Source organism: Streptomyces sp. NPDC050743 (assembly GCF_044456925.1).
Lineage (GTDB): Bacteria > Actinomycetota > Actinomycetes > Streptomycetales > Streptomycetaceae > Streptomyces.
The window spans coordinates 55685-111518 of sequence record NZ_JBITGJ010000017.1 but is presented as its reverse complement, the minus strand read 5'-3'; the positions used below and the strand labels follow the sequence as shown (position 1 = coordinate 111518).

The following is a 55834-nucleotide window of genomic DNA, read 5'->3' as shown; positions in this document are numbered from 1 at the left end:
CGACTTCACCGACCGGGCTCTGGCCAACATGGGCGGCCATGCCCCGTCGAGCTGGGGCGGCTCCGGCGGGGGCTCCTCCGGCGCGGCGCTGATCGTGGTGGCCGCGGTGCTGGTGGCGGGCGGTGCCGGCGCCTACGCACTGGTGCGCCGCAGCCGCCGGCGGCGCGAGCAGGAGCAGCGGGCCGCCCTGGACCGGCTGCGGGTGGTCGTGGACGAGGACATCACCGCCTTCGGCGAGGAACTGGACCGCCTCGACTTCCAGCCGGCCGAGCCCGGCGCCGACGACGCGATGCGCGGCGACTACGAACACGCCCTGGACGCCTACGAGACCGCCAAGCAGCGCATGGCCGCCGCGAGCCGGCCGGAGGACGTCCGCACAGTCACGGAGGCCCTGGAGGACGGCCGCTTCTCCCTGGCCCGGCTGGCCGCCCGCCGCGAGGGCCGGCCCCTGCCCGAGCGCCGGCCGCCCTGCTTCTTCGACCCGCGGCACGGCCCCTCGGTGACCGACGCCGACTGGACCCCGCCCGGCGGAGCCCCGCGACAGGTCCCCGTCTGCGCGGCCGACGCCACCCGGCTGGCCGACGGCCGGGACCCGGTCATCCGCGAGGTGGACACCGACTACGGCCGCCGCCCCTACTGGGACGCGGGCCCCGCCTACGGCCCCTGGGCGGGCGGCTACTTCGGCGGCGGCATCCTGCCCGGCCTGCTCGTCGGAACCCTCCTCGGCAGCATGATGGCCACCCCCTCGTACGCGGCCGACTACGGCACCGGGTACGGCGACTTCGGCGGTGACTACCAGGGCGGCGACGTCTCCGGGACGGACTTCGACGCGCAGGACTTCGGGGGCGGGTTCGGCGACGGCGGAGACTTCGGCGGGGGAGGCGATTTCGGCGGGGGAGGGGGCGACGGTGGCGGGGGTGACTTCGGCGGGGGGTTCTGAACGCCTCACGCGCCGGAGTCGCCCGTCCGTCAGCGGCGCTCGCCCTCTTGGCCCGTCTCCAGGGACCCCAGCCGCTCCATCAGCCCGGCCGCCAGCGCCAGCACGCCGCGCTCGGTCTCGCCGAGCGACCCGAGCGCCCCGGCCAGCCAGGCGTCCCGCTCGGCCATGTCCCGCTCCAGTGCCCGCCGTCCGGACTCGGTGAGCGACAGCACGGACTGGCGCCGGTCGTCCGTCCCCCGCTCCCGCACGATCAGCCCCTCGGCCTCCAGCTCGGCGTAGACCCGGGTGAGCGACTGCGGCCGCTGCCGCTCCTCCGCCGCGATCTCCCCGGGCGTCGACGGCCCGTTCCGGTGCAGACAGCCGAGCACGGCGAGCTGGTTGGGGCTGAGACCGCCGTCCCCGCGCTCCTGCCGCAGCCGCCGGTTGAGCAGGACGACGGCGCGACGGAGCCGGGCGGCCTCAAAGAGATAGTCCATGGGAAGATCGTACGCAACAACTTAGTAGTTCACTGGATACATGCCCTGTATGGTCGGCCCGTGCACCGAAAACTCATACGCAACGCGTACGAATCTCTGGTGACGATGACGGCGGTCCTGCTGTGCTGGGGAGCCGCCCTGTGGCTGGAGGGCGCCGCCGGACTGCACACCGACGTGCCCGTCCTCGCGGTCGCCCTGACCCTGACCCTGTCCTCGACGCAGCGCTCCGCGCCCACGCGCCGCAGACTGGCGGCGCTGGCGCTGCTGCCCGTGACGGCCGCCGGCGCCCCGTTCCTGGGCCGCCTGATCATGCACCACTACGCCCTCGGCGCCGCCGTCTTCACGCTGGGCATCTCCGTGTGCATCTGGATCCGCCGCTACGGCCCCGCCGCGACCAGGGCGGGCACGCTGATGACCCTGCCCTTCGTGGCGTTGCTGGTCGTCCCCGGCCCGGCGCTGCCGCCCGCCGCCGAGAGCGGGCTGGTGAGCTGGTTCTGGTCGGCGGTGATCGGCCTCCTGGCCTGCTCCTGCGTCTGGCTGGTCCAAGGCCTCGGCGACCGGTACGGCCCCTGGCGCCCGGAGCCCGAGCAGCCCGCGCCCCGCAGGGCCTCCCGGCTGTACCCGCGCCCCAGCACCCGCATGGCCCTGCAGATGGCGGCCGCGGTCGCGGCGGCGTTCCTGTGCGGCCGGCTCCTCTTCGACGACCACTGGCCCTGGGCCGTCCTCACGGTCTATGTCGCCGCCGGCGGCAACCGGGGCCGGAAGGACGTGCTGCGCAAGGGAGTCGAGCGCTTCTGCGGCGCGACCGCGGGCACGCTCCTGGCCACCGGCGTGGCGGCCACGGGCATCGACGGCAAGGCCTCCGTCGCGGTGATGTTCGCGGTCCTCGCCGTCGCCCTGTGGCTGCGCCCGCTCAACTACGCCTACTGGGCGGCCGGCATGACCACGGCCCTGTCCCTCCTCCTCGGCTACTTCGGCCAGGACGCGACGGATCTGCTTCCGACCCGCCTGGCCGCGATAGCAGTGGGCGCGGCCCTGTCGATCGCGGCGGCGTGGTGGCTTCTGCCCGTCGGCGGCCGTGCCGGCGGGCGTACCGTTCGCCGGCAGCGTGCCACCAGGCGGGCGGATGAGGTCCGTTGACCACCACGTTCCGGGACACGCGAGCGTCCGCCTCCCGTTTCCGGGGGCGGGCGCGCTCACGGTGGTGCCGGCCGGGCGGCCGGGGCTCAGGCCTGCTTGATCGCCGAGATGTCGAAGTGCAGCTTGATCTTGTCGGAGACGAGCATCCCGCCGGTCTCCAGCGCCGCGTTCCAGGTGAGGCCCCACTCGGAGCGCAGGATCTCGGCCTTGCCCTCGAAGCCGACGCGCTCGTTGCCGAACGGGTCCTTCGCGGCGCCGTTGAACTCCAGGTCGATGGTGATCGACTTGGTCACGCCGAGCAGGGAGAGGTCGCCGGTGATGCGGTAGTCGTCGCCGCCCAGGGCCTCCGCCTTGGTGGAGCGGAAGGTCATGACCGGAAATTCGTCGATCTTGAAGAAGTCGGACGACTTCAGGTGGCCGTCCCGGTCGGTGTTGCCGGTCTCGATGCTCTCCATCTTGATGTCGAGCGTGGCGGTGGAGCTGGCGGGGTTCGCCCCGTCCAGGTGCAGGGTGCCGGTGAAGTCCTGGAAGGAGCCCTTGACGTTGGTGACCATCGCGTGGCGCGCCACGAAACCGATCGTGGTGTGCGCCGGGTCGATGGTGTAGTCGCCGGTCAGCGCGGTCAGGTCGCGACCGGCGGCGGGGGCCTGCGGGGTGTTCTCTTTGCGGCTGAAGATGCCCATGACGTTCTCCTGGAGGTTTCTATTTAACGTTCAACGAACCCAACGAGTTCGACCGTAAACCTATTCCGTCCGGTTTTCAACATCATCCGCAGAGTGACTTTGCGGTAACCTTTGGTCACCACGTGTCCCCCTGAGTCGACCGGTACCGTGGGGGGCGGTGGTCCTTTCGGCGGGCAGCCGCCCGAGGCTGTCCGTCACCCCGGCGATGGCATGCGCCGGCCGTGAATGTGGGGCGGCTCTCAGGTGACGCCTTTGTGGCGCCCCTACAACCCCGACGCCCTGTGAGCAGTCGGAACGGCTGCACGCGGCCATGGTTCTGTTCACTCGTACCAGGAAAACGGGCCGGAGACTGTACGGAGTCAACGGCTCGCTTTCCTTGGTGTCCTTCGTAAGGTCGCTACATGACCGTTTTGGAAGAGACGACGGGTGAGCCGACCGGCGAGCCGACGGACGCACGCGGACGGGTCGCCGAGCTGCACGACATCCGTGCGCAGGCCGTGGCGGGCCCCGGCGAGAAGGCGACCGAGGCGCAGCACGCCAAGGGCAAGCTGACGGCGCGGGAGCGGATCGGACTGCTCCTGGATCCGGGGTCCTTCCAGGAGGTCGAGCAGCTGCGCCGGCACCGGGCGACCGGGTTCGGTCTGGAGGCGAAGAAGCCGTACACCGACGGTGTGATCACCGGCTGGGGCACGGTGGAGGGCCGCACGGTCTTCGTCTACGCCCACGACTTCCGGATCTTCGGCGGCGCGCTGGGCGAGGCCCACGCCACCAAGATCCACAAGATCATGGACATGGCCATCGCGGCCGGCGCGCCGCTGGTCTCCCTGAACGACGGCGCGGGCGCCCGTATCCAGGAGGGCGTCTCCGCGCTCGCCGGGTACGGCGGCATCTTCCAGCGCAACACCAGGGCCTCGGGTGTCATCCCGCAGATCTCGGTGATGCTCGGCCCGTGCGCGGGCGGCGCGGCCTACAGCCCCGCCCTGACGGACTTCGTCTTCATGGTCCGCGACACCTCGCAGATGTTCATCACCGGCCCGGACGTGGTCAAGGCGGTCACCGGCGAGGAAATCACCCAGAACGGCCTGGGCGGCGCCGACGTCCACGCCGAGACCTCCGGTGTGTGTCACTTCGCCTACGACGACGAGGAGACCTGCATCGCCGAGGTGCGGTACCTGTTGTCGCTGCTGCCGCAGAACAACCGGGAGAACCCGCCCCGGGTGGAGTCCTCGGACCCGGCCGACCGCCGCTCGGACGTGCTGCTGGACATGGTCCCGGCCGACGGCAACCGCCCGTACGACATGACCAAGGTCATCGAGGAGATCGTCGACGACGGCGAGTACCTGGAGGTCCACGAGCGCTGGGCGCGGAACATCATCTGCGCGCTGGCCCGCCTGGACGGCCAGGTCGTCGGCATCATCGCCAACCAGCCGCAGGTGCTGGCGGGCGTCCTGGACATCGAGGCGAGTGAAAAAGCTGCGCGCTTTGTCCAGATGTGTGACGCTTTCAATATCCCGATCGTCACCTTCCTGGACGTGCCGGGGTTCCTCCCCGGTGTCGACCAGGAGCACGGCGGAATCATCCGCCACGGCGCGAAGCTGCTGTACGCCTACTGCAACGCGACCGTGCCGAGGATTTCGCTCATCCTGCGCAAGGCGTACGGAGGTGCCTACATCGTCATGGACTCCCAGTCGATCGGCGCCGACCTCACCTACGCCTGGCCGACCAACGAGATCGCCGTCATGGGCGCCGAGGGCGCCGCGAACGTCATCTTCCGCCGGCAGATCGCCGATGCGCCGGACCCCGAGGCCATGCGGGCCCGGATGGTGAAGGAGTACAAGGCCGAGCTGATGCACCCGTACTACGCGGCCGAGCGCGGCCTCGTGGACGACGTCATCGACCCGGCCGAGACCCGCGAGGTCCTGGTCAAGTCCCTGGCCATGCTGCAGTCCAAGCACGCCGACCTGCCCTCCCGCAAGCACGGCAACCCCCCGCAGTAACCGAGCGGACCCGCCGCGGCAACCCCGCGGACCTCTCTCTCACGGAGACTGACACCCATGAGCACTCCTGACATCCGCGTCGAGAAGGGCCACGCCGAGCCCGAGGAAGTCGCCGCCATCACGGCCGTCCTCCTGGCCCGCGCGGCCGCCCAGCAGGCGCCTTCGGTCCACATCCACCGAGGCCGTGCCAAGGCCCCCTGGCGTCGCCTGGAGCGCGAAGGCGGCTTCCGGGCCCCGCACAGCTGGCACGGCTAGGCCGCGTCGCTCCACCGGTTCCTTGAAGGGCCCCTCCACCGCGGAGGGGCCCTTCTCGCTGTGTGCGCCGACGGGCAAAGAGAAACCCCGCGCCCCGAAAAGGGGCGCGGGGCACCACGCGACTGACCGGGAACCACCCGCAGGACGGCGTACGACCTACTGCGGCAGCCCAGGGGCCGAACTACCGAAGCCGAGCCATCAGAGCGTGCTCCACGAGAGTGATCAGCGCGGACTTGGCGTCAGCGCGATGGCGGGCGTCCGTCGTGATGATCGGGGTGTCGGGGCCAATCTGCAGGGCCTCGCGGACCTCGTCGGGGTTGTACGGCTGGTTGCCGTCGAAGCCGTTGAGGGCGATGACGAAGGGCAGGCCGCTGTTCTCGAAGTAGTCGACGGCCGGGAAGCAGTCGGCGAGGCGCCGGGTGTCCACGAGCACCACCGCGCCGATCGCGCCGCGTACCAGGTCGTCCCACATGAACCAGAAGCGGTCCTGACCCGGCGTACCGAAGAGGTAGAGGATCAGGTCCTGGTCCAGGGTGATGCGGCCGAAGTCCATGGCGACGGTGGTCGTCGTCTTGTCTCCGGTGTGGGTGAGGTCGTCGATGCCGGCCGAAGCGGACGTCATGACGGCCTCTGTGCGCAGCGGGTTGATCTCCGAGACGGCGCCGACGAACGTGGTCTTGCCCACGCCGAAGCCGCCCGCCACCACGATCTTCGCGGAGGTGGTGGAGCGGGAAGGACCGCCGCTAGAGCTTGCGAAGTCCACTGAGCACCCTTTCGAGCAGTGTCACGTCTGGCTGGCCACCGGCGTTCTCGTCGCCGCCGGGCTGATGGATGGCGACCAGGCCCGCCTCCGCCAAGTCGGCGACGAGGATCCTGGCCACGCCGAGGGGGATTGTCAGGAGCGCGGAGATTTCGGCTACCGACTTGATCTCCCGGCACAGGTTGCAGATCCGCTGATGCTCGGGCAGCTGACCCTGCATCTGGTGCGGAGCGGCGGTGGTGTGCACCAGTGCCTCGATGGCGAGCTGGTAGCGCGGGCGGGTCCGGCCGCCGGTCATGGCGTACGGACGCACCAAGGGGTTGTTCGATGCGGTCGCCGGCGCCGGCGACGGCTCGGGGCGGCGCTGCGGTTGCACCGGCTGGATCCGCGGGGCCGGCGGCTGCTCGTACGGCGAGGGGCCGGGACCCTGCGGGGCGTACGGGTGCCGATGGCTGGGGGCGGAGGGGAAGTTGTACCGGTTCGCCGAGCCGCCGTCCTGGCCCTGGGCAGGACCGTACGACCAGTTGCCCGAAGACGAACCGCCTGGGGGTGTTGCCACTTTCTCCTCCTCCGACTGCGCCGGGCACCGATCCGTGTGGAGCCGCGTCCCGAAACCTTACGGCCCCGGGACGCGTATACGCATCGTTCGTCTGTTAGTTGAGAAGGCTTCCCTGGAGCTCTGCGCGCAGATCCGGGGTGAGGACCGTGCCTGCGCGGTCCACCAGAAGGGCCATCTCGTACCCGATGAGGCCGATGTCCGCTTCCGGGTGGGCCAGCACGGCGAGCGAGGAGCCGTCGGAGATGGACATGATGAAGAGGAATCCCCGCTCCATCTCCACAACCGTCTGATTCACGCTGCCTCCCTCGAAGATCCGGGAGGCGCCTGCCGTCAGAGACGTCAGACCGGAGGCGACGGCCGCGAGCTGGTCGGCGCGGTCGCGGGGGAAGCCTTCGGACATCGCCAGAAGGAGTCCGTCGGCGGAGACCACCACCGTGTGGGACACCCCCGGGGTGTTGTCCACGAAGTTGGTGATCAACCAGTTCAGGTTCTGTGCCGCCTGGCTCATCGGGCTCACACTAACGCTCCTGGTTGTAGGTGCTGTCAGGACCGAAGCCCTGGCCGTTCGTTTCACTGCCTGCGCTGCGTCCGCGCTGGACGCCCCTGCGCAGGTTGCTCAGCCTGCCCCGGACGTCCTCCGGGGCGCGGGAGACCTGTGGGCCCCCCTGGGGGGTGGTTTCGGCGACACCCGAGACCAGGTTGGCCTTGGGCACCCGCCGCGGCAGGCCCGAGGCGGTGACCCCGCCTGCCTTGGGCTTCCGGAGCTGCGACGCCTGCTGCCAACGCTCGTCGTTCTGCGAACGCCAGCCGCTGTCGTCGCCCGCCGCCGGGGTGTTGCCCGGTGCCGGAGCTTCCTGCTGCACGCGCGCCGTGCCACCCGAAGTGGCCGAGCCGTTGGAGCCGCTCGCTGCGGATCCGCGGCGGGGCAGCCCGGCGTCGGTCAGCTTGTGGGCGGCGGGAGAGGCCGGTCCCGGACGCTCGAAGCCTACGCGGTTCCGCTCACTCGCGTCAGCGGCCTGCGACGATTCCGTTTCCGGAGCGTAATGGGCCTGATAGCCGTTGCGGAAGCCGTCCTGCTGCGGCTGTTGCGGCCAGTCGTCCTGGAAGGACGGGGCCTGCGGCTGCTCCGCATAGGCGGGGTCCGGGTAGCCGCCGTTGGGCGCGTAGTACTGCTCGTCGTACGGCTTGTCGTACGACTGCTCCTCGAACGAGGCCTGCTGCGGCTCGGCGTACGTCTGCTCCTCGTACGTCTGCTGCGGCTGCTCCTGGTAGGCCTGCTCCTCGTACGACGGCCGCGGCTGCTCCTGGTAGCCCTGCGGGCCGTCGAAGAGCGGGTCGGCGTAGCCGGCGGGGGCCTCCGTGGCCTCCTGCTGCGGCAGGGCCGGCTGCTCGCCGTGCGTCTGCGCCTCCAGGGCCGCCCGGCGCTCCTCGCGCATCAGGGAGCGGCCGACCGGGTCCAGCTCGCGGATGTCGTCGGGGACGTCCACGTACCGGCTGTCGTCGAAGCCCAGTTCGGCGGCGGTGCGCAGGGGCTGGTGCTGGTTGAAGTTCTCACCCTGGAACCGCTGCTCCGGGATGATCTGCGAGACGGTGAACTCCTCGCGGTCCAGCGGGACTTCGCCGCCACCGCCGTGCGTGATCGCGTCCGGCAGCATGACCAGCGAGGTGGTACCGGCCTGCTCGCCCGAGGGGCGCAGCTGGACGCGGATGCCGTGCCGGTCGGACAGCCGGCCGACCACGAACAGGCCCATGCGCTGGGAGATCGCGGCGTCCACGGTCGGCGGGTTGGCCAGCTTGTGGTTGATGTCCGCGAAGTCCTCGGCCGTCAGGCCGATGCCCTTGTCGTGGATCTCGATCATGACGCGGCCGTCGGGCAGCCGGGTCGCGGTGACGCGGACCTTGGTCTGCGGGGAGGAGAACGTGGTGGCGTTCTCCAGCAGCTCGGCCAGCAGGTGTACGAGGTCGGTGACCGCACGGCCGTGGATCTCGGCCTCGGGGACACCGGACAGCTCGATGCGTTCGTACTGCTCCACCTCGGAGGAGGCGGCGCGCAGCACGTCGATCAGCGGGACCGGCTGGTCCCAGCGGCGGCCGGGCTCCTCGCCGGCGAGGACCAGGAGGTTCTCGCCGTTGCGGCGCATACGGGTGGCCAGGTGGTCCAGCTTGAAGAGGTTCTCCAGCTGGTCCGGGTCGGCCTCGTTGTTCTCCAGGTCGGTGATCAGGGTCAGCTGGCCCTCGATCAGCGACTGGTTGCGGCGCGAGAGGTTGGTGAAGATCGCGTTGATGTTGCCCCGCAGCAGGGCCTGCTCGGAGGCGAGCCGGACCGCTTCGCGGTGGACCTGGTCGAAGGCGCGGGCGACCTCGCCGATCTCGTCCTTGGTGGTGATCGGGATCGGGGCGACCCGGGTGTCGACCCGGCCGGGGTCGGTGCGGGAGAGCTGGTCGACCAGCATCGGCAGGCGCTGCTCGGCGATGCCGAAGGCGGCGTTGCGCAGCTGGCGCATCGAGCGGCTCATCTGTCGGGCCACCGCACCGGCCAGGATGAAGGCCAGCAGCAGGGCGATCACGACGACGGCACCGGTGATGAACGCCGAGGTCTTGGCGTTGTCGGCGATGTCCGAGGCCTCGTTCACCGCCTTGTCGGCCATGTCCGACTCGATGTGGCGGTAGGCGTCGAACTTGAGGGTGTTGACCGCCCACCAGTTCTCCGGGGTGACGCCCTTCAGAGCGAGCTGCTGGAGCGAGGCCGGGGACGGGGAGTCCAGCGAGGCGAGGTCCGTGACCATGACCTGCGGCTTGGACGGCGGGGGCACATAGTTCGGGTTCTTGCTCTTTTGCTGCTGGGCCATCGCCGCGGCCTTGGTCTCGATGTCCCTCTGCTCGGCGTCCAGCCTGTCGGCGTCGGCCTGGGTGCCACCGCCGAGGTACTCCTCGACGGCGATGCCCTCCAGGTAGGCGTAGGAGGAGAGGGCGACCCGCTGGCTCGCCAGGTTGGGGGCGTCAGGACCCGGCCTGACCAGCATGTGCATGCCGATCGAGCGGTCCAGCGACAGCGCCGCCTTGGTGAGCGACAAGGCGTAGACGGTACGGCCGTAGGAGGTGATGTTGCCGGTGCCGAGGCCCAGCTCGTTGGCGAACTCCATCAGCGGGTGGGCGACCTTGACGTAGCCTTCCTCGGTGTCCACACCCTTGAACTTGCTCGTGTACGCGCCCTTACGCAGCGTCTGAAGGTACGGCTCGATCTGCCGGAACAGCTTCAGCCGACGCTGCAGGCCGGACTCGTTCGGCATGTTCTGCGCGGCCTGGTCGAAGGCGTCGGCGGCCTGGTCGGTCTCGTTGCGGGCCGCCTTGATGGTCGCCTTGATGGTCGCCTTGTCCTCGGGCTTCGCCAGCTTGGCCCGCAGCAGCGGGCCCGCGGTGACGTCACGCTCGTTCTCGAGCGCGTTGGCGTACGTGAGGGAGGCACGCACCAGGCGGGCGGTGTTCTCGGCGTCGCGGGCCTGCTGCCAGGTGTCGATCGAACTCTTCACCTGGAAACCGCCCATGACGAGACCGACTGTCACGGGTATCAGCAGGATCGCGTTCAGCCTGGTCGGCACGCGCCAGTTGCGCGGGGAGAACCGGCCGCCGCTCGGCGCGGGAGCGGCCGCCGGCTCCGCACCGGTCACAGGGGAGGGCGCCGCAGCGCGCGGCGGCGGGGTGAAGTTGCCCCGCGCCGACGGCTCGGGACCGTTCTTGCTTCGCCTCACTCGACCAACAACCTCTCGGCGGTCGGCACCTACGTCGTGCCGCAGTCTCTCAGAGCCCCGTTCGCCATCGACACTTGAGTACGTCTTTGACTATTGGGCAGTTCAGGCATTCCAGCACGTGGACCAGTGCTCTTCCAAACAGCGGAAACCCGATCGTGATGCTCTTGTAAGGCCCAGATAAAACGGTCATAAAGAGCGAGCCCTGGCAAAAGGCAGGGCGATTGTGAGCACAGCGGTACGGCGCGATCGCGTCGCGTGGTGATACCGGGGGATTCCTCTGCCGAACTGTTATGAACACCGGAGCCGACCGTGTCAAAGGCCACAGTCGGCTCCGGCTTTCTTTACGACAACTGCCGTATGTGACGTCGTACTTGAGTACGTACGCCCGTGCTACTTGAGGCGCGCCATCAGGGCGTGCTCGACCAGCGTGATCAGCGCACTCTTGGCGTCCGCGCGGTGCCGGGCGTCCGTCGTGATGATCGGCGTGTCCGGGCCGATCTGCAGCGCTTCCCGCACTTCCTCGGGCGCGTACGGCTGCTGGCCGTCGAAGCCGTTGAGGGCGACGACGAACGGCAGGCCGCTGTTCTCGAAGTAGTCGACCGCGGGGAAGCAGTCGGCGAGGCGCCGGGTGTCCACGAGCACCACCGCGCCGATCGCACCGCGCACCAGGTCGTCCCACATGAACCAGAACCGGTCCTGACCGGGGGTGCCGAACAGGTAGAGGATCAGGTCCTGGTCCAGGGTGATGCGGCCGAAGTCCATGGCGACGGTGGTCGTCGTCTTGTCTCCGGTGTGCGTGAGGTCGTCGATGCCGGCCGAAGCGGACGTCATGACGGCCTCGGTGCGCAGCGGGTTGATCTCGGAGACGGCGCCGACGAAGGTCGTCTTGCCGACGCCGAATCCACCCGCCACCACGATCTTCGCGGAGGTGGTCGCCCGCCCTCCGTCAGAGCTTGCGAAGTCCACTGAGCACCCTTTCGAGCAGCGTCACGTCCGGTGCGCCGCCGTTGTTCTCGTCGCCACCCGGCTGGTGGATGGCGACCAGGCCGGCCTCGGCGAGGTCGGCGACCAGGATCCGGGCCACCCCGAGCGGCATGGTCAGCAGCGCGGAGACCTCCGCGACCGACTTGACCTCACGGCACAGGTGGCAGATGCGCTGGTGCTCCGGGAGCAGTCCCATGAGCGCTGCCGGGTCGGCCGTGGTGCTGATCAGCGCCTCGATCGCGAGTTGATACCGCGGCCGGGTCCGGCCACCGGTCATCGCGTACGGCCGTACCAGTGGCTGGTCGCCCTCGTCCCCGTACGGCTCCGCGTACGGATCGTGATGGGCGGTGGGCGGGGTCATGAATCCTCCGGGCGGGACAGCAAGTGGTCAGTCAAGCCGTCGGACGAGGCCGGTGGGGGGATTGTGGCGGCCGGACGGTGGTTTGGTGAGGTGGGTGGTGCCGGGCCGGTCAGTGAAGCAGACTGCCTTGCAGTTCGGCGCGCAGGTCCGGGGTGAGTACCGCCCCTGCGCGGTCGACGAGCAGAGCCATCTCGTAGCCGACGAGACCGATGTCGCACTCCGGGTGGGCCAGGACCGCGAGGGACGACCCGTCCGAGACGGACATCAGGAAGAGGAACCCGCGCTCCATCTCGACGACCGTCTGCGCCACGTCGCCGCCCTCGAAGATCCGGGAGGCCCCGGCCGTGAGGGAGGTCAGACCTGAGGCGACGGCCGCGAGCTGGTCGGCGCGGTCGCGCGGGAAGCCTTCGGACATCGCCAGCAGAAGGCCGTCGGCGGAGACCACCACCGTGTGCGACACCCCTGGGGTGTTGTCCACGAAGTTGGTGATCAACCAGTTCAGGTTCTGTGCCGCCTGGCTCATCGGACTCAACTAACGCTCCTGCTGGTGAGTGGGGCTCGGGAAGCTGCCGGTCTGGCCGCTGCCGGCCTGACGGCCCTGAGCGATGCCCCGACGGAGATTGGTCAGCCGTCCGCGTACGTCATCGGGCGCACGCGAGACCTGCGGACCGGTTTGGTGCTGTTGCTGCTGAGCCGTACCCGGGACGAGGTTCGCCCGGGGCACCCGGCGCGGCAGGCCGGAGGTGGTGACACCGCCCGCCGCGGGCTGCCGGACGCGCTCTGCCTGGCGGACGAACTCGTCGTTCGGCGAGGTGCGCCAGGAGCCGGTGGTGGAGCCGTTGCCGTTCGTGCCCGCGGGACGCTGCGGAGCCGGGGCGGACGCCGGCTGCTGCTGCGCGGGCTCCTGCTGCTGCGAACCGCCGTGGAACCAGTTGGTCTCCAGCGTGTCGTACAGCGGGGTGCGGCCGTCGACCGGGCCGCTGGCCGGCGGCAGGGCCTCCGGCTCACGGTGGACCGGACGCTGCTGCTGCGGGGCCTGCGGACGCTGGCCGCCGAAGCCGTCCCGGCCGGTCGGCTGCGGGCGCTCGAACTGGCCGGTGTGGGCCGGGTTCTGGCGCCCGGGCAGGGCATGGCGGCCGGTGGAGCCGCCGTCGTAGCCCTGCGGAGCCGCGAACTGGCCCGTGTTGTAACCCGTGTTGCGCGCGGGGTCGTCCTGCCGCGGCGCCGGCGTGCCGAAGACGTCGGAGCGGACGAACTGCCCCGAGCCGTCCCCGGCGCCCGGACCGTCGAACCGGCCGGGCAGCTGGGCGGCGTCGGGACGCGCGAACTGGCCGGTCTGCTGCGGGCTTTCGGGACGCGCGAACTGGCCGGTCTGGTGCGGGTTCTCGGGACGCGCGAACTGGCCGGTGTTCTGGGGACCGCCCAGGCCGTTCAGGTCCGGGCGCGGGAACTCGCCCGTGGCGGACGGGCCCTGTGCGTCGATCCGGGGCATCTCCGCGGTCGAGCCCGGACCCTGCCGGTCGTCGACGCGGGGCATGCGCGCGGTGTGCGCCGGGTCCTGCTCGTCGTGCCCGCGCGGGGCGTCCAGCGAGGCACGCGACAGCGGGCTCTGGGCGTCGGCCCAGTCCGGGGTGCGCGGCTGCTGGTCACCGCCGGGCAGCTCGGCCCGCGGGCCGCCGCGCGGCGGCAGCTGGGGCTGGCGGCCCTGGTCGGAGCCGGCACCGGGCCGCTGCGCGCCACGGCCGCCGAAGGCGTCCTGCTGCGGGCCGCCCGGGTTCGCGGACTGCAGGCCCTGCGGGGCGCCGGACGCCTGACCGCCGAAGCCGCCCGCACCCGCGCCCGCGGCCGCCGGCCGGCCCGGCGGGCCACCGAGACCGGGACCGCCCTGGGGACCGCGCGCACCGCCCGGCGCACCGGGACGGCCACCCTGACCGGTGCCGGGCAGCGCGGCCCGGGGACCCTGGCCGGCGCCGACCTGGCCGCGCGGAGCGGAACCCGCACCGAGCAGACCGCCACCGGACGGGGCACCGCCGAGGGCGCCGCCGCCCGCGTTGCCCGCCTGGCGCCGGGCCGCGGCCGCACCGGCGGCCGCCTGCGCGGCGGCCGGGCCACCGGTCGCGACGGGCGCGCCCGGCTTGCCGGGAGCGGGCTTCTTGCCACCCTGGGCCACGTCCACGGGCAGCATGACCAGCGCGGTCGTACCACCGGAGTCGGACGGGCGCAGCTGGATGCGGATGCCGTGCCGCTGGGAGAGCCGGCCGACCACGAAGAGGCCCATGCGGCGGGAGACGGAGACGTCCACGGTGGGCGGCGAGGCGAGCCGCTCGTTGATCGCCGCGAGGTCCTCGGGGGACAGGCCGATACCGGTGTCGTGGATCTCGATCAGCACCCGGCCGTCGGGCAGCGCGTGACCGGTGACCTTGACCTTGGTCTGCGGCGAGGAGAACGAGGTGGCGTTCTCCAGCAGCTCGGCGAGCAGGTGCACGAGGTCGTTGACCACGCGGCCGGCGACCTCGGTGGTCGGCACGGAGGCCAGCTCGATGCGCTCGTACTGCTCCACCTCGGACGCGGCGGCGCGGAGCACGTCGACCAGCGGGACCGGGCGGGTCCAGCGGCGGCCGGGCTCCTCACCCGCGAGGACGAGGAGGTTCTCACCGTTACGGCGCATACGCGTCGCGAGGTGGTCGAGCTTGAACAGCGAGGACAGCTGGTCCGGGTCGGCCTCGCGGGACTCCAGCTCGGAGATCAGCGACAGCTGGCGCTGGATCAGACCCTGGGAGCGGCGCGAGAGGTTGGTGAACATCGCGTTGACGTTGCCCCGCAGCAGGGCCTGCTCGGCGGCGAGGCGGACCGCCTCGCGGTGCACGTCGTCGAAGGCCGCGGCCACCTGGCCGATCTCGTCCCGCGAGTGCACACCGACCGACTCCACGGAGGTGTCGACGTCCTGCGGGTCGGACTCCGACAGCTGCTTGACCAGCTCGGGCAGACGGTCCTGGGCGACCTTGGTCGCGGTCTCCTGCAGACGGCGCAGCGAGCGGATCATGGAGCGGGCCACGACGAAGGCGCCGACCAGCGACACACCGAGCACGAGGAGGATCAGCGCACCGGAGATGATGGCGTCACGCTGGGTGGCGCTCTTCAGCTCGCGGGCCTTCTGCTCCATGTCCTCGAGCAGCGTGTGCTCGATCTTCTTCATCTGATCGATCTTGGCCGAGCTGTCGTCCACCCAGTCCTTGTACGAGCGGGCGTTCAGGCTCTGGAGGCCGTCGGGGGAGTCGAGGACGCGCTTGGCGTAGGTGTCCGCGGACTCGATCGTCGGGTTGCCCTCGTCGATCGGCTTGAGGAGTTCCTCGGCGTTGTTGTTCGCGTAGATCTTCCGGAAGATCGCGATCTCGGAGTTCTCGCTCTGGTACGCCGACTGGCCGTAGAGGCGGTCGTTCGTCGACAGGTCGCCCTTGGTGGACGGGGTCGCGGGCAGCGCCGCGGCGATCGTGGCGCGCTGCACGGAGGCGTACTCCTTGGCGGTGGAGAAGGCCGCCAGGGCGCGGGTGCGCGAGATCATCTCCGGGTTGCTGGACGCCTGGGCCATGTCCTGGGACAGGTCGATCAGCTGGGTGATCAGCCGGTGGTAGGACTCGATCGTCTGGGTCGAGTTGTCCTTGGTCGAGTAGGCGCCCTTGCGGATCTTGGCCAGCTGGTCGAGCTGGTTGAAGATGCCGACGAGGTTGTCGCGAACGCCCTGGAGCTGACCGTCCTTGCTGGCGGCGTCGATGTCCTGGGTGGAGTTCTCGAAGTTCGACAGGGCCCGGTCGGTCTTGCCCCGGTAGGCCTTGACCGTGTAGTCGTTCGCGCTCAGGCCGTGCGCCATGGGACCGGCGGACTGGTCGCGCTCGTCCTGGAGCGCCTGGGCCAGCTCGGTCGCCTGCTTGGTCATGTCCGTCAGCAGCTTCATGTTGTCGAGCTGCTGGATGTCGGTGATGTTCTGGTCGATGCGCAGCGCACCCAGCGAGGTCGCCGCGACCACGGGGAGCGCGAGCAGCGACACCAGACGCGTGGAGATGCGCCAGTTGCGCAGCGCCACGCGGGAGCCGGGGCCGGTGGAGCCCTTGATGGGCTTGATGGCCGGCGCGGGGGCGGCGCCGGAGGTGCCGGTCCCGGTCGCGGCCGACGTGACCGACACGCCGGGGCGTCCGCCGCGCTCACCGCCGTCCGCGGACGGGGCCGGGCCCGGGTTCTGGGCGTGCTGGGGCGAGGAGCTGCCCTTCATGGGGCCAGTCCCGTCGTGCGACTCCGGCTCCGCCGAAGCGCTGCCATCCCTCTTGAAACGTCCCTGCACTAGCGTCGCAACCTCTGGACCAGGCGCCCCTCCGCGCGAACGGAGGGACACGGTGTCGGCGTGTGGGGAGCGCCCTGAAAACGCCCCCCGATGGTCTTGAGTGACCGGCGCTGGTTCCCCCTGTCTCGCCCGCCACTCGGCGCTGCTTCGCGCCCCTTGTGCGCCGGCTCGATCCCCGCGGCGGTCCGTGGAATTCCAGCACAGTGCCGGATCTCCAACAAGGGCCGTGCCCCTAGCTGTGACCTACGTGACGGGCTGTGAGTGCCGGGTCACCAGCAGTGGGGGCCGATGCCCAACATATCGGGCGTATCCCTGCGACTCGCCGCTCGGCGTCAGGTGTCTGAGTCGCCATGATCAGGAGCGGAATGACGGCTTCAGTGGGTCAATGTCCGTTTCGCTGGGCTGCGTTGCCCATGAGGTTTGACCGAATTGTCCGCGAGCTCGTGAGCAAACTCACACACGCCTCGTCAGCAGTTGGCGTCGTCGGTGGGGAATTGGATGTTTAGCCTGACGCTTTACAAGAGGGACGGCTCTGACAACCCACTCGACCCGAGGGCACAGGATCACAACGGTGAAGACGACGATGATGTTCCACAAGATCGCCAACCCGCGACGCACCACCCTGGCGCATCTGGCGGACGCCGACGAACTGCAGACCCCCGAGTTGCCGGAGCACTCCCTCGAGCTCCCCACCCAGACGGCCAACCCGCGGCGCACGGTCCTGGTGGACGTCCCGGCCGGCGCGACGGCCACCGCCGGAGAGTAGCCGACCGGCCCGGACGGCAGCCGACCGGCGCTCACCTATTCCGCTGAATTTCCGGGACCCCGTTTTCGTGCGACACCCGGCCCGGCCGTGACGCGCCCTTCGGAATTCCCCCGGACCGCTTTTCCGGGCGCCTCGGCGATCATCCGCAACACGGCGGTGGCCGTGCTCCCACGGCCACCGGCGCACCGTACGGCCGCAGGTCGAGGCCGGCCGGGGCGCACGCCGAACACCGCGAACCCCGAATTCCGGGCGGCCCCATTCCCGCACCGGAAAAACGCCGCGAGCCCCGTCGCACCGGCCGAACGTCCGGCGGCCCGACCGGTTAACCTGGGGCGTCAGTACGCCGGTTCTCAGTAAGGGGCGCAAGGATCCCGTGCGCATCGCCAGGTTCTCCATCGACGGGAACGTAGCCTTCGGCGCGGTCGAGGGCGACAAGCAGGACGAACTCGTCCTCGACATCATCAAGGGCATCCCGTTCGCGGACTACGAGCTGTCCGGCACGAAGGTGCCGCTGAGCAAGGTCAGGCTGCTCCCGCCGGTACTCCCCAACAAGGTCGTGGCGTTCGGCCGCAACTACGCCGAGCACGCGCGCGAGCTGGGCAACGAGGTGCCGGACGCCCCCTTCGCCTTCTTCAAGCCGTCCACTTCGGTGATCGGTTCCGGCGACGAGATCCAGTACCCCTCCTTCTCCGAGGAACTGCACCACGAGGCCGAGCTGGCCGTCGTCATCGGCCGCATGTGCCGCGAGGTCCCGCGCGACCGCGTCAAGGACGTGATCTTCGGCTACACCTGCGCCAACGACGTCACCGCCCGCGATGTGCAGCGCCGCGAGAAGCAGTGGGCCCGGGCCAAGGGCTTCGACACGTCCTGCCCGCTCGGCCCCTGGGTGGAGACCGGCCTCGACCTCGACCGCGCGAACGACCTCACCGTCCAGCTCACCGTCAACGGCGAACAGCGCCAGCTGGGCCGTACGAGCGAGATGGTCCACCCCATCGAGGACCTGGTCGTCAACATCTCCGAGGCCATGACCCTGCTGCCCGGCGACGTCATCCTCACCGGCACCCCCGCGGGGGTCGGCCCCTTGAACGTCGGCGACGAGGTCGCCGTCTCCATCGAAGGCATCGGCACTCTCACCAACAAGGTTGTCAAGCGTGGCTAGCGCATCCGGCTCACCCGTACGCGTCCGTTTCTGTCCCTCGCCCACCGGTAACCCGCACGTGGGTCTGGTCCGCACCGCCCTGTTCAACTGGGCGTTCGCCCGGCACCACCAGGGCACCCTGGTCTTCCGCATCGAGGACACCGACGCCGCCCGCGACTCCGAGGAGTCCTACAACCAGCTGCTCGACGCGATGCGCTGGCTCGGCTTCGACTGGGACGAGGGCCCCGAGGTCGGCGGCCCGCACGCCCCGTACCGCCAGTCGCAGCGCATGGACATCTACGCCGACGTCGCCCGGAAGCTGCTGGACGCCGGCCACGCCTACCACTGCTACTGCTCCCAGGAGGAGCTGGACACCCGCCGCGAGGCCGCCCGCGCCGCCGGCAAGCCCTCCGGCTACGACGGCCACTGCCGCGATCTGAGCGCCGAGCAGGTCGAGGAGTACCAGGCGCAGGGCCGCACGCCCATCGTCCGCTTCCGGATGCCGGACGAGACGATCACCTTCACCGACCTGGTGCGCGGCGAGCTGACCTTCACCCCGGAGAACGTGCCGGACTACGGCATCGTCCGCGCGAACGGCGCCCCGCTGTACACGCTGGTGAACCCGGTCGACGACGCCCTGATGGAGATCACCCACGTCCTGCGCGGCGAGGACCTGCTCTCCTCCACTCCCCGCCAGATCGCCCTGTACAAGGCGCTGACGGAGCTGGGCATCGCCAAGCAGACCCCGCAGTTCGGGCACCTGCCGTACGTGATGGGCGAGGGCAACAAGAAGCTCTCCAAGCGCGACCCGCAGTCGTCGCTGAACCTCTACCGCGAGCGGGGCTTCCTGCCGGAGGGCCTGCTCAACTACCTGTCGCTGCTGGGCTGGTCGCTCTCCGCGGACCAGGACATCTTCACGATCGCCGAGATGGTCGCCGCCTTCGACATCTCCGACGTGAACCCCAACCCGGCGCGCTTCGACCTGAAGAAGTGCGAGGCGATCAACGGCGACCACATCCGCATGCTGGATGTGAAGGAGTTCACCGAGCGCTGCCGCCCGTGGCTGAAGGCCCCGTTCGCCCCCTGGGCGCCCGAGGAGTTCGACGAGGCCAAGTGGCAGGCGATCGCCCCGCACGCCCAGACCCGTCTGAAGGTGCTCTCGGAGATCACCGACAACGTCGACTTCCTCTTCCTGCCGGAGCCGGTCCAGGACGAGGCGTCCTGGACCAAGGCGATGAAGGAGGGCAGCGACGCCCTGCTCCGCACGGCCCGGGAGAAGCTGGAGTCGGCCGACTGGACCTCCCCCGAGTCGCTGAAGGAGGCCGTCCTGGCCGCCGGCGAGGTGTACGGCCTCAAGCTCGGCAAGGCCCAGGCCCCGGTCCGCGTCGCCGTCACCGGCCGCACCGTCGGCCTGCCGCTCTTCGAGTCCCTGGAAGTCCTGGGCAGGGAGAAGACGCTGGCCCGGATCGACGCGGCGCTGGTGAAGCTCACCGCGTGACCGAAGCGTGCACGAGGGGCGGCACCCGGGGTTCCGGGCGCCGCCCCTCAGGCGTTGGTCACTGTGCGTCGGCTTCGTCGATCAGGTAGGCGCTCTCGTCGAAGATCTCCAGCGCGACGATGACCATGATCGCGCCGGCCATCATGTATTCCAGCATCACGCCGGGGGCCGCATACGCCTTCCGCAGGTGTTCGTCCGGGCCGAGCTGAGCCGTCGAGGTCTTGCGGAACGGGTCGCGGGCCAGTATCCGCACGGCCTTGTCCAACTGCGCCCGACGCTCTCCGGGCAGCGCGTCGTACGTGGCGCGGGCCTCAACGGTGAACTGGGGCCGGGCCGGGGGAGTGGGGCGTGCTGAAGCTCGGCGCGGTGACACGCTGCGTCTACGACGCCGACGAGAACAAGGCGCTGCCGGAGGATTTCGCCGTCGACCGGCGCTTCGAAGTACGCGCCGGGGACCTGCTCTTCTCGCGGAAGAACACCCCCGACCTGGTTGCGGCCGTGGCGCTCGTGACCTCCACCCCCGAGCGTCTCCTGCTGCCGGACCTCATTTACCGGCTGGTACCGGCGGAGGACTCGGGAGCGACGGCCGAGTACCTTCACGCCGCCATGACCCATCCGGCCGTGCGGAAGCGTGTTCAGGCTCTCGCGTCGGGCAGTGCCGCTTCCAGGGTGAACATCTCCAAGGGCAGGTTGACGGGGCTCCCGCTGTCTGTTCCGCCCCTGCGAAGCGCAGGAGCGGTTCGCCGCTCTGCCGCGCCGTGTGCGCATCCAGCGCGAGGTCCAGTCGGCTCACCTCGCCACGCTCGACCAGCTCTTCACCTCCGTCCAGCAGCGTGTCTTCGGCGGCACCCTCCGGGATCACGGCCCCGCGTCCATGTGACGCTCCGCCGGACCCGCGCACCCGTCGTGTGACCTCTGTCACGCACTGTGATCGCACTTGCCCGGACGCGGGCCGCGTCCCGGCAGTACCGTCGGTGGCATGACGATCAGAGCCGTGGTCTGGGACGTCGACGACACCCTTTTCGACTACACCTCCGCCGACCGTGCGGGGATGCGGGCGCATCTGGCGGCGGAGGGGCTGCTCGCGGGGTACGGCAGCCCCGAGGAGGCGCTCGGCCGGTGGCGGGAGATCACCGACCGGCAGTGGGCGCGGTTCTCGGCGGGGGAGGTCAGCTTCGAGGGGCAGCGGCGCGACCGCGTGCGGGTGTTTCTGGGCGCGGAGCTGACCAATGCCGAGTGCGACGCGTGGTTCCAGCGGTACATCGGGCACTACGAGGCCGCCTGGACCCTCTTCCCGGACGTCCTGCCCGCTCTGGAGGCACTCTCCGCCAGCCACCGGCACGCGGTGCTGTCGAACTCCAGCATCACGGTCCAGGAGCACAAGCTGCGCACCCTCGGCCTCCTCGACCGCTTCGAGGTCGTGCTGTGCGCCGCCGAGCTGGGCGTGTCCAAGCCGGAGGCCGGCGCCTTCCTGGCGGCCTGCGAGGCGCTGGGGCTGCCTGCGCACGAGGTGGCGTACGTCGGTGACCACCCGGAGATCGACGGGCGGGGCGCCGCCGAGGCCGGGCTGCTGTCCGTGTGGATCGATCGCGAGACGGGCGCCGTACAGGCCGTCGGGGAGGTCGTCTGGCGTCGGATCTCGACCCTCGCCGAACTCCCCGCGCTCGTCCGCGCGGATACCCGTTTTGGAGCCCCGTCCACCTTCAGGTAATGTTCTTCCTGCGCCGAGGGGAGCGGGCCGGAAGGCCGGAGCCCCACGGAGCACGCTAGAACGAGACCCCGCAGGGGCTTGAGTTCCAGTGGCCTATGGTGTAATTGGCAGCACGACTGATTCTGGTTCAGTTAGTCTTGGTTCGAGTCCAGGTAGGCCAGCTCGCAGAGCTTATCTGCAAAGCCCCCGTTGTGTAGCGGCCTAGCACGCTGCCCTCTCAAGGCAGTAGCGCCGGTTCGAATCCGGTCGGGGGTACTGATCCTGATCTTGTCGGGATCGCTAGGGCCCCCGTTGTGTAGCGGCCTAGCACGCCGCCCTCTCAAGGCGGTAGCGCCGGTTCGAATCCGGTCGGGGGTACTGATTGGTCTAAACCATCATTGGTCTATGGTGTAATTGGCAGCACGACTGATTCTGGTTCAGTTAGTCTTGGTTCGAGTCCAGGTAGACCAGCCCGGGCCTGCGGAAACGCAGAGTCCACGCCCCCGTTGTGTAGCGGCCTAGCACGCCGCCCTCTCAAGGCGGTAGCGCCGGTTCGAATCCGGTCGGGGGTACGCACAGGGAAGGCCCTCCACCTCGGTGGGGGGCCTTCGTCGTACCCGGCCCTACTCGAAGCCGTACCGCCGGCCCGACTCCTCCTCCTGGGCCAGCCGGCGCAGCGCCTGCAGCATCGGCTCGGTCAGCACGGCGCCGAGCACCGCCGTCTCCACCTTCTCCGCCTCCGACGGATGCGTCTCCACGAAGTCCAGGTCGAGTTTCGCCACCTGGTGCATCAACTTCCCGTATTCCAGTAGCAGTTCGGTGCCCCAGTCGTAGCCGAGCCGGCGGAACGCGGCCACCGCGACCACCAGGGAGCGGTACGCGGGCGAGACGGTCGTCAGCAGCCGGGCGTTGGACCAGCCCAGCGTCTCCAGCAGCGCGTCCGCCTCCTGGTGCGCGGCCCGCACGAAGTCGTCCTCCTCGTCCGGCTCCGGCACCTGCGGCAGCGCCCACAGGGCCGCGCCCAGCCGGATCGTGCGGCTCAGGGACTCGTCGTCGACGTTGCGCAGCACCTCCCGCACCGTGGCCACCGGGAGCCCGCCGACCTGGATCATCGCCCGCACCAGCCGCAGCCGGCGCAGGTGCTCCTCGTCGTACTCGGCCGTGGTCGTGTTGAGCTGCCGGCCCGGCGGCAACAGGCCTTCGCGCAGGTAGTACTTGATCGTCGCGGTGGACACACCGCTGCGTCTGCTCAGTTCGGCCAGCCGCATGTCTTGCGCCCCTTCTTGGATAACGGCACTATCCAATCATTGGCACTTGGATAGCGCCGCTCGCCAACGAGGGGAAGTCTCATGGTGTCCCGTACGACCGCCGACGCGAAGGGCGAGGTCGTCGTCCTGCTGATCGGCATGCGCATCAACCGATTCTGGGCGGTGCGTCTGTGGCTGCCGGTGATGCTCGCGATGCTCCGGATGCTGCGGGAGCTCGGGAAGGACCCGGCGCGGGGCCTGCGCGGCCATGTGCTGCTGACGGCTTCGCCGCGCACGTACTACGTCGTGCAGTACTGGGAGTCCAAGGAGAAGCTGTACGCCTACGCGACCGCGCCGGAGGCGTTCCACCACCGGGCGTGGGCCACGCTCAACCGCAAGGAGCGCAGCGGGAGGCTGCGTGGGCAGGTCGGGATCTGGCACGAGACGTACGTCGTGCCGGAGGGCTCGTACGAGGCGATCTACGGGGACATGCCGGCCTTCGGTCTCGCGGCCGCGCACGGGCAGATCCCGCTGGAGAAGCGGGGCCGGTACGCCAAGGACCGGTTCGCGTACCGCTCGCAGCAGGGCCCGGTGGCCGAGAAGACCGGCTGACCGGGGGGACCGGGGGAGCGAGGAGGGTCTGCCGCGGCGTTGAGGCGGGCCCTCCTCGGTGCTTCCCGAGTTCCCGGGTGCGGGCTCAGCCCGAGCGGCGCAGGGCCTCCGAGAGGCGGGCGGCGGCGTCGATGACCGCCTGGGCGTGCATACGGCCGGGATGGCGCGTCAGGCGCTCGATCGGGCCGGAGACGGACACCGCGGCCACGACGCGGTTGGAGGGGCCGCGCACCGGCGCGGACACCGACGCGACGCCCGGCTCGCGCTCGCCGATGGACTGGGCCCAGCCGCGCCGCCGTACGCCCGACAGGGCCGTCGCCGTGAAGCGGGCACCCTGCAGACCGCGGTGCAGGCGCTCGGGCTCCTCCCAGGCGAGCAGGATCTGCGCCGAGGAGCCGGCCTTCATCGTGAGCGTGGAACCGACCGGGACGGTGTCCCGAAGGCCGGACAGGCGTTCCGCCGCGGCCACACAGATCCGCATGTCGCCCTGGCGTCGGTAGAGCTGTGCACTCTCGCCGGTGACATCACGGAGGTGGGTGAGCACGGGGCCCGCCGTCGCGAGCAGGCGGTCCTCGCCGGCCGCCGCCGCCAGTTCCGCGAGACGCGGACCGAGAATGAAACGGCCCTGCATGTCGCGTGCCACCATGCGGTGGTGTTCCAAAGCCACGGCCAGGCGGTGAGCCGTGGGTCGTGCCAGTCCGGTCGCGCCGACCAGACCCGCGAGGGTGGCCGGACCGGACTCCAGAGCGCTCAGGACGAGGGCCGCCTTGTCCAGAACGCCGACGCCGCTACTGTTGTCCATGCAACGATACTCGCGTCTCACTCTGTGAAACGCAAGTTCAATTTTCCGGGGAACGCGCCACTCTGGAATCACACAGCGGCCCGCAGACCAACGGGCCCGGTGGTGGACGCCCGGAATCACGACACCTGGGGCGCGGGCGTCTCCTCCTCAAGATCTCTAGTTGGGCCGGTGCACGCTTGCCGGCCGGAGGGAAAGCGATGGGTAGGACACTCGCGGAGAAGGTCTGGGACGACCACGTCGTCCGGCGCGCCGAGGGCGAGCCCGACCTCCTCTTCATCGATCTGCACCTGCTGCACGAGGTGACCAGCCCGCAGGCCTTCGACGGGCTGCGCAAGAACGGGCGTCAGGTGCGCCGCCTCGACCTCACCATCGCCACCGAGGATCACAACACCCCGACCCTCGACATCGACAAGCCCATCGCGGACCCGGTCTCGCGCGTCCAGCTGGAGACGCTGCGCAAGAACTGCGCCGAGTTCGGGGTGCGGCTGCACCCGCTGGGCGACGTCGAGCAGGGCGTCGTCCACGTGGTGGGCCCGCAGCTGGGTCTGACCCAGCCCGGTACGACCGTGGTCTGCGGCGACTCCCACACCTCCACGCACGGCGCGTTCGGCGCGCTGGCGTTCGGCATCGGCACCTCCCAGGTCGAGCACGTGCTGGCCACCCAGACGCTGCCGCTGGCCCGCCCCAAGACCATGGCCATCACGGTCGAGGGCGAGCTGCCCGAGGGCGTCACCGCCAAGGACCTGATCCTGGCGATCATCGCGAAGATCGGTACCGGCGGCGGCCAGGGCTACATCCTGGAGTACCGCGGCTCCGCCATCGAGAAGCTCTCGATGGAGGCCCGGATGACCATCTGCAACATGTCGATCGAGGCCGGCGCCCGCGCGGGCATGATCGCCCCCGACGAGACCACCTTCGCGTACCTCAAGGGCCGCCCGCACGCCCCCGAGGGCGCCGACTGGGACGCCGCGGTGGAGTACTGGAAGACGCTGCGCACCGACGACGACGCCGAGTTCGACGCCGAGGTCGTGATCAACGCCGACGAGCTGTCCCCGTTCGTCACCTGGGGCACCAACCCCGGCCAGGGCGCCCCGCTTTCGGCGTCCGTCCCCGACCCGGCTTCGTACGAAGACGCTTCGGAGCGCCTCGCCGCCGAAAAGGCCCTGGAGTACATGGGGTTGGAGGCCGGCCAGCCGCTGCGGTCCATCGAGGTGGACACCGTCTTCGTAGGCTCCTGCACCAACGGCCGCATCGAGGACCTGCGCGCCGCCGCGGACCTGCTGCGGGGCCGCAAAGTCGCCGACGGCGTACGGATGCTGGTCGTCCCCGGCTCCGCGCGCGTGGGACTGCAGGCCGTCTCCGAGGGCCTGGACGTGGTCTTCAAGGAGGCCGGCGCCGAATGGCGGCACGCGGGCTGCTCGATGTGCCTCGGCATGAACCCCGACCAGCTGGCCCCGGGCGAGCGTGCCGCCTCCACCTCCAACCGCAACTTCGAAGGCCGGCAGGGCAAGGGCGGCCGTACGCACCTGGTGTCGCCGCAGGTCGCGGCCGCGACCGCCGTCCTGGGCCACCTGGCCTCGCCCGCCGACCTGTCCGACGCCCCTGTGCCCGCTGGAGTCTGAAAAATCATGGAAGCCTTCACCCACCACACCGGCCGGGCCGTCCCGCTGCGCCGCAGCAACGTCGACACCGACCAGATCATCCCTGCTCACTGGCTCAAGAAGGTCACGCGCGACGGGTTCGAGGACGGGCTGTTCGAGGCCTGGCGCAAGGACCCCGAGTTCATCCTCAACCGCCCCGAGCGGCAGGGTGCGACCGTCCTGGTCGCCGGCCCCGACTTCGGCACCGGCTCCTCCCGTGAGCACGCCGTCTGGGCGCTGCAGAACTACGGCTTCAAGGCCGTGATCTCCTCCCGCTTCGCGGACATCTTCCGGGGCAACTCGCTGAAGAACGGCCTGCTCACGGTCGTTCTGGACCAGAAGATCGTGGACGCGCTGTGGGAGCTCACGGAACAGGACCCCACTGCTGAGGTCACTGTGGACCTTGAGGCTCGTGAGGTTCGCGCGGAGGGCATCACCGCCTCCTTCGAGCTGGACGAGAACTCCCGCTGGCGGCTGCTGAACGGCCTGGACGACATCTCCATCACGCTCCGGAACGAGGCCGACATCGCCGCGTACGAGGCCAAGCGGCCGTCGCACAAGCCGCGGACGCTCCAGGGCTGATCCGGACCCCGGCCGGGTCGCGTTTCGGCCACCCCAACACACCCTCTGTACCCCCGATCGCCACGATTGGGGGTACAGCCGTGTCTGCACCCGAACGGCCCCGTGAGCTTCTTACTTGACGCTCAACTCGCCACGTTACGAAGGCCGTTGACTGGGTACGCGAGTGCTGGGATCGCGCCCTCCGCAAGTGTCTGGAAGGCCATTTGAGGCGGCAGTTGCCCCCTGAGCAGGCGACAACTCGCCCCAGATGGCACAATCTGTGCATGGAACGCGACGGCCAACTCCAGCTCTATACGGCGGTCGCGAACCAGCTGAAGGAAGCGCACGCAAGGGTGCGCGCACTGCAAGTCCCGGAGGGCGTACGGATGGCGCTGACCCGGAAGCTGCTGGTCATTACGGCCGCGGCCAAGCACGATCTCGCCGCTGCGGCAAGGCGGCTCGAGCGGTTCAACGCGGACCTCGACGAGGGTCGGATCCCCGGCGAGGACGGCTGAACAGCCCGAGACCACCGAGTCTGTTGCGGCACAAGGGTGATTAGCCCGTTTCGTGTTTGATTTGCGGTATATATCTGCCTAACGTGCGAAAAAGCTTGAACACTTTCGTTCTGGCGATGTCTCCGAAGGGGAAGACGTGAACAAGGCGCAGCTCGTAGAAGCGATTGCCGACAAGGTGGGTGGCCGCCAGCAGGCCGCCGACGCTGTCGATCATGTCCTGGACGCCATCGTCCGCGCGGTCGTCGCGGGCGAGCGGGTCTCGGTCACCGGCTTCGGGTCCTTCGAGAAGGTGGACCGCCCCGCCCGCTACGCCCGCAACCCCCAGACGGGCGAGCGGGTTCGGGTCAAGAAGACCTCCGTGCCGCGCTTCCGCGCCGGTCAGGGCTTCAAGGACCTGGTGAGCGGCTCGAAGAAGCTGCCGCGCGGCGGCGAGGTCTCGGTCAAGAAGGCGCCGAAGGGCAGCCTGACCGGCGGCGCCGCGGCGACGGTCAGGAAGGCCGCCGCGAAGAAGACCACCAAGGCGGCCGCGAAGAAGACCACGGCCAAGAAGGCGGCGCCGGCGAAGAAGGCGCCCGCCGCGAAGAAGACCACGGCGAAGAAGGCGCCCGCCAAGAAGACCACGGCGGCCGCCAAGACCGCCGCGGCGAAGAAGACCACCGCCAAGAAGGCGGCGGCCAAGAAGGCCCCGGCGAAGAAGGTCACCGCGAAGAAGGCCCCGGCCAAGAAGTCGACGGCCCGCAAGACCACCGCCAAGAAGGCCACCGCCCGCAAGGCGACGTCGTAAGGACGCCAGGCACCCACGCGCCGGGCCGGACTCCCCTGGGGAGCCCGGCCCGCGGCGTGTGTAAGAGCAGTTACAGGGTTTGGAGGGTTACTAGGGTGATGCGCAGGGCGTCACCGGATCCCTCCGTCTCGATCCGCACGCGCTGTCCGGGGCGCAGCAGCAACAGGCCTCCGGCGGTGAACGCGGCGGTGTCGAAGGGCACCGGGGTGCCGTTGTCGAGGAGCACCTGTCCGCTGCGGGTTTCCGGGTCGAAGGTGTATGCGGTGGCCTGCATGGCAGCAGCCTAGTGGGGTCTTGGGATTCGGGGCTCGCCGCGGGGCTGCGGACGTCTGCGGGCCGCGGGTCCGTCGTGGCCGGTCGCACCCCCGCGGCGGAGCCGCACTTCGGCACAGCCCCGCGCCCCTGACGGGACGCTCAGGACCCCGGGATCAGCAACCCGGCCGAAACCGCAGCGGTATGCGGGCCGACGCCCAGGGCCAGCGCCGCCCGCAGGTCGTCCCCGGTGTCCACGTCCTGCCGTACCGAATCCACCCCCGCCAGCCGGATTTCCGCCGCTCCGGACGCGCGATGACGGGCACGGGAATCCACGCCGAACTCCGGCTGCAATTCCCGGTCCGGCCCCGCCGCCAGCAACGTCGTGCCCAGTTGCGCCGCATCCGCGAGAAACGCCCGGGAGAACTCCGCCGCCGCGCCCAGGACGACGGCCAGTTCCGCCGGGCGCAGTGCCGGCAGGTCGGCGTTCAGGGCCGCGACCGGTGTGCGCGGGCGTATGTCCCGTACGACGGCCGCCCCGTGCGCCAGCGCGGCGTTCAGACCGCTCGCCGGCGTGTCCGGGACGATCCGCGCGCCCAGCGCCGCCAGCTCGCGCGCCGCCCGTTCGTCGTCCGTGACGACCGCCACATCCGCCACGGCCGCGCAGGACAGCGCCGCGGCCACCGTGTCCTGCGCGAAGGCCAGCGCCAGCCCGAGGCGCACCCCGTCGCCCGCGGTGTCGGAGAGCCTGCTCTTGGCCCGCGACAGGGGCTTCAGGGGGATGACCAAGGTCCACTGCACCGGCGTACCGTCCCTCTCTGTTCACGATCATTGTCCCCCGCGCCATCTGGCGCCTTCGGTGGCGGGGCGTACGGTGTTCTCGACAGACCGGCGGCCCGGAGCGACACTTGTGCGGCCCCCCGCCGAGGTGACAGCCCTAGAGGAAGGTGTCCTTGTGCCCCGCCGCAGAATCGGCTTCTGGTACCGCTTCGCCGCGGTGATCTGCAAACCGCCGCTGGTGGTTCTGATCAAGCGGGACTGGCGCGGAATGGAGCACATTCCGGCCGACGGCGGATTTATCACCGTGGTGAACCACAATTCCCACGTGGACCCCTTCGCGTACGCGCACTATCAGTACAACACCGGACGGGTTCCGCGATTCCTGGCGAAGAGCGGGCTTTTCAAGAAGGGATTCGTCGGCGCCGCCATGCGCGGCACCGGGCAGATCCCCGTCTACCGCGAGTCCACGGACGCGCTCAGCGCCTTCCGGGCCGCGATCGACGCCGTGGAACGCGGCGAGTGCGTCGCCTTCTACCCCGAGGGCACCCTCACCCGCGACCCGAACGGCTGGCCCATGACCGGCAAGACCGGTGCCGCCCGCGTCGCCCTGCAGACCAAGTGCCCGGTCGTCCCGATCGCCCAGTGGGGCGCCAACGAACTCCTGCCGCCGTACGCCAAGAAGCCGAACCTCTTCCCGCGCAAGACCCATCACGTGCTCGCGGGACCGCCCGTGGACCTCTCGCGCTTCTACGACAAGGAGATGACCCCGGAGCTGCTCAAGGAGGCCACCGAGGTCATCATGGCGGCCATCACCCGCCAGCTGGAGGAGATCCGCGGCGAGAAGGCGCCCGAGACGCCCTACGACCCGCGCCGCGAGCGGATCGAACAGCGGCGCCGCACCCAGGCGCAGACGTCGCAGACCGCACAGCCGGCGCAGGCCAAGGGCAAGGAACCGGAGGGGCAGGGCAAGTGAGCAAGGCGGTTAAGGCGGCGGTCTTCAGCGCCGGTTCGTGGGGCACGGCCTTCGGCATGGTGCTCGCGGACGCCGGCTGCCAGGTCACCCTGTGGGCGCGTCGGGCCGAGGTCGCGCAGGCGATCAACGAGACCCGCACCAACCCCGACTACCTGCCGGGCGTCGAACTCCCCGAGAACATGCGGGCGACCACCGACCCCGCCGAGGCCGCGGCCGACGCCGACTTCACGGTCCTGTCCGTCCCCTCCCAGACCCTGCGCGCCAACCTCGCCGAGTGGACCCCGCTGCTCGCCCCGGACACCGTGCTCGTCTCCCTGATGAAGGGCGTCGAACTCGGCTCCACCATGCGGATGAGCGAGGTCATCGACGACGTCGCCAAGGTCGGCTCCGACCGCATCGCGGTCGTCACCGGGCCCAACCTGGCTCGCGAGATCGCCGCCCGCATGCCCGCCGCCGCCGTCGTCGCCTGCACCGACGAGGCCGTCGCCCAGCGCCTCCAGGCCGCCTGCCACACGCCGTACTTCCGGCCGTACACGGAAACCGACGTGGTGGGCTGCGAGCTGGGCGGTGCCGTGAAGAACGTCATCGGGCTCGCCGTCGGCATCGCGGACGGCATGGGGCTCGGCGACAACGCCAAGGGCTCGCTCATCACCCGGGGCCTCGCCGAGACCGCGCGGCTCGGCGTCGTGCTCGGCGCCGACCCGCTGACCTTCTCCGGACTCGCGGGCCTCGGCGACCTGGTGGCGACCTGCTCCTCGCCGCTGTCCCGCAACCACACCTTCGGCACCAACCTCGGCAAGGGCATGACCCTGCAGGAGACCATCGCGGTCACCAAGCAGACCGCCGAGGGCGTCAAGTCCTGCGAGTCCGTGCTGGATCTGGCCCGCAGGCACGGCGTCGACATGCCCATCACCGAGACGGTCGTGGCCATCGTCCACGAGGGCAAGTCCCCGGTGGTCGCCGTCAAGGAGCTGATGTCGCGCAGCGCCAAGTCCGAGAGGCGCTGAAAGCGCCTCCCGCGCGACGCTGAGCGACCGCCCGGGGGACACGGAGTCACGGCGGCCGAGCGGGCGCTGACTCGGGAGATACCAACGGGTACTCTCATCGCGATATGAGCACCGAGAACCTCCCCCAGAGCCCTGAGCAACCGTCGCGCAAGTCGCGCGTGGCCGTCGTGTTCGGCGGACGCAGCTCCGAACACGGGATCTCCATGGTCACCGCCGGCGCCGTCCTGAAGGCCATCGACCGGACGAAGTACGACGTGCTGCCGATCGGCATCACGCGGGAGGGCCGTTGGGTGCTCACCGCCGACGAGCCGGAGCGGATGGCCATCGCCGACCGCCGCCTGCCCGCCGTCGAGGAGCTCGCGGAGTCGCACGAGGGCGGCGTGGTGCTCCCCGTCGACCCCGCCAACCGCGAGGTCGTCTACACCGAGCCCGGCTCGGTGCCGAAGGCGCTCGGCGAGGTCGACGTGGTCTTCCCGGTGCTGCACGGCCCGTACGGCGAGGACGGCACCCTGCAGGGCCTCCTGGAGCTGTCCGGGGTGCCGTACGTGGGCGCCGGTGTGCTCGCCTCGGCCGTCGGCCAGGACAAGGAGTACATGAAGCGGATCTTCACCTCCTACGGGCTCAAGGTCGGCCCGTACGTGGTGATCCGGCCGCGCGAGTGGGAGCGGGACGAGTCCACCGCCCGTAAGAAGATCATCGACTTCGCCGGCGAGCACGGCTGGCCGCTGTTCGTGAAGCCCGCGCGCGCGGGCTCGTCCATCGGCATCACCAAGGTCGACGACCTGTCCGGCCTGGACGAGGCGATCGCCACCGCGCAGGCCCACGACCCGAAGATCCTGATCGAGGCCGCCGTGCGGGGCCGGGAGATCGAGTGCGGCGTCCTGGAGTTCGAGGACGGCCCGCGCGCCTCCGTCCCGGCCGAGATCCCGCCGCCGGACGCGCACGCGTACTACGACTTCGAGGCCAAGTACATCGACTCCACGCCCGGCATCGTCCCGGCGCCGCTCACCGGGGAGCAGACCGCCGAGGTGCAGCGGCTCGCGGTCGAGGCGTTCGAGGCGGTCTCCTGCGAAGGCCTGGTCCGCGCGGACTTCTTCCTCACCGAGGACGGCGAGTTCGTGATCAACGAGATCAACACCCTGCCCGGCTTCACGCCGATCTCGATGTACCCGCAGATGTGGCAGGCCAGCGGCGTCGGCTACCCGGAGCTGATCGACCGCCTGGTGCAGGCGGCGCTGCGCCGCTCGACCGGCCTGCGCTGAGCGGTCCGCATCACCCGCGCATGGAGGCGATCCCCTCGGGGATCGCCTTCTTCACGGCCGTCGCGAGATCCGTGAGCACGGCCGTGCCCTCTTCCTGCGGGGACATCCCCTTGGGCAGGGCGATCTGCGCATAGGCCACGCGGCCCGCGGTGGTGAACCGCCAGGTGTCGTCGCCCTGCTTCTCCATCAGCCAGTCGACGCCGTTCACGCCACCCGCGATGGCGTCCGGGTCGTCGCCCTTGGCCACCTTGGGATCGACCATCTTCGGCGGCCGTACGACACCGCAGCGCAGTATGATCGCCGGGTTTCCCCAGCCCGCCGTGTAGGCGGACCGGGGTTCGGGGTCGTTGCGGCTTCGCCCGTCGAGCTTTTGCGGCAGTACCCGGTGCAGCTCCCGGCACACCTTCGCCGTCTTCGCGTCGGGGCTGGGAACCGCGACGGTCGCGCTGTCGTCTGCCGAGGAGCAGCCCGCGACCGCGATCAGCAGCGCGGGCGCGAGCAGGCCGAAGGGCCGGTGAGCGAAGAACTTCACCGGCCAAGCGTAGACGGGGGCTACAGATGCACGACCGGACAGGTCAGGGTGCGGGTGATGCCGTCCACTTGCTGAACCTTGGCGACCACCATGCGACCGAGGTCGTCGACCGTGTCGGCCTGGGCGCGCACGATGACGTCGTACGGTCCCGTCACGTCCTCGGCCTGGATCACTCCAGGGATCTTGCTGATCGTCTCGGCGACGGTCGACGCCTTGCCGACCTCCGTCTGGATCAGGATGTACGCCTGTACCACGGAACCTCCAGGGCGGCCACGAGGATCATGTGGGGAAAAGGAACGCCACGGTATCGCGTCGCCGCTCCCCGCGGCGAGACCTGCGGGAACCGGGCTTGCGCGCCAGGGTGCAGGCACGACGGAAGTTGACGGTCGCAAGACCGATGCGACGGTCATCCGGACCGTATCGACGGTCATCTCGACGGTATCGGGGACACTGATGACGCGCGACTGGGCACGGCATGGCAGAGAAGGGGAGCAAGGGCAATGAAGGGCACTGTTGGTGAGCTCGGGGAGTTCGGGCTCATCAGGGAGCTCACCTCCCGTCTCACCACCACCCCGGCGGTCCGGATCGGCCCCGGCGACGACGCCGCGGTGGTCGCCGCGCCCGACCGCCGGGTGGTGGCGAGCACCGACATCCTGCTGGAGGGGCGGCACTTCCGCCGCGACTGGTCCACGGCCTACGACGTCGGCCGCAAGGCGGCGGCGCAGAACCTCGCCGACATCGCCGCGATGGGCGCCGTACCGACCGCCCTGCTGCTCGGCCTGGTCGTCCCGGCCGAACTCCCGGTGACCTGGCCCAGCGAGCTGATGGACGGCCTGCGCGACGAGTGCCAGGTCGCGGGCGCCTCCGTGGTCGGCGGTGACGTCGTGCGCGGCGACACGATCATGGTGTCGATCACCGCGCTCGGCGATCTGCGCAACCAGGAGCCCGTCACGCGCGCCGGCGCCCAGCCCGGCGACCTGGTGGCCGTCACGGGCTGGCTGGGCTGGTCCGCGGCCGGTTACGCGGTCCTCTCCCGCGGTTTCCGCTCCCCGCGCGCCTTCGTGGAGGCCCACCGGCGCCCCGAGCCGCCGTACCACGCGGGCCCGGCGGCCGCCGCGCTCGGCGCGACCGCGATGTGCGACGTGAGCGACGGGCTGATCGCCGACCTCGGGCACATCGCCGAGGCGAGCAAGGTCCGCATCGACATCCGCGCGGGCGCGATCGACATCCCGACCCAGATGAACGACATCGGGCAGGCCGTCGGCGTCGACCCGCTGCAGTGGGTGCTGACCGGGGGAGAGGACCACGCGATCGTCGCGACCTTCCCGCCGGACACCAAGCTGCCGGCCCGCTGGAAGGTCATCGGCGAGGTCCTCAACCCCTCCGCGCTGCCCCAGGTGACCGTCGACGGGGCGCCCTGGACCAGCAAGGGCGGCTGGGACCACTTCGGGGGCATCGAGTCATGAGCACCCTGAACACGCCGCCGAGGGTCCTCACCGTGGCCGGCTCCGACTCCGGGGGCGGAGCGGGGATCCAGGCCGATCTGAAGACGATGCTGGCGTTCGGCGTGCACGGGATGAGCGTGATCACGGCGGTGACCGCGCAGAACTCCCTCGGCGTGCAGGGCGCCTGGGAACTGCCCGTGGAGGCGGTCCGGGCGCAGTACCGCAGCGTCGTGGACGACATCGGCGTCCAGGCCGTGAAGACCGGCATGCTGGCCTCGGCGGAACTGGTCGAGGCGGTCGCCGAGTTGATCTCCGGCACGGACGCGCCGGCCGTGGTCGACCCCGTGGGCGTCTCCAAGCACGGCGACCCGCTGCTGGCCGCGTCCGCGCTGGACTCCGTACGCACGAAGCTGCTCCCGGCGGCCACCGTGGCGACCCCGAACCTCGACGAGGTGGCGCAACTCACCGGGGTGCGGGTCGAGTCGGAGGACGATCTGCGACGGGCCGCTGCGGCCGTGCTGGAGTACGGGCCGCGCTGGGTGCTGATCAAGGGCGGGCACCTGGCGCCAGACGCAGGGCGGGCGGGCGGCAACCAGGCCGTCGACCTGTTGACCGACGGCTCCTGTGAGCACTGGCTGCGGGCCCCGCGCCACGACAACCGGCACACGCACGGCACGGGCTGCACCCTGGCGTCCGCCGTCGCGTCGGGGCTGGCGAAGGGGCAGAGCGTGCCGGAGGCGGTCACGGCGGCCAAGGAGTACGTCACGGGGGCCATCGCGGCCGGGTTCGCGCTGGGCGCGGGGATCGGACCGGTGGACCACGGCTGGCGGCTGCGCGGCCGAGCGCGGGCCTGACCCGGGCCCGGGTACGGCAAAAAGCCGGCCCACCCTCGGGTGGACCGGCTCAGTGCAGCGAACCAGGCAGTGGCCGCGCGCTCAGCTGTAGCGTCAGCGCGAGACCTTGCCGGCCTTGATGCACGAGGTGCAAGCGTTCACGCGCTTCGGCGTCCCGCCGACCACGGTACGCACACGCTGGATGTTCGGGTTCCAGCGGCGGGACGTACGGCGGTGCGAGTGCGAGATGTTGTTGCCGAAGCCCGGCCCCTTGCCGCAGACGTCGCAGTTGGCAGCCACGGGTCACTCCAAAGACTTCAGATGCACTTACGGTTAATCCCGGCATGCCGGGATCGAGATCCTAAAACCTGAGATCTTGAGTGGCGTTGCCAGGGGAACGGCCCGATCGGATCGGGCAACCGGAGCAGCATACAACGGCTGCGCCCGTAGAACGAAACTACCATGGCAGCTCAGGGCCCGGCTCGCGGCCCTCTTCCGGTGGACACCGCTTCGGGGTCTACGCTGCGTCCCACGTCCAGCCAGCTCAGGGAGGCGCAGGTGGCGCAGGTGCCGCAGACATTCCTCGATGCTCTCGCGGTGCGCACCTGGTGCGGTCTGGCGCTCGGAGCGCTGGGCCGCGCGCGTGAGGAGATCGACGCGATCAACGTCTATCCGGTGGCCGACGGCGACACCGGGACGAATCTCTACCTCACCCTGGAATCGGCGGCCACGGCCGTGGAGGCGGTGTTCGCCGGGTACGAGACGGGCGCCGGGAAGCCGTCCCTGGCGGACGCCGTTCACGCGATGGCCCACGGGGCGCTCATCGGGGCCCGCGGCAACTCCGGGACGATCCTGGCGCAGCTGCTGCGGGGGATGGCGCAGGTGCTGGCGGAGGGCGGTGAGGCGGCGCACATCGACGGCGCGGGCCTGCGGCTGGCACTGCGGCGGGCCGCCGACTCCGCGTGGCAGGCCGTGGCCCATCCCGTCGAGGGCACGGTGCTGACCGTCGCCTCGGCCGCCGCCGAGGCCGCCGAGGAGGCCGAGGGCGACTGCGGCACGGTCGCGCGCGCGGCGTACGAGGGCGCGCTGACGGCCCTGGCGGCCACTCCGGGCCAGCTGCCCGTACTCGGCCGGGCCGGGGTGGTCGACGCGGGCGGACGCGGGCTCGTGGCGGTGCTGGGGGCCCTGGTGGAGGCGTTCACCGGAGAGGCGGTACGGGAGGCTCCGGCGGCACCGGAGAGCCTTACGGCGGCGGGGGAGAGCGGGCAGGCCCCGGACGCGGTTTCCGACGGGCACGCGCGCGTGGAGAGCATGTGCGACGGGGACCTCTGTGCCGAGGGGAGCGAGAACGGCGGGCCCGCCTACGAGGTGATCTATCTCCTGGAGGCCGGCGACACGGCGGTGGCCCGGCTCAGGGAACGCCTCGACGCGCTCGGCGACTCCCTGGTCGTGGTCGGCGGCGACGGGCTGTGGAACGTCCATGTGCACGTCGACGACGCGGGCGCCGCCGTGGAGGCGGGCGTGGAGGCCGGGCGGCCGTACCGGATCCGGATCACCCACTTCGGGCTCGGGGACGTCCACACCGGCGGCGAGCGGCCCCCGCGCGAGCGCGCCCAGCGGGCCGTCGTCGCCGTCGTACCGGGCGAGGGGCTGGCCGGGCTGTACACCGAGGCGGGCGCCACGACCGTGCTCGCGCGCCCCGGGGAGCCGCCCGCCAGCGGAGAGCTGGTGCAGGCCGTACGGCGGGCCCACGCCCGCGAGGTCGTCCTGCTGCCCAACGACGCCGAACTGCGCCACACGGCCGCGGCGGCCGCCGAGCAGGCCCGCGCCGAGGGCATCCGGGTGGCCCTGATCCCGACCCGCTCGGCGGTCCAGGGCATCGCCGCGCTCGCCGTGCACGCGCCGGACCGCCGGTTCGACGAGGACGTGGTCCAGATGACCGCGGCCGCGGGCGCCACCCGGTACGCCGAGCTCGTCGTCGCCGAACGCCAGTCCTGGACGACGGCCGGCATCTGCCAGGCCGGGGACGTGCTCGGGCTGATCGACGGCGACGTGGCGGTGATCGGCCCCGACGTCACCGCCACCGCCCGGACCGTCCTGGACCGCATGCTCCAGGCCGGCGGCGAGCTGGTCACCCTCGTCGTCGGCGACGGGGCCCCCGAGACCGTCGCCGAGCAGCTGGAGGCCCGCGTACGGGAGTCCTACCTCGCCGTGGACACGGTCGTGTACCGGGGCGGCCGGCAGGGGACCCTGCTGCTCATCGGCGTGGAGTGAGCACGCGCGGGACTCACCGTTCCGGATCGAGCAGCCGGCCCGCCTCCGCCCGCCGCGCCCGGACGGTCTCGTCCCCGTCGTCAGCGTCCTCGTAGGCCGCGAGTACGGCACGCGCGCGTGCCGCCGCCCGAGCGGGCCGGCCGAGGTCTGCCTCCAGCCATCCGGCGGCGAGTTGGGCACCGGTACGGTCGTGCAACCCGTCCGCGCCCAGCGTGCCGAACAGCGTGGCCGCCCGGTCCAGCTGAACCAGCGCCGCCTCGAACGCGCCCTGGATCGCACGGTCTTCGGCCTCTTCGGCGATCTCGGCGCCCTCGGTCGCCGAGCGGGCCAGCAGGTCGCCGAACTGCCGGTGCGTCTGGGCGAGTTCGGCCGTGAGCTGTTCGCGGGACACCGGGTCGGCCGCGGCCTCCCGTGCCCGTTCGCACGTGCGCACCGCCTCCGCCATCAGCTCCTGGGCACCCTCGGCTCCGCCGTCCACGCCCAGCGCCACCCAGCCGCGGGCGCGCAGCGAGCGGACGAGGAAGGCCGGGTTGCCCAGCGCCCGCCACAGCTCGCCCGCACGCGCGTAGGCCTGATCGGCCTCCTCCAGCAGACCGGCCTTGCTCAGGGACTCGGCGGCGAGGTGGGCGAGCGTGGCGTGGTCCTGCTGCTCGGGCCAGTGCCGGGCGATCTCGGCCGCCCGCAGCCGGTGTTCGGCGGCCGCACGGTGGTCGCCCAGCTCGCTCAGGCAGTCACCGAGCCACCACTGCGCCTGTACGACGGCCCCGTCCCCGTGCGTCCCGGCGGACAGGTCGGCCAGCGCCGACTCCAGCACCTCGGCGGCCTCCGCCCAGCGGCCCTGGCGCAGCAGCAGCCCACCCAGCGCCTGTCGCGCCCAGGCGCCCAGCGTGCCGCTCTCGCCCGCCTCGTCGGCCCAGTGCGCGGCCTCCAGCGCGTGCCCGGCGGCCTCGACGACCTCGCCCCGGGCACCGACGATCTCGGCGAGCTGCAGATGCAGCTGCGCCCGCCCGACCGGCTCCACGTACGGCCCGCCGTGCTCCAGCGCGGCCCGCAACGCCCGCTCGGCCCCGGCCGGGTCGCCGGTCTGGTGGGCCAGTGCGGCGACCTGCACCTCGTACTCCACGGCGAACCACGGCAGCCCGGCGCTCACGTACGCGTCGGCCGCCCGCCGGAACAGCTCCGCGGCCCTTTCGGCGTCCCCGCGCAGCCCGGCCAGCTCGGCGAGCATGGCCCGCGCCTCCGCGGCCCGCGCGGCCAGCCGCACATCCCCGCCGGTCCGCCCGCCCACGAGCGCCAGCACCTCACGCACGGCCTGCTCGGCCTGCGCGAACGCATCCCGCCCCCGCCCGGACACCGACCCGCCGAAGCCCACCCCGCCCGGCACCGGCCCCTCGCTCATCGGCTGGCCCGCGACCGACACGTCGCGGACCGCCCCGTCCGGCACGGCGTCTCTGGGCGGGAGCTTGCCTGCGTCCGGCCGGTCTGGTTCGGGGACTTCGCGTCCTGGCCGGGTCGTGGCCGGCGCGTCGGGGGCCGGCCCGTCCGGCATGGCGTCCCGGGGCGCGAGATTGCCCGCGTCCGGCCGGTCCGGTTCCGGGGCTTCGGGCCCCGGCTCGTCCGGGGTCGCCGATGTGTCGGGGGCCGGGCCGTCGGCCGGGGCGCCCTCGGGTGCGGGACCGTCCGGCGCCGGGACCTCCAGCACCGGCGCCCCCTGATGCACCAGCCGCATCAGAACGCGCGCCCGGCTCGTCACCACCGACGCCGTCTGCCGCAGTCCGGTGGCCTCCTCGGCGTACAGCGCGAGGGCCTCGTCGTACAGGGCGGTGACCGTCTCCAGAGCCGCGTCGACCTCGCCCGTCAGGGCGCGGACGTAGGCTCCACGCGCGCGTGCCGCGAGGGCCTCGCCGGGGTCGCCCGCCTCCGCGTACAGGGCCGCCGCCTGCTCGAACAGCTCGATGCCCTCGGGGCCGCGGGCCATCGCCTCGTGGTCGGCGAGCTCCGCGCGGTCGCGCGGCTCCAGCTCCGTACCGTGCGCGGCCCGCCGGACCGCCGCCCAGGCCTCCAGGGCGTGCGGCTGCAGGGTGTCCGACAGCCGCCGTGCCTCGGCGAGCAGGGCCGCCAGATCGGGCTCGCCGTCCACTTCGGTCGGCGGGGGCGCGGCCACTGCGCCCGGCGCGGGGCGCACCGTGCGCACGCCCAGCGGCAGGCGGTCCACCAGTGGCCGCTGGTCCATACGCGCGCGTGCCCGGTCGCCGACGCGCGAGGTGCCGTTGCGCCGGTCGAACCGCCCGGCCAGCTCCAGGGTCTCCACGCGCGCGTGGGCGGCGAGTTCCCGCGCCGTCCAGGTCCGCCCGGCGGGCCCGGGCACCCGCTGTCCGGCGAGCCCCAGCTCGGTCAGCCGGTCCATCAGCAGCGTCACCACGGCCATGAAGTCCAGCCGGCTGCGCGGATGTCCGGTGTCCGTGAAGTAGGCGGGCCGCTCGGCGAGCAGCTCCAGAGCGCGTGCCTCGTTCCCGGTCAGCGCGCAGAACTCCACATGGTCGGCGTACGCGCCGCGCATCGACTCCATCGGCCGTACGAGCCGGAAACCGCGCAGATGGTTGGCGCGGGCCTCGTCGAGCCGGCCCAGGCGCAGCAGCGGGACCAGCGAGGAGGCCAGCACGGTGTGCGGTTCGTGCACGCAGGCGAACTCGCCCTCCAGCACCGGCCGCCACAGCCGGAGCGCCTCCTCGTCCCGTCCGCGCTCGACCTGCCAGAAGCCCTGCCCGTGCAGCTCGCAGGCGTGACAGTCGGCCATCTCGTCGCGGTCCGCGGCGAGCCAGGCCGCGTACGCCCGCTCCGCGCGCGCCAGGTCACCGACATGCGCGGCCACACTGAACTCGGCGCTGCGCACAGCCCGTTCGGAGTGCCCGGCGAGCCGGTAGCGGTGCTCCATCTCGCCGAGCCACCTCTCGATCGAGGCGAGCGGGATGTGCGGCTGGTCCAGCATGCCCGCCGACATCCACTTGAAGACCCAGTGCAGCGAGTGCGCCTCGTACGCGTCGAAGTCCTCGGGCCGTTCGTCCCACATGCGCAGCAGCCGCGCGAACGGGACGAACATCTTGTCCCTCTCGGAGCTGTAGTTGTAGACCCTCAGCTGGTGCCCGAGCGCCTCGATGACGCCGAGCGGGATGCCGAGGCCCTCCGCCGCGGCCAGCAGCTGCTCCGCGCGCGCGTTGCGGGCCGGACCCTCCGGCTGCTCGGAGTTCTCCGCCATCGCCTGCCGCAGCGCGTCGAAGTCCGCGATCTCACTCATCGCCCCTCACCCTCCCCGTGGGTCGCCCACTCCAGCAGGCCGATGAACGCCCGGTTGAGCAGCGCCGAGTCGGCCGGCCTGAGCGGGCGCTGCGCCATCAGCAGGGCCTGCCCGTACAGCGACTCGGTGGCGGTGCCGATCAGTTCCGGGTCCTTCAGCGAACCGATGCGCCGCACCAGCGGGTTGAGATGGTTGAGCACCAGACGCGCGCGTGGTGCGCCGCCGCGCAGCGAGCCGAGGATGCCCGCCCACAGGTCGTCGGCCTGCTCCTCGGCCGCCGCGCGGGCCTGCTCGTGCCGCGCGGCCCGGTCGTCCAGGTGCAGCGCAGGCACGGACAGGGGGTGGAAGGCCCGCAGGACAACGTCACAGCCCAACGGGTCCAGCTTCGCCCGCGCCGCCGCCAGGAAGCCGGACAGGGCGAGCTCCTCGCCCGGGTCGACCGCGTCCAGGTGCGCGGTCACGGTGTCCGCGTCCAGCTCGGCGACCACCGTCCCCGGCCGCACCGACGGCAGCGCCTCGACCAGGTCGCCGTCGTACGTATAGCCGCCGTTGACCACCCCGACGCCCTGCGCGGAGGCGATCGGCGCGACCTGCCGGTATTCCTCCACGGTCCGCGTGAAGTGGACCACCGGGTGCCGCTGCGCGAACTCCTCCAGGGACAGCTGCCCGTCGGTCGTCTCGAACGGCAGCCAGGGCAGCATCGTGCGCAGCATCTCGCGGTCGTGCCGGGCGAGGGACTTCACCCCAAGGTGGTGCACGGCGAGAAACGCCGTCAGCCGTTCGGGGTCACCGGCCGCGAGGCCCGTGAGCCACGAGCGGATCCTTTCCCCGAGCGCCTCCCGCACCGCGGCCAGCGTCTCGTCCTCGTACAGCGACTCCCGCGAGGCCGTCGGCCGCAGACTGTCGGTGTCCAGCACACAGCGCACGAAGAACGCCCAGTCGGGCAGCAGCTGTTCGGCCCGCTCGGTCAGCAGCATGCCCTTCAGATGCACCCGGTGGGTCGCCCGCTGGGCGGGGCTGACGGCCGCCGGCAACACGTACGCCACCCCGCGGATCCCGGCCGGCGGCAGGTCCAGGTCGATCGAGTCCAGCGGCGTGAACCCGAACAGCTCGTGACAGTGCCGGGCCAGTGCCACCCTTCTGCTCGATGGGCTCGGATACGGCCGGTCCCAGGGCGCGGGCAGATCGGTGACCGGCTCCTCTCCCACCCGGACGTCGTACGGCAGCAGCGCGCCGAAGTCCCGGGCCAGGGTCAGGACCCGCTCAGGCGCCAGCCACTCGGCCGCCCCGGGGCGCGCGGTCAGGTGGACGGTCGTACCGGGCTCCGGCCGCGCGGAGCCGGGCAGGCTGCGCACGGTGTACGAGCCGTCGTCGCGCGCCGTCCACTCCACCGGCGGCGCGCCGGGGGCCCGGGCGCTGCGGCTGACCACCCGGATCCGCTCGGCGACCACGAAACAGGCGAGCAGACCGATGCCGAACTGGCCGAGGAAGTCCGCACGGGCCTCCTGCAGGCCCTCTGCCCGCTTGGAGCTGCGCCCGATGGTGGCGAGCAGGCTGTGCACGTCCGACTCGGTGAGCCCGACGCCGGTGTCCTCCACCCGCAGGCCCCCGTCATCGGCGTACAGCCGCACCCGGGCCGGGGCGCCGGGCTCCTCGTCCCGCCGTGCCGTGATGGCGTCGACGGCGTTCTGCAGCAGCTCACGCAGATAGACCTTGGGGCTGGAATAGAGGTGATGGGAGAGCAGGTCCACCAGACCGCGCAGGTCGACCTGGAACGTATGAGGTGAGAGGGAACCCTGGGATGACTGTGAGCTCTGGTAGTCCATCGTCGCGGCGCCGGAGGGGAGGAGCATCGGCGCGGGGTCGGGCGGTCCCCGGTGGGGCGGTGACCGCGAAGGATGGCCGGAGCGCGCCATCCTAGAGCCCGAACAGCCCGTCCGACCAGGTTCTTCCCAGGACGTATACGGCATTGTCAGTGCCGTGGTGTGCAATGGATCTCGTGCCCGCACTGCAAGAACCACTGAAGCAGCCACTGAAGTCGGTGCTCGGCCCCGCCACCGCGAAGGTGATGGCCGAGCACCTCGGCCTGCACACCGTCGGCGACCTCCTCCACCACTACCCGCGCAGATACGAGGAGCGCGGCCAGCTCACCCAACTCGCCGAGCTGCCCATGGACGAGCACGTCACGGTGGTGGCCCAGGTCGCCGACGCCCGTCTGCACACCTTCGCCTCCGCCAAGGCCCCCCGCGGCAAGGGTCAGCGCCTGGAGGTCACGATCACCGACGGCAGCGGCCGGATCCAGCTGGTCTTCTTCGGCAACGGCGTCCACAAGCCCCACAAGGAGCTGCTGCCCGGCACCCGCGCGATGTTCGCCGGCAAGGTCTCGGTCTTCAACCGTCGCCTCCAACTCGCCCATCCCGCCTACGAGTTGCTGCGAGGCGACAGCGAGGAAACGGTGGAGAGCTGGGCCGGCGCCCTGATCCCCATCTACCCGGCCACCGCCAAACTGGAGTCCTGGAAGATCGGCAAGGCGGTTCAGACGGTGCTGCCCACCGCCCAGGAGGCGCTGGACCCGCTGCCCCCCTCCCTCCGCGAGGGCCGTGGCCTGGTCCCGCTCCCCGAGGCCCTCCTCAAGATCCACCGCCCGCACACCAAGGCGGACATCGCCGACGCCCGCGCCCGCCTGAAGTGGGACGAGGCCTTCGTCCTCCAGGTCGCCCTGGCCCGCCGCCGCCACGCGGACACCCAGCTCCCGGCCGTCCCCCGCCGACCCGAGCCCGACGGTCTTCTCACGGCCTTCGACGACCGCCTGCCCTTCACCCTCACCGAGGGCCAGCAGAAGGTCTCCAAGGAGATCTTCGACGACCTCGCCACGGAACACCCGATGCACCGGCTGCTGCAAGGAGAGGTCGGCAGCGGCAAGGCTCAGCCGCTGGACTCGCTGGTGCTCACGCCTTGTGGTTTTCGCCGGATGGGCGACCTTGAAGTGGGCGACGAGGTCATCGTGCCGACAGGCGAGATCGCTCTGATCGACGGGGTCTTCCCACAGGGTGTACGGGACGTCTGGCGCATTGTGCTCTCCGATGGGAGTTCGGTGGAGTGCGACGACGAACACCTATGGATCGTCGGCACACGTTGCGGTTGGGACCGCGGCCAGTCCCCCGAAGTGCTGACCACCCGGGAAATCCGGCACGATCTGGTCAAGGCCAATGGATCGTCGAAGTGGTACATTCCGGCGGCAACCCCGGTGGACCTCGGCGACGACTCTCCGCTTCCCCTGGACCCGTATCTGTTCGGGCTCCTGTTGGGCGACGGCTCGTTCCGCCGCAATCTACGGTTCTCCACCATCGACGCGGAGCTCCGCGATGCCTTGGTGGCCTTGGTGTCTCCGGAATGCCGTCTCGTCCCTGTGACCGGTTCGCGGTGTGACTACACGATCCAGCTCACGCACCGCTCGGGCGGCGTTCGCAATCCCATCGTCGAGGCTCTCCGCGACCTGAGGCTTTGGGGGCTGACGTCACACGACAAGTTCATTCCCGCACAATTCAAGAACACGTCGATCAAGAATCGCCTCGCCCTCCTGCAAGGGCTCATGGACACCGACGGCACGGTTGATGAAGACGGTATGAGCATTTCCGTGTGCTCAGCATCGCGGACGTTGGCGGACGACGTGGCCTGGCTCGTCCGTTCCCTGGGTGGTCGGGCGCGTGTTCTGCGCAAGGAGGCCGCATTCGACGTCTCCGTGGCGTTGCCCGATGGCTGTCCCCCGTTCCGGCTCACCCGCAAGGCCGAACGCGTACGCCCACGGCCGAAGTACCACACCTTCCGCCGTGGCATCCGCTCTGTGGAGCACGTAGGCCCCAGGCCGGTCCAATGCATCAGTGTTGCCCACCCCAGTCACGCCTACGTCACCGATCACTTCACGGTGACTCACAACACGATGGTGGCCCTGCGCGCCATGCTCGCCGTGGTCGACGCGGGCGGGCAGGCGGCCATGCTCGCGCCCACCGAGGTCCTCGCCCAGCAGCATCACCGGTCGATCACCGAGATGATGGGCGAGCTGGCCGAGGGCGGCATGCTGGGCGGCGCCGAGCACGCCACCAAGGTCGTCCTGCTCACCGGCTCCATGGGCGCCGCCGCCCGCCGCCAGGCCCTGCTCGACCTGGTCACCGGCGAGGCCGGCATCGTCATCGGCACGCACGCCCTGATCGAGGACAAGGTCCAGTTCCACGACCTCGGCCTGGTCGTGGTCGACGAGCAGCACCGCTTCGGCGTCGAGCAGCGCGACGCCCTGCGCGGCAAGGGCAAACAGCCCCCGCACCTGCTGGTCATGACGGCCACCCCGATCCCGCGCACGGTCGCCATGACGGTCTTCGGCGACCTGGAGACCTCCGTTCTCGACCAGCTCCCCGCCGGCCGCTCCCCGATCGCCAGCCATGTCGTCCCGGCCGCCGACAAGCCCCACTTCCTCGCCCGCGCCTGGGAGCGGGTCCGCGAGGAGGTGGCGAACGGCCACCAGGCCTACGTCGTCTGCCCACGCATCGGCGACGACATCGACGAGGCGGCCGACCCCAAGAAGGCCGGCCAGAAGAAGTCCCCCGGGGACGAGGCGGAGAAGCGCCCGCCGCTCGCGGTCCTGGACATCGCCGACCAGTTGGGCCGCGGGCCCCTGCAAGGCCTGAAGGTGGAGGTCCTCCACGGCCGTATGAACCCCGACGACAAGGACGCGGTGATGCGCCGCTTCGCGGCCGGCGAGACGGACGTCCTGGTCGCCACCACGGTCATCGAGGTCGGTGTGAACGTCCCGAACGCCACAGTGATGGTCATCATGGACGCCGACCGCTTCGGCGTCTCCCAGCTCCACCAGCTCCGCGGCCGCGTCGGCCGGGGCTCCGCCCCCGGCCTGTGCCTCCTTGTCACCGAGATGCCCGAGGCCAGCGCGGCCCGCCAGCGGCTGAACGCCGTCGCCTCCACCCTCGACGGCTTCGAGCTCTCCCGCATCGACCTCGAACAGCGCCGCGAGGGCGACGTCCTCGGCCAGGCCCAGTCCGGCGCCCGTTCCTCCCTGCGCGTCCTCGCGGTCATCGAGGACGAGGAGGTCATCGCGGAGGCGAGGCAGGAGGCGACGGCGGTGGTGGCGGCGGATCCCGAGCTGGAGAGCCTTCCGGGCCTGCGTACGGCTTTGGACGCCCTCTTGGACGAGGAGAGGGAGCAGTACCTCGAAAAGGGCTGAGGTGCAGTTGCTGAGGTGCAGCGCCCCGAAAGGGGCGCGGGGCTGCGTCGATATGCGGCTCCGCCGCGCGGGCGCGAGCGACCACGACGAACCTGCTGCCAAACTGAATCCGTAACCACCCCCGAACAAGGACCGAAGATGACTCGCGTGATCGCCGGCCGGGCAGGCGGACGGCGCCTCTCAGTACCGCCCGGCACCGGAACCCGGCCGACATCGGACCGCGCACGCGAGGGCCTCTTCTCCACCTGGCAGTCCCTCCTCGGCGGCCCCCTGGAGGGCGAACGAGTCCTCGACCTCTACGCCGGCTCGGGCGCTGTGGGCCTGGAAGCCCTCTCCCGGGGCGCGAGCCACACCCTCCTCGTCGAAGCCGACGCTCGCGCAGCGAGAATCGTGCGCGAGAACGTGAAAAACCTGGGCCTTCCCGGCGCCGAGGTCCGAGCGGGCAAAGCGGAACAGATCATCAAGGGTCCGGCCCCGGAAGAGCCGTACGACCTGGTCTTCCTCGACCCTCCGTACGTGGTCACAGATCACGATCTTCGCGAGATTCTGCTCACACTCCACTCGGAAGGCTGGCTCGCTGAGCAAGCGCTCGTCACCGTGGAGCGCAGCACCAGAGGCGGCGCATTCCAGTGGCCGGACGGCTTCGAGGCGATCAGGTCCCGTCGCTACGGCGAGGGAACGTTTTGGTACGGTCGCGCCGCCTCTACGTGCGAAGACGCACGATGACCGGACCGGAGAGCGAGGGATCACAAGTGCGCCGCGCCGTCTGTCCCGGGTCGTTCGACCCGATCACCAACGGACACCTCGACATCATCGCCCGTGCCTCCCGTCTCTACGACGAGGTCTACGTCGCGGTGATGATCAACAAGGCCAAGAAGGGCCTGTTCGAGATCGAGGAGCGGATCGAGCTGATCCGCGAGGTCACCGCCGACTACGCCAACGTCCGGGTCGAGGCCTTCCACGGCCTCCTCGTCGACTTCTGCAAGCAGCGCGACATCCCCGCCATCGTCAAGGGCCTGCGCGCCGTCAGCGACTTCGACTACGAGCTGCAGATGGCCCAGATGAACAACGGCCTCACCGGCGTCGAAACGCTGTTCGTGCCCACCAACCCCACCTACAGCTTCCTCTCCTCCTCGCTGGTCAAGGAGGTCGCGGCCTGGGGCGGTGACGTCTCCCACCTGGTGCCCGCACCCGTACTGGAGGCCCTGAACAAGCGCCTCCGCAAGGACTGATGGGGCTACAGTCGTCCCGTCCGTCTTCAACCCGGCTGTAGAGAGTGGCGAGCACAGGTGGACGTGCAGAAGAAGCTCGACGAGATCGTCTCCACGGTCTCCGGCGCCCGGTCCATGCCCATGTCGGCGTCGTGCGTGGTCAACCGCGCCGAGCTGCTCGCGATGCTCGAAGAGGTGCGCCAGGCGCTGCCCGGCTCCCTCGCGCAGGCGCAGGAGCTGATCGGCGACCGTGAGCAGATGGTCGAGCAGGCCCGCCTGGAGGCCGAGCGGATCATCTCGAACGCGCACGCCGAGCGCGGCTCGCTGATCTCCGACACCGAGATCGCCCGCCGCTCCCAGGCCGAGGCCGACCGGATCCTCGCCGAGGCCCGCAAGGAGGCCGAGGAGATCCGCGCCGAGGCCGACGACTACGTCGACTCCAAGCTCGCCAACTTCGAGGTCGTCCTCACCAAGACCCTCGGCTCGGTCGGCCGCGGCCGGGAGAAGCTCCTCGGCACCGGCCCGGGCCTGGACGAGAACGGCTACGAGGACGAGGACGCCCCCGAGCGCAGCCACGACCCGGAGACCCTGCGGCACAACGCCGACCAGTACGTCGACGTCAAGCTGGGCGCCTTCGAGGCGGTGCTCGCCAAGACCCTGGAGGCCGTCGGCCGCGGCCGGCAGAAGCTGCACGGCCGGATCGCCACGGACGACCTCGGCGCCCTCGCCGACGACACCACGACCTTCCAGCACTCCAGCGACGCCGACTACCTCGCCGACCTCGCCGCGCTCGCCGACCAGGACGCCTCGGCCGAGCGCCCGGCCCAGCCCGAGCAGCAGCCGCAGCAGCAGCCGTCGTACGAGCCGCAGCCGGCGTACGCGTACGACCAGCAGCAGCCGGACCCCTACGGCGGCTTCCCGCAGCAGCCCGCCTACGGCCAGCAGGACCCGTACGGCTACCAGCAGGCCGACCCCTATGCCTACCAGGGCTATGACCAGCAGCAGGCCGCCTACGACCCCCAGCAGGCCCATCAGCACCAGCAGCAGCCCCAGCACCAGCAGCAGGGCTACGCTCTCGACGAGACCAGTCTCTTCGACACCAGCATGATCAGCGCGGAGCAGCTGAGGGCGTACGAGCAGGGCCGCGGCCTGTAACGAGCGGAAGGCCGCCGCGCGACCGCCCGCCGACCTCCGGATTGGGCCCTGAGCGAAAGGTCCAGTATCCTGGCTGTTCGGTCGCGCGTACGTCCGCGATCTCCGCTGCCCGCAACACGGAGGGGCGGCGGCCCTCCGAGTTCGAAGATCGAAAGCAGGAATGGCTCCCAACGCCCGCCTCGACCACCGCAACCCCCTCGTGTTCGACACGCACGAGCTGGGTCGGCGTCCTGGCGCGCTGCAGCGCCTGACCCGCACGATCGACGCTCCCGCCGATCTCGGCATCCAGGGGGTCATCGGAGTGCCGGAAGGCGCCCCGGTGGAGCTCGAACTCCGCCTCGAGTCGGTCATGGAAGGTGTGCTCGTCACAGGCACCGCCCGTGCACAGGCCGAGGGGGAGTGCGTAAGGTGTCTGGAGCCGGTCGGGCTGGAGCTCGAAGCGGACTTCCAGGAACTGTTCTCGTACCCTGACGCCGACGACCGGGGCCGTGTGATCGCGGAACCGGGCGACGACGCCGAGGACGACGAGGACAGGTTCTTCCTCGAGGACGGACTGTTCGACCTCGAACCTCTGCTGCGCGATGCGGTGGTGCTCGCACTGCCGATGCAGCCGGTGTGCCGGGAGGACTGCCCGGGCCTGTGCTCCGAGTGCGGAGCGCTGCTCGCGGACGACCCGGACCACCACCACGATGCCGTCGACATCCGTTGGGCGGCTTTGCAGGGACTCGCCGGTTCACTCGAAGACGGCGAGAAGGACGAGATGAGCGGCGCCGAAGCGGGCGTCGACGAGAAGCAGGAGAAGTAGCCGTGGCTGTTCCGAAGCGGAAGATGTCGCGCAGCAACACGCGCCACCGCCGGTCGCAGTGGAAGGCTGCGGTCCCCACCCTGGTTGCGTGCGAGCGCTGCCACGAGCCCAAGCAGCAGCACATCGCGTGCCCGTCTTGCGGCACCTACAACAAGCGCCAGGTCCTCGAAGTCTGAGCGGGCTGGTGAGAGGCACTGTGTCCAGTCCCAAGAAGGCGGAAGACGCCAAGGCGGACGCACCCGCCAAGAAGAAGGCGGACAACCAGGCCTCGTCCCACACGCTTCTGGAAGGGCGGCTCGGCTACAAGGTCGAGTCCGCCCTTCTGGTGCGCGCGCTGACCCACCGTTCGTACGCGTATGAGAACGGCGGTCTGCCGACGAACGAGCGGCTGGAGTTCCTCGGTGACTCCGTCCTCGGCCTCGTCGTCACGGACACGCTGTACCGCACCCACCCCGACCTGCCCGAGGGCCAGCTGGCCAAGCTGCGGGCCGCGGTGGTCAACTCGCGTGCGCTGGCGGAGGTCGGGCGTGGCCTCGACCTGGGTTCCTTCATCCGGCTCGGCCGCGGTGAAGAGGGCACGGGCGGCCGGGACAAGGCGTCCATCCTCGCCGACACCCTGGAAGCGGTGATCGGCGCGGTCTATCTCGATCAGGGCCTCGACTCGGCGTCCGAGCTGGTGCACCGGCTCTTCGACCCGCTGATCGAGAAGTCCTCGAACCTCGGTGCCGGCCTGGACTGGAAGACCAGTCTCCAGGAGCTGACCGCGACCGAAGGCCTCGGCGTGCCCGAGTACCTGGTCACGGAGACCGGCCCCGACCACGAGAAGACCTTCACTGCTGCCGCCCGCGTCGGAGGCGTCTCGTACGGCACCGGCACCGGCCGCAGCAAGAAGGAGGCGGAGCAGCAGGCCGCCGAGTCCGCCTGGCGGTCCATCCGGGCCGCGGCGGACGAGCGCGCCAAGGCGGCCAGGGAAGCGGCCGCCGCGGACGCCGAGGCGGTCAAGGCGGCCAAGGAAGCGGCCGCCAGGGACGGCGACCCGGCAGCCGGGGAAACCGGCGCCAAGGACGGCGACCCGTCGTCCGCTCCCGCCTGATCCACAGCAGTACCGAGCGCCCGCCCCACCGTTCCCGAGGGGGCGGGCGCTCGGTTCGTCCACCGCTTCGTACGGGGGTCCCGATGCCCGAGTTGCCCGAGGTCGAGGTCGTCCGGCGCGGCCTGGCGCGCTGGGTCGCCCACCGCACCGTCGCCGAGACCGAGGTGCTGCACCCGCGCGCCGTACGCCGGCATCTGGCGGGGTCCGACGACTTCACGCACCGGCTCAAGGGCCACCACATCGGCATACCCAGCCGCCGTGGCAAGTACCTGTGGCTGCCGCTGGAGGAGACCAACCAGTCCGTCCTCGCCCACCTCGGCATGAGCGGTCAGCTGCTGGTGCAGCCGCACGAGGCGCCGGACGAGAAGCACCTGCGCATCCGGATCCGGTTCGCCGACTCGCTCGGCACGGAACTCCGGTTCGTCGACCAACGCACCTTCGGCGGGCTGTCTTTGCACGACAACACCTCCGACGGCCTGCCCGACGTCATCGCGCACATCGCCCGCGACCCCCTCGACGAGCTCTTCGACGACGAGGCCTTCCACCTTGCGCTGCGCCGCAAGCGGACCACCATCAAGCGGGCCCTGCTGGACCAGTCGCTGATCAGCGGGGTGGGCAACATCTACGCGGACGAGGCGCTGTGGCGCTCCCGCATCCACTACGAGCGCCCGACGGCGAACTTCACCCGTCCCGTCACCACCGAACTCCTCGGCCACGTCCGGGACGTGATGAACGCCGCCCTCGCCGTGGGCGGCACCAGCTTCGACAGCCTGTACGTCAACGTCAACGGCGAGTCGGGCTACTTCGACCGGTCCCTGGACACGTACGGCCGTGAGGGCCTGCCCTGCAAGCGGTGCGGCACGCCGATGCGCCGCCGCCCCTGGATGAACCGCTCCAGCTACTTCTGCCCGAAGTGTCAGAGGGCGCCGCGCGTCTCGTCGTAACGCGCGCGTGCGGCGAGGACGTCGTCCATGGCGCCCTCCACGCAGTGGATGAGTGCCAGCAGCCGCTCGGCCACCTGACGGCCCAGGGGGGTCAGTTCGTAGTCCACGCGCGGCGGGTTGGTCGGCTGCGCGTCGCGGCGCACCAAGCCGTCGCGCTCCAGCGCGTGCAGCGTCTGGGACAGCATCTTCTCGCTCACCCCGTCCACGCGGCGGCGCAGCTCGTTGAAGCGCAGCGAGCCCTCGTACAGCGCGCCGAGCGTGAGACCGCCCCAGCGGCCGGTGACGTGCTCCAGCGTGCCGCGTGACGGGCAGGCCTTGGCGAAGACGTTGTAGGCGAGGTCGTCGTGGTCCTGGGCGATCGGGCTCATACCGGCGGTCATGGCACGAGGGTACGCGTGCGCAGCGCTAACCGCCAGGTTGCACTAACTAGAAGTTAGTGCTTTCCTGAAGTTACTGCTTCTGAGCTGCCATGCAGCCGGTGCAGCCCAAGCTGCCCATGCGGCCCATTCGAGGAGTCTCTGTGACCACCCCTGTCGTTTCCATCGCCTACCACTCCGGCTACGGCCACACCGCCGTCCTCGCCGAGGCCGTCCGCGCCGGTGCCGCCGACGCGGGTGCCGAGGTGCACCTGATCAAGGTCGACGAGATCACCGACGAGCAGTGGGAGACGCTGGACCGCTCCGACGCGATCGTCTTCGGCTCGCCCACCTACATGGGCACCGCCTCCGGCGCCTTCCACGTCTTCGCCGAAGCCACCTCCAAGCGCTGGTTCGGCCAGGACTGGGAGGACAAGCTGGCCGCTGGCTTCACCAACTCCGGCTCCAAGAGCGGCGACAAGCTGCACACCCTGCAGTTCTTCCAGATCCTCGCCGCACAGCACGGGATGAACTGGATCAACCTCGGCCTGCACCCCGGCTGGAACAACAGCGCGGGCTCCGAGCACGACCTCAACCGCCTCGGCGTCTTCGCGGGCGCGGCGGCGCAGACCAACGTGGACGAGGGCCCGGACGCCGTGCACAAGTCCGACCTCGCCACGGCCGAGCACCTGGGGCGCCGCGTCACCGAGACGGCGCGGGTCTTCACGCGGGGGCGCGCGGCCTGAGGTTTCGGCGACGGTTCGGGGCATCCTCCAGGCCGCCGGGGCCGGCCGCGGTCCACCAGTCCGGCACGGCTTCAGCGGCCCTGGTCTCGGGGACGGCCTCAGTACCCGAAGAAGTGAAGGGCCGGGTCTCTGACCTGCGGCCCTGCGATTGATCAACGCTGCGACCTGCGGCTTAGCTGTCGGTGGTTGTCAGCATTGGTCGTCGTTGAGCACCCCCGCACGGCCCAGAGACGGCCCGAGCGGGGGTGTCGCCGTGTGCTCCTCGATGCGAACTATGGGCGGGATGGTCATTGAGGTCAGGTGGGCTGGTCAACTGGTCGCCAAGGACCGGTGGCGGTCGGTGGCGGTCGTGGTGGTTGCTGTACTTCACTGCTGTACTGCACTGGGTCGTTCCCCCAGGTCAGAAGTGCTGCGTGACCGCATATCGAAGGACATCGAGACGCCGCACTCATCACAGGTCGATTGGTCAACCGATGGCGCTATGCCGTCAGCGGGTTGACGCTCGATTGCGATCAAGGCGGCGTCGTCGTCGAGTCGGCCGCCGACGTGGTGGAGAAGGTCGCCGCGGAGGTGGTTGAGGAGTGCCGTGGGATGGCGGTGGTTTTGGGGGGTGAGTCGTTCGGCGAGCGGGTAGAACGCGCCGTCGGCATTGCGGGCTTCGATGACACCGTCGGTGTAGAGGAGGAGGGTGTCTTCGGCCCCTAGGGCGAAGGTGTCGAGGTGATAGGTGGTTTGCGTCAATGCGCCCAGTCCCAGCGGGGGCGCGGGTCGGCCGGCTTCCAGGGGCACGACGTCGTTCCCTCGTAGGAGTAGCGGTGGGGGGTGTCCGCAGGTGACGCTCCGCACGAGGGGCTCGGCGTCGGGGATTTCGAGGAGAGTGGCGGTGACGAACGCCTCTTCGGCCTGTTCGGGGCACAGCGCTTCGGATGCGTTGGTGCGGATACTTGAATCCAGGTAGGCGGCGAGTTCCGGCAGCGTGGTCAGCCGGCGTGCGGCGTCGCGGAAGGTGCTGATGGTGTGGGCGGCCTTGCCGACCGCCGCCAGGCCCTTGCCTCGAACATCGCCGATGATCAACCGTGTCCCCGTGGGCGTGCGCACGGCGGCGTAGAGATCTCCGCCGATGCGTGCTTCCTCCTCTGCCGCCAAGTACGTCGAGGCCAGGCGAAGGGGGCCGAGTCGGTGGGGGAGGGGAGGCAGTATGGCGCGTTGCGCGGCCTCGGCGATCGCGCGCAGCTGGACCAGCTTTCGCTGTCCGCGTTCCGTCAGGTACCGGGCGATCACGGCGGCCACCGAGGTCGCAGTGAGGGCAGCCGCCTGTGGCGGGTTCACCGATTGGCGGACCGTGTAGATGGCCATCAAAGCCGACACGGCCATGATGGCGACAAGTGAGGTCACCCGGGAGCTCGCGTACCAGGAAGTGAGTACAGGCGCCATGATCAGCAAGTCGCCGAGGTGAACTGAGTGAGGCACCTGAAGATCGATGAGCGTGATCGCCAGAATGAACAGCAAGGCGATTGTCAGCACGGATCGTGGTTGCGGCAAGGTGCGCGAGTGAACGAGTGACGGCCTAGCTCGGTGATGCATCAGGTGTGGCTCCTGTATGCAACGTGGGGCCGTATACGCAGGGTCGCGGAACGTGAATGCCATGTGCTGCTCCGTCTCTAAGGGATCATATCCTCGGTTCTGATGATTCTATCAACTTAAACGGACATATGTGGGCATGTGGTGCTATGTGTGGCAGGTCACAAGCGTTGTGGACGCCGGCCGGGCTTGATCAGGGCGAGTCTCCGCCGCTGGGCAGGGACATTCCGCGGCTGGGGTGACGACTGACCTGCCGTCCCTCGTGGTGCACGGTACCGAGCGGTCGGCGTAGCGACTTTGGCCGGGAGCTGCTTTGGCGCGAGTGATCATGGCCCCGTAAGCTTCCGGCGCGTCGGGCAGTCTGTGGACCTGCCCGGTAAAGCACGACGTTGGGGCCATGATCTTCGAGGCTCGCGCCAAAGTGGCTGGCTAAAGTCGCGGAGCCGACCGCCCCAGCCACGACGTGTTCTGACCTCATGCCCGTGTGCCTGCCTCTTGGGCGGGAGTGGGCGGCCGGCGGTGCCGAGCGGGGCGGAGACATGAGCGCGGGCGCCGCCGGCCGCCCGCGCCCGCCCGGAGGAGCGAAGCGACGACGGGTGCTTGATGAGGTAGAGAAACCTGTAACTGCGCTGATCAGTCCGCTGGCGGCACCGGAACGTGATACGTCAGCGTGTAGCGGTCGGCCGCAACGATGATGTCGGCCGTCTCAACCGCGCGGTCATTGACGTAGTACGTCCGAGTGATCGCCATGACGGGCACGCCGGGCGCGATCTGGAGGGCCTCACTCTCGTATGGCCGTGGCGCCCGGGCGTTGACGTCTTCGGTGACATGCGTGATGTGAAGGCCCAAGCTGTCCATACGCGGAACCACGCCAGTAATGGTGCCGCCTTCTGGCTGCTCCACCGGCGTCCCTTCCGTGATCTCAAGGGGCTCGTAGGACGTGGACAGCATGATGGGCTCGTCATCGGCGAAGAAGCGGTAGTTGGTTCGCGTGACGGGAGCTCCCGGCTCAATGGCCAACCGATCGGCAATCGCCTTCGTCGCTGTGGTGCGGCGGCTCTGGTACTCCCACTCGGAGCGACGCCCTTCGGCCTCAGTGGCGCGCTTCATCGGTGAGCTCGTGGGCCGCTTGCCGTAGAGGTCGCCTAGGACCCTGCGCCGCATCGGGCGCTGTTCGCGCACGAAGGTGCCACGACCCTGCTGCTTGATCACCAGGCCTTCGTTCTGCACGACTTCCATGGCGTTGCGGATCACGATGCGGGAGACGCCGTAGTCCTCCATGAGCTCGGCCTCGGAAGGCAACCGGTCCCCCGCCTGAAGCGCGCCATCCATGATCTGTTGCCGGATGTCGTCGGCGATCTGCAAGTACGCCGGTCGTCCCTGGTAGCTGGCCATGGCTATGTGATCTCTCCGTCTACTCGATAGAACAAGTAGACCACGGACTTTCAGCCGTGGTTAAGGCAGCTGACCTTACTCCCTTGCTGAGTCATCCTACTCGTTATAACCTTTACGAACGGACGGAAAAGCAGGGAGCGGCGCCCTACCGCCAAGCAGATACGCCGCTCCCCTGATCCCAATGAAGGGGAGTTCCATGATGCCTTCTTCTCCCTTACGCGTGCACGTGTCTCGTCAACGGGCCTGCCCGGCCTGCGGCAGCACGCGGTGCGCCGACCCGGCTCAGTGTCTGTACTTCCTGACCTCGCGCCCGTGGGGCGACTGCGTCAAGTGCGGCGGCTCCGGCTTCGCCGGTGAAGACTCCCCGCTGGAGATCTTCTGCGGCTACTGCCTGGGCTCCGGTCTCGACGAGTACATGCCCGGCACGATCACGCCGGACCAGATCAGCGAGGGCGCCAAGAGGCGGCACGCTGCCTTCGTTGCTCACCTCACTGCGTTCGTGTCCCAGTCCCCTGCTCCGGTGGCGGTTGCGGCATGAGCCTCTTCCCCTCCTGCCTGGATCTGCTGGACCGCCCGACGGCGTGCCCCGGTTGCCGGGCTTACGCACCCGGCTGGGTCCGGGTTCCGGTGGACGGGCTGAGCGTCCTGACCCATGACGGTGACCTGATCTGCCCGGCCGATCCCACCTTCGGCGCGTCGGTGTCGACCGCTTCGCCCGTGGTCCTGGTGGAGGTGGCTGCGTGACGGTGTTCCCCGTTGCCCCGGAGGCCGTGGCCGGTGCTGCGGCCTCCATGGGCACCGACCCCCTGACCCTGGCCGACCTGCTGCGGGTTGCCAATGCGCCCGGCTTCGACCGCTGGCAGGACCAGGTCCGCCGCACGGGCGGCTGCTCCCACCCGATCCACCTGGTGGGCCAGACGGTCACCCGTGACGCCACGACCGGCGACGTCCTGTACTCCTACAGCACCGAGCACGAGCCGGGCGGACGGCTCCGCGTCGCCTGCGGAAACCGGCGCGCCTCCCGCTGCCCGGCCTGCGCCTGGACGTACGCGGGCGACACCTACCACCTGATCCGCGCAGGGATCACCGGTGACGAACGCAAGGACGTCCCCGCCACAATCCGGAATCACCCCCGCGTCTTCGCCACCCTCACCGCGCCCTCGTTCGGA

At 70.5% G+C, this 55834-nt stretch carries 54 protein-coding genes and 5 tRNA genes (2 of these 59 cut by a window edge); 36 read left to right on the top strand and 23 right to left on the bottom strand.

The genetic code is table 11. The features are described 5' to 3' along the window. Positions 1-940, top strand: the 3' portion of a protein-coding gene (locus ACIBJF_RS19180; RefSeq protein ID WP_399174993.1) for a hypothetical protein. It extends 431 nt beyond the left edge of the window; the window shows 940 of its 1371 coding nt (coding positions 432-1371); the start codon falls outside the window, past its left edge; the stop codon is at positions 938-940. 29 nt (positions 941-969) lie between these two features. Here ACIBJF_RS19180 and ACIBJF_RS19175 read toward each other — a convergent pair whose 3' ends face one another. Beyond that, positions 970-1416: a MarR family winged helix-turn-helix transcriptional regulator gene (locus ACIBJF_RS19175; RefSeq protein ID WP_399174992.1), complete on the bottom strand. Its 447-nt coding sequence runs from the start codon at positions 1414-1416 to the stop codon at positions 970-972. A 105-nt stretch (positions 1417-1521) separates the two neighbouring features. On the opposite strand from ACIBJF_RS19175, the gene ACIBJF_RS19170 reads away from it, so the two are divergent. After that, the gene (locus ACIBJF_RS19170; RefSeq protein WP_399175042.1) at positions 1522-2556 is read left to right on the top strand and encodes an FUSC family protein; all 1035 of its coding nucleotides are present in this window, start codon (positions 1522-1524) and stop codon (positions 2554-2556) included. An 86-nt stretch (positions 2557-2642) separates the two neighbouring features. Here the strand turns inward: ACIBJF_RS19170 and ACIBJF_RS19165 are convergent, their stop codons facing one another. Beyond that, positions 2643-3239 (bottom strand): YceI family protein, encoded by a 597-nt coding sequence (locus tag ACIBJF_RS19165; protein WP_399174990.1) that lies wholly within the window; start codon positions 3237-3239, stop codon positions 2643-2645. Between the two features lie 401 nt (positions 3240-3640). Here ACIBJF_RS19165 and ACIBJF_RS19160 point away from each other — a divergent pair, with 401 nt between their 5' ends. Together ACIBJF_RS19160 and ACIBJF_RS19155 are read left to right on the top strand one after the other, a co-directional pair. Then, on the top strand, positions 3641-5236 hold the full coding sequence (locus ACIBJF_RS19160; RefSeq protein ID WP_399174989.1) for an acyl-CoA carboxylase subunit beta: 1596 nt from the start codon (positions 3641-3643) through the stop codon (positions 5234-5236). A 57-nt stretch (positions 5237-5293) separates the two neighbouring features. Further along, a complete protein-coding gene (locus ACIBJF_RS19155) occupies positions 5294-5491 on the top strand; it encodes an acyl-CoA carboxylase subunit epsilon (RefSeq protein WP_399174987.1) in 198 nt (65 codons plus the stop codon). Between the two features lie 181 nt (positions 5492-5672). Here ACIBJF_RS19155 and ACIBJF_RS19150 read toward each other — a convergent pair whose 3' ends face one another. The 8 genes from ACIBJF_RS19150 to ACIBJF_RS19115 form a co-directional block, all read right to left on the bottom strand. Continuing rightward, a complete protein-coding gene (locus ACIBJF_RS19150; protein ID WP_015657622.1) occupies positions 5673-6254 on the bottom strand; it encodes an ATP/GTP-binding protein in 582 nt (193 codons plus the stop codon). Continuing rightward, complete coding sequence (locus ACIBJF_RS19145; protein ID WP_399174986.1) at positions 6235-6810, bottom strand: DUF742 domain-containing protein; 576 nt, start codon at positions 6808-6810, stop codon at positions 6235-6237. Before ACIBJF_RS19145 ends, ACIBJF_RS19150 begins: the two co-directional genes overlap by 20 nt. Before the next feature lie 94 nt (positions 6811-6904). Then, positions 6905-7318 carry a roadblock/LC7 domain-containing protein gene (locus ACIBJF_RS19140; RefSeq protein ID WP_004983065.1) on the bottom strand — a complete coding sequence of 138 codons (414 nt, stop codon included), beginning with the start codon at positions 7316-7318 and terminating at the stop codon, positions 6905-6907. Between the two features lie 10 nt (positions 7319-7328). After that, positions 7329-10559 (bottom strand): nitrate- and nitrite sensing domain-containing protein, encoded by a 3231-nt coding sequence (locus ACIBJF_RS19135; RefSeq protein WP_399174984.1) that lies wholly within the window; start codon positions 10557-10559, stop codon positions 7329-7331. A gap of 390 nt (positions 10560-10949) precedes the next feature. Beyond that, a complete protein-coding gene (locus ACIBJF_RS19130; RefSeq protein WP_069778535.1) occupies positions 10950-11525 on the bottom strand; it encodes an ATP/GTP-binding protein in 576 nt (191 codons plus the stop codon). Beyond that, a complete protein-coding gene (locus ACIBJF_RS19125; protein ID WP_030168425.1) occupies positions 11506-11904 on the bottom strand; it encodes a DUF742 domain-containing protein in 399 nt (132 codons plus the stop codon). The genes ACIBJF_RS19130 and ACIBJF_RS19125 overlap by 20 nt, the downstream gene beginning before the upstream one ends. Before the next feature lie 109 nt (positions 11905-12013). Continuing rightward, on the bottom strand, positions 12014-12427 hold the full coding sequence (locus ACIBJF_RS19120; protein ID WP_005479910.1) for a roadblock/LC7 domain-containing protein: 414 nt from the start codon (positions 12425-12427) through the stop codon (positions 12014-12016). A 9-nt stretch (positions 12428-12436) separates the two neighbouring features. Continuing rightward, positions 12437-16240 carry a nitrate- and nitrite sensing domain-containing protein gene (locus ACIBJF_RS19115; RefSeq protein ID WP_399174982.1) on the bottom strand — a complete coding sequence of 1268 codons (3804 nt, stop codon included), beginning with the start codon at positions 16238-16240 and terminating at the stop codon, positions 12437-12439. Positions 16241-16811: 571 nt separating this feature from the next. Between ACIBJF_RS19115 and ACIBJF_RS19110 the strand changes: the two genes are divergently transcribed. The 3 genes from ACIBJF_RS19110 to gltX all read left to right on the top strand — a co-directional run bounded on the left by ACIBJF_RS19110 (position 16812) and on the right by gltX (position 19642). Continuing rightward, on the top strand, positions 16812-17006 hold the full coding sequence (locus ACIBJF_RS19110; RefSeq protein WP_399174980.1) for a hypothetical protein: 195 nt from the start codon (positions 16812-16814) through the stop codon (positions 17004-17006). Positions 17007-17379: 373 nt separating this feature from the next. After that, positions 17380-18165: a fumarylacetoacetate hydrolase family protein gene (locus ACIBJF_RS19105; RefSeq protein WP_399174978.1), complete on the top strand. Its 786-nt coding sequence runs from the start codon at positions 17380-17382 to the stop codon at positions 18163-18165. Further along, on the top strand, positions 18158-19642 hold the full coding sequence (gltX, locus tag ACIBJF_RS19100; protein ID WP_399174976.1) for a glutamate--tRNA ligase: 1485 nt from the start codon (positions 18158-18160) through the stop codon (positions 19640-19642). Before ACIBJF_RS19105 ends, gltX begins: the two co-directional genes overlap by 8 nt. A 58-nt stretch (positions 19643-19700) precedes the next feature. Here the strand turns inward: gltX and ACIBJF_RS19095 are convergent, their stop codons facing one another. Further along, positions 19701-19895 (bottom strand): hypothetical protein, encoded by a 195-nt coding sequence (locus ACIBJF_RS19095; RefSeq protein ID WP_399174975.1) that lies wholly within the window; start codon positions 19893-19895, stop codon positions 19701-19703. 726 nt (positions 19896-20621) lie between these two features. Here ACIBJF_RS19095 and ACIBJF_RS19090 point away from each other — a divergent pair. The 6 genes from ACIBJF_RS19090 to ACIBJF_RS19065 all read left to right on the top strand — a co-directional run bounded on the left by ACIBJF_RS19090 (position 20622) and on the right by ACIBJF_RS19065 (position 21904). Next, entirely contained in the window at positions 20622-21353 is a 732-nt protein-coding gene (locus ACIBJF_RS19090) for an HAD family hydrolase (RefSeq protein ID WP_399174973.1), read from the top strand. A gap of 89 nt (positions 21354-21442) precedes the next feature. Then, positions 21443-21514, top strand: a tRNA-Gln gene (locus ACIBJF_RS19085). A 21-nt stretch (positions 21515-21535) separates the two neighbouring features. Then, positions 21536-21608 (top strand) — tRNA-Glu (locus ACIBJF_RS19080). Positions 21609-21637: 29 nt separating this feature from the next. After that, a tRNA-Glu gene (locus ACIBJF_RS19075) sits at positions 21638-21710 on the top strand. Between the two features lie 21 nt (positions 21711-21731). After that, positions 21732-21803, top strand: a tRNA-Gln gene (locus tag ACIBJF_RS19070). Between the two features lie 28 nt (positions 21804-21831). After that, positions 21832-21904, top strand: a tRNA-Glu gene (locus ACIBJF_RS19065). Between the two features lie 51 nt (positions 21905-21955). Here the strand turns inward: ACIBJF_RS19065 and ACIBJF_RS19060 are convergent. Next, positions 21956-22600, bottom strand: coding sequence for a MerR family transcriptional regulator (locus tag ACIBJF_RS19060; protein ID WP_399174971.1), 645 nt, complete (start codon positions 22598-22600; stop codon positions 21956-21958). Positions 22601-22681: 81 nt separating this feature from the next. Between ACIBJF_RS19060 and ACIBJF_RS19055 the strand changes: the two genes are divergently transcribed. After that, positions 22682-23191, top strand: coding sequence for a DUF4188 domain-containing protein (locus tag ACIBJF_RS19055; RefSeq protein ID WP_399174970.1), 510 nt, complete (start codon positions 22682-22684; stop codon positions 23189-23191). 85 nt (positions 23192-23276) lie between these two features. Here the strand turns inward: ACIBJF_RS19055 and ndgR are convergent, their stop codons facing one another. After that, positions 23277-23993, bottom strand: coding sequence for an IclR family transcriptional regulator NdgR (ndgR, locus tag ACIBJF_RS19050; protein ID WP_023546516.1), 717 nt, complete (start codon positions 23991-23993; stop codon positions 23277-23279). Between the two features lie 197 nt (positions 23994-24190). Here ndgR and leuC point away from each other — a divergent pair, with 197 nt between their 5' ends. From leuC to ACIBJF_RS19030, 4 genes are all read left to right on the top strand, one after another. Beyond that, on the top strand, positions 24191-25615 hold the full coding sequence (gene leuC, locus ACIBJF_RS19045) for a 3-isopropylmalate dehydratase large subunit (RefSeq protein WP_399174968.1): 1425 nt from the start codon (positions 24191-24193) through the stop codon (positions 25613-25615). Positions 25616-25621: 6 nt separating this feature from the next. Next, positions 25622-26215, top strand: a complete 594-nt coding sequence (gene leuD, locus ACIBJF_RS19040; RefSeq protein ID WP_399174967.1) for a 3-isopropylmalate dehydratase small subunit — start codon at positions 25622-25624, stop codon at positions 26213-26215. 263 nt (positions 26216-26478) lie between these two features. Further along, the gene (locus ACIBJF_RS19035) at positions 26479-26709 is read left to right on the top strand and encodes a hypothetical protein (protein WP_399174965.1); all 231 of its coding nucleotides are present in this window, start codon (positions 26479-26481) and stop codon (positions 26707-26709) included. A 136-nt stretch (positions 26710-26845) separates the two neighbouring features. Beyond that, positions 26846-27493 carry an HU family DNA-binding protein gene (locus ACIBJF_RS19030; RefSeq protein WP_399174964.1) on the top strand — a complete coding sequence of 216 codons (648 nt, stop codon included), beginning with the start codon at positions 26846-26848 and terminating at the stop codon, positions 27491-27493. A gap of 70 nt (positions 27494-27563) precedes the next feature. Here ACIBJF_RS19030 and ACIBJF_RS19025 read toward each other — a convergent pair whose 3' ends face one another. Further along, positions 27564-27767, bottom strand: a complete 204-nt coding sequence (locus ACIBJF_RS19025) for a hypothetical protein (RefSeq protein ID WP_399174963.1) — start codon at positions 27765-27767, stop codon at positions 27564-27566. 140 nt (positions 27768-27907) lie between these two features. Continuing rightward, the gene (cofC, locus tag ACIBJF_RS19020; protein ID WP_399174961.1) at positions 27908-28546 is read right to left on the bottom strand and encodes a 2-phospho-L-lactate guanylyltransferase; all 639 of its coding nucleotides are present in this window, start codon (positions 28544-28546) and stop codon (positions 27908-27910) included. 154 nt (positions 28547-28700) lie between these two features. Here cofC and ACIBJF_RS19015 point away from each other — a divergent pair, with 154 nt between their 5' ends. The 3 genes from ACIBJF_RS19015 (at position 28701) to ACIBJF_RS19005 (ending at position 31767) form a co-directional block, all read left to right on the top strand. Then, the gene (locus ACIBJF_RS19015; protein ID WP_399174959.1) at positions 28701-29498 is read left to right on the top strand and encodes a lysophospholipid acyltransferase family protein; all 798 of its coding nucleotides are present in this window, start codon (positions 28701-28703) and stop codon (positions 29496-29498) included. After that, entirely contained in the window at positions 29495-30505 is a 1011-nt protein-coding gene (locus ACIBJF_RS19010) for an NAD(P)H-dependent glycerol-3-phosphate dehydrogenase (protein WP_351807216.1), read from the top strand. Before ACIBJF_RS19015 ends, ACIBJF_RS19010 begins: the two co-directional genes overlap by 4 nt. A 104-nt stretch (positions 30506-30609) precedes the next feature. Then, positions 30610-31767: a D-alanine--D-alanine ligase family protein gene (locus tag ACIBJF_RS19005; RefSeq protein ID WP_399174956.1), complete on the top strand. Its 1158-nt coding sequence runs from the start codon at positions 30610-30612 to the stop codon at positions 31765-31767. A 10-nt stretch (positions 31768-31777) separates the two neighbouring features. Here ACIBJF_RS19005 and ACIBJF_RS19000 read toward each other — a convergent pair whose 3' ends face one another. Together ACIBJF_RS19000 and ACIBJF_RS18995 are read right to left on the bottom strand one after the other, a co-directional pair. After that, on the bottom strand, positions 31778-32299 hold the full coding sequence (locus tag ACIBJF_RS19000) for a DUF3515 domain-containing protein (protein ID WP_399174954.1): 522 nt from the start codon (positions 32297-32299) through the stop codon (positions 31778-31780). A 20-nt stretch (positions 32300-32319) separates the two neighbouring features. After that, positions 32320-32553, bottom strand: coding sequence for an Lrp/AsnC family transcriptional regulator (locus tag ACIBJF_RS18995; RefSeq protein ID WP_003997603.1), 234 nt, complete (start codon positions 32551-32553; stop codon positions 32320-32322). Between the two features lie 246 nt (positions 32554-32799). On the opposite strand from ACIBJF_RS18995, the gene ACIBJF_RS18990 reads away from it, so the two are divergent. Together ACIBJF_RS18990 and thiD are read left to right on the top strand one after the other, a co-directional pair. After that, on the top strand, positions 32800-33765 hold the full coding sequence (locus tag ACIBJF_RS18990) for a thiamine-phosphate kinase (RefSeq protein WP_399174952.1): 966 nt from the start codon (positions 32800-32802) through the stop codon (positions 33763-33765). Then, positions 33762-34598, top strand: a complete 837-nt coding sequence (gene thiD / locus ACIBJF_RS18985) for a bifunctional hydroxymethylpyrimidine kinase/phosphomethylpyrimidine kinase (protein ID WP_399174951.1) — start codon at positions 33762-33764, stop codon at positions 34596-34598. The genes ACIBJF_RS18990 and thiD overlap by 4 nt, the downstream gene beginning before the upstream one ends. A gap of 93 nt (positions 34599-34691) precedes the next feature. Here thiD and rpmB read toward each other — a convergent pair whose 3' ends face one another. Continuing rightward, a complete protein-coding gene (rpmB, locus tag ACIBJF_RS18980) occupies positions 34692-34877 on the bottom strand; it encodes a 50S ribosomal protein L28 (RefSeq protein WP_003993230.1) in 186 nt (61 codons plus the stop codon). Between the two features lie 258 nt (positions 34878-35135). Between rpmB and ACIBJF_RS18975 the strand changes: the two genes are divergently transcribed. Then, positions 35136-36851, top strand: a complete 1716-nt coding sequence (locus tag ACIBJF_RS18975; RefSeq protein ID WP_399174949.1) for a DAK2 domain-containing protein — start codon at positions 35136-35138, stop codon at positions 36849-36851. A 13-nt stretch (positions 36852-36864) separates the two neighbouring features. Here ACIBJF_RS18975 and ACIBJF_RS18970 read toward each other — a convergent pair whose 3' ends face one another. Both ACIBJF_RS18970 and ACIBJF_RS18965 read right to left on the bottom strand, forming a co-directional pair. Then, on the bottom strand, positions 36865-40146 hold the full coding sequence (locus tag ACIBJF_RS18970) for a tetratricopeptide repeat protein (protein ID WP_399174947.1): 3282 nt from the start codon (positions 40144-40146) through the stop codon (positions 36865-36867). Continuing rightward, the gene (locus ACIBJF_RS18965) at positions 40143-41972 is read right to left on the bottom strand and encodes an HSP90 family protein (protein WP_399175040.1); all 1830 of its coding nucleotides are present in this window, start codon (positions 41970-41972) and stop codon (positions 40143-40145) included. The genes ACIBJF_RS18970 and ACIBJF_RS18965 overlap by 4 nt, the downstream gene beginning before the upstream one ends. A gap of 164 nt (positions 41973-42136) precedes the next feature. On the opposite strand from ACIBJF_RS18965, the gene ACIBJF_RS18960 reads away from it, so the two are divergent. The 8 genes from ACIBJF_RS18960 to mutM all read left to right on the top strand — a co-directional run bounded on the left by ACIBJF_RS18960 (position 42137) and on the right by mutM (position 50587). Further along, positions 42137-45379, top strand: coding sequence for a helicase-related protein (locus tag ACIBJF_RS18960; protein ID WP_399174945.1), 3243 nt, complete (start codon positions 42137-42139; stop codon positions 45377-45379). A 138-nt stretch (positions 45380-45517) separates the two neighbouring features. Next, complete coding sequence (rsmD, locus tag ACIBJF_RS18955; protein WP_399174943.1) at positions 45518-46105, top strand: 16S rRNA (guanine(966)-N(2))-methyltransferase RsmD; 588 nt, start codon at positions 45518-45520, stop codon at positions 46103-46105. 26 nt (positions 46106-46131) lie between these two features. Continuing rightward, a complete protein-coding gene (gene coaD, locus ACIBJF_RS18950) occupies positions 46132-46611 on the top strand; it encodes a pantetheine-phosphate adenylyltransferase (RefSeq protein ID WP_399175038.1) in 480 nt (159 codons plus the stop codon). A 57-nt stretch (positions 46612-46668) separates the two neighbouring features. Beyond that, positions 46669-47745: an ATP synthase F0 subunit B gene (locus ACIBJF_RS18945; RefSeq protein ID WP_399174941.1), complete on the top strand. Its 1077-nt coding sequence runs from the start codon at positions 46669-46671 to the stop codon at positions 47743-47745. A 160-nt stretch (positions 47746-47905) separates the two neighbouring features. Next, positions 47906-48550, top strand: coding sequence for a YceD family protein (locus ACIBJF_RS18940; protein ID WP_399174940.1), 645 nt, complete (start codon positions 47906-47908; stop codon positions 48548-48550). 2 nt (positions 48551-48552) lie between these two features. Further along, entirely contained in the window at positions 48553-48726 is a 174-nt protein-coding gene (rpmF, locus tag ACIBJF_RS18935) for a 50S ribosomal protein L32 (protein ID WP_003951102.1), read from the top strand. Between the two features lie 20 nt (positions 48727-48746). Further along, complete coding sequence (gene rnc, locus ACIBJF_RS18930) at positions 48747-49643, top strand: ribonuclease III (RefSeq protein ID WP_399174938.1); 897 nt, start codon at positions 48747-48749, stop codon at positions 49641-49643. An 83-nt stretch (positions 49644-49726) separates the two neighbouring features. Further along, entirely contained in the window at positions 49727-50587 is an 861-nt protein-coding gene (gene mutM / locus ACIBJF_RS18925; RefSeq protein WP_399174936.1) for a bifunctional DNA-formamidopyrimidine glycosylase/DNA-(apurinic or apyrimidinic site) lyase, read from the top strand. Here the strand turns inward: mutM and ACIBJF_RS18920 are convergent. Beyond that, positions 50560-50955: a winged helix-turn-helix transcriptional regulator gene (locus ACIBJF_RS18920; RefSeq protein ID WP_390683086.1), complete on the bottom strand. Its 396-nt coding sequence runs from the start codon at positions 50953-50955 to the stop codon at positions 50560-50562. The genes mutM and ACIBJF_RS18920 overlap by 28 nt on opposite strands. A 152-nt stretch (positions 50956-51107) precedes the next feature. Here ACIBJF_RS18920 and ACIBJF_RS18915 point away from each other — a divergent pair, with 152 nt between their 5' ends. Then, positions 51108-51689, top strand: coding sequence for a flavodoxin family protein (locus ACIBJF_RS18915; RefSeq protein ID WP_399174935.1), 582 nt, complete (start codon positions 51108-51110; stop codon positions 51687-51689). 366 nt (positions 51690-52055) lie between these two features. Here the strand turns inward: ACIBJF_RS18915 and ACIBJF_RS18910 are convergent, their stop codons facing one another. After that, positions 52056-53213, bottom strand: a complete 1158-nt coding sequence (locus tag ACIBJF_RS18910) for a PP2C family protein-serine/threonine phosphatase (RefSeq protein ID WP_399174933.1) — start codon at positions 53211-53213, stop codon at positions 52056-52058. A 690-nt stretch (positions 53214-53903) separates the two neighbouring features. Next, on the bottom strand, positions 53904-54665 hold the full coding sequence (locus ACIBJF_RS18905) for a GntR family transcriptional regulator (protein ID WP_399174931.1): 762 nt from the start codon (positions 54663-54665) through the stop codon (positions 53904-53906). A gap of 220 nt (positions 54666-54885) precedes the next feature. On the opposite strand from ACIBJF_RS18905, the gene ACIBJF_RS18900 reads away from it, so the two are divergent. The 3 genes in view from ACIBJF_RS18900 to repSA are tightly spaced (at most 47 nt apart) and all read left to right on the top strand, a layout consistent with a single transcriptional unit that may run on beyond the window. Continuing rightward, positions 54886-55203 carry a hypothetical protein gene (locus ACIBJF_RS18900; RefSeq protein ID WP_399174929.1) on the top strand — a complete coding sequence of 106 codons (318 nt, stop codon included), beginning with the start codon at positions 54886-54888 and terminating at the stop codon, positions 55201-55203. Then, positions 55200-55409 (top strand): hypothetical protein, encoded by a 210-nt coding sequence (locus tag ACIBJF_RS18895; RefSeq protein WP_399174928.1) that lies wholly within the window; start codon positions 55200-55202, stop codon positions 55407-55409. Before ACIBJF_RS18900 ends, ACIBJF_RS18895 begins: the two co-directional genes overlap by 4 nt. Positions 55410-55456: 47 nt before the next feature. Continuing rightward, positions 55457-55834: the 5' portion of a replication initiator protein RepSA gene (gene repSA, locus ACIBJF_RS18890; protein WP_399175037.1), read on the top strand. It continues 1002 nt past the right edge of the window; only the first 378 of its 1380 coding nucleotides appear in the window; it begins with the start codon at positions 55457-55459; its stop codon lies beyond the right edge, outside the window.

What these genes read in the sequence shown, in the direction of transcription:
- ACIBJF_RS19165 (WP_399174990.1), bottom strand. Translation starts at nt 3,239, where the DNA reads ATGGGCATCTTCAGCCGCAAAGAGAACACCCCGCAGGCCCCCGCCGCC.
- ACIBJF_RS18970 (WP_399174947.1), bottom strand. Translation starts at nt 40,146, where the DNA reads ATGAGTGAGATCGCGGACTTCGACGCGCTGCGGCAGGCGATGGCGGAG.
- ACIBJF_RS18920 (WP_390683086.1), bottom strand. Translation starts at nt 50,955, where the DNA reads ATGAGCCCGATCGCCCAGGACCACGACGACCTCGCCTACAACGTCTTC.
- ACIBJF_RS18965 (WP_399175040.1), bottom strand. Translation starts at nt 41,972, where the DNA reads ATGGACTACCAGAGCTCACAGTCATCCCAGGGTTCCCTCTCACCTCAT.
- ACIBJF_RS19120 (WP_005479910.1), bottom strand. Translation starts at nt 12,427, where the DNA reads ATGAGCCAGGCGGCACAGAACCTGAACTGGTTGATCACCAACTTCGTG.
- ACIBJF_RS19055 (WP_399174970.1), top strand. Translation starts at nt 22,682, where the DNA reads ATGGTGTCCCGTACGACCGCCGACGCGAAGGGCGAGGTCGTCGTCCTG.
- ACIBJF_RS18990 (WP_399174952.1), top strand. Translation starts at nt 32,800, where the DNA reads ATGAAGGGCACTGTTGGTGAGCTCGGGGAGTTCGGGCTCATCAGGGAG.
- ACIBJF_RS19125 (WP_030168425.1), bottom strand. Translation starts at nt 11,904, where the DNA reads ATGACCCCGCCCACCGCCCATCACGATCCGTACGCGGAGCCGTACGGG.
- ACIBJF_RS19005 (WP_399174956.1), top strand. Translation starts at nt 30,610, where the DNA reads ATGAGCACCGAGAACCTCCCCCAGAGCCCTGAGCAACCGTCGCGCAAG.
- rsmD (WP_399174943.1), top strand. Translation starts at nt 45,518, where the DNA reads ATGACTCGCGTGATCGCCGGCCGGGCAGGCGGACGGCGCCTCTCAGTA.
- ACIBJF_RS19090 (WP_399174973.1), top strand. Translation starts at nt 20,622, where the DNA reads ATGACGATCAGAGCCGTGGTCTGGGACGTCGACGACACCCTTTTCGAC.
- ACIBJF_RS19160 (WP_399174989.1), top strand. Translation starts at nt 3,641, where the DNA reads ATGACCGTTTTGGAAGAGACGACGGGTGAGCCGACCGGCGAGCCGACG.
- ACIBJF_RS18940 (WP_399174940.1), top strand. Translation starts at nt 47,906, where the DNA reads ATGGCTCCCAACGCCCGCCTCGACCACCGCAACCCCCTCGTGTTCGAC.
- ACIBJF_RS19170 (WP_399175042.1), top strand. Translation starts at nt 1,522, where the DNA reads ATGACGGCGGTCCTGCTGTGCTGGGGAGCCGCCCTGTGGCTGGAGGGC.
- ACIBJF_RS18905 (WP_399174931.1), bottom strand. Translation starts at nt 54,665, where the DNA reads ATGGCCAGCTACCAGGGACGACCGGCGTACTTGCAGATCGCCGACGAC.
- ACIBJF_RS18895 (WP_399174928.1), top strand. Translation starts at nt 55,200, where the DNA reads ATGAGCCTCTTCCCCTCCTGCCTGGATCTGCTGGACCGCCCGACGGCG.
- ACIBJF_RS19155 (WP_399174987.1), top strand. Translation starts at nt 5,294, where the DNA reads ATGAGCACTCCTGACATCCGCGTCGAGAAGGGCCACGCCGAGCCCGAG.
- thiD (WP_399174951.1), top strand. Translation starts at nt 33,762, where the DNA reads ATGAGCACCCTGAACACGCCGCCGAGGGTCCTCACCGTGGCCGGCTCC.
- leuC (WP_399174968.1), top strand. Translation starts at nt 24,191, where the DNA reads ATGGGTAGGACACTCGCGGAGAAGGTCTGGGACGACCACGTCGTCCGG.
- ACIBJF_RS19060 (WP_399174971.1), bottom strand. Translation starts at nt 22,600, where the DNA reads ATGCGGCTGGCCGAACTGAGCAGACGCAGCGGTGTGTCCACCGCGACG.
- leuD (WP_399174967.1), top strand. Translation starts at nt 25,622, where the DNA reads ATGGAAGCCTTCACCCACCACACCGGCCGGGCCGTCCCGCTGCGCCGC.
- ACIBJF_RS19035 (WP_399174965.1), top strand. Translation starts at nt 26,479, where the DNA reads ATGGAACGCGACGGCCAACTCCAGCTCTATACGGCGGTCGCGAACCAG.
- ACIBJF_RS18960 (WP_399174945.1), top strand. Translation starts at nt 42,137, where the DNA reads ATGGATCTCGTGCCCGCACTGCAAGAACCACTGAAGCAGCCACTGAAG.
- mutM (WP_399174936.1), top strand. Translation starts at nt 49,727, where the DNA reads ATGCCCGAGTTGCCCGAGGTCGAGGTCGTCCGGCGCGGCCTGGCGCGC.
- ACIBJF_RS19175 (WP_399174992.1), bottom strand. Translation starts at nt 1,416, where the DNA reads ATGGACTATCTCTTTGAGGCCGCCCGGCTCCGTCGCGCCGTCGTCCTG.
- ACIBJF_RS19140 (WP_004983065.1), bottom strand. Translation starts at nt 7,318, where the DNA reads ATGAGCCAGGCGGCACAGAACCTGAACTGGTTGATCACCAACTTCGTG.
- ndgR (WP_023546516.1), bottom strand. Translation starts at nt 23,993, where the DNA reads ATGGACAACAGTAGCGGCGTCGGCGTTCTGGACAAGGCGGCCCTCGTC.
- ACIBJF_RS19025 (WP_399174963.1), bottom strand. Translation starts at nt 27,767, where the DNA reads ATGCAGGCCACCGCATACACCTTCGACCCGGAAACCCGCAGCGGACAG.